This window comes from Pseudonocardia sp. GCM10023141, assembly GCF_042653605.1.
Genome location: NZ_JBHSIR010000029.1, coordinates 1 through 56,204, shown reverse-complemented (window position 1 = coordinate 56,204; position 56,204 = coordinate 1). Strand labels below are relative to the sequence as shown.

The 56,204-nt window shown below is 72.1% G+C and carries 55 protein-coding genes (1 of these 55 running past the window's edge); 30 read left to right on the top strand and 25 right to left on the bottom strand.

The genetic code is table 11. The features are described 5' to 3' along the window. The 3 genes in view from ACFPFQ_RS17775 to ACFPFQ_RS17765 are tightly spaced (at most 42 nt apart) and all read right to left on the bottom strand, a layout consistent with a single transcriptional unit that may run on beyond the window. A protein-coding gene (locus ACFPFQ_RS17775; RefSeq protein ID WP_379620117.1) for an ABC transporter transmembrane domain-containing protein crosses the window boundary here: on the bottom strand, positions 1-1,592 show its 5' portion. It extends 166 nt beyond the left edge of the window; only the first 1,592 of its 1,758 coding nucleotides appear in the window; it begins with the start codon at positions 1,590-1,592; its stop codon lies off the left edge, out of view. Positions 1,593-1,634: 42 nt separating this feature from the next. After that, positions 1,635-2,078 carry an SRPBCC family protein gene (locus ACFPFQ_RS17770; protein WP_379620115.1) on the bottom strand — a complete coding sequence of 148 codons (444 nt, stop codon included), beginning with the start codon at positions 2,076-2,078 and terminating at the stop codon, positions 1,635-1,637. Then, entirely contained in the window at positions 2,075-2,479 is a 405-nt protein-coding gene (locus ACFPFQ_RS17765) for a nuclear transport factor 2 family protein (RefSeq protein WP_379620113.1), read from the bottom strand. The genes ACFPFQ_RS17770 and ACFPFQ_RS17765 overlap by 4 nt, the downstream gene beginning before the upstream one ends. A gap of 98 nt (positions 2,480-2,577) precedes the next feature. Between ACFPFQ_RS17765 and ACFPFQ_RS17760 the strand changes: the two genes are divergently transcribed. Further along, complete coding sequence (locus tag ACFPFQ_RS17760) at positions 2,578-4,773, top strand: ATP-binding protein (protein WP_379620111.1); 2,196 nt, start codon at positions 2,578-2,580, stop codon at positions 4,771-4,773. Here the strand turns inward: ACFPFQ_RS17760 and ACFPFQ_RS17755 are convergent. Then, the gene (locus ACFPFQ_RS17755) at positions 4,757-5,293 is read right to left on the bottom strand and encodes a TetR/AcrR family transcriptional regulator (RefSeq protein ID WP_379620109.1); all 537 of its coding nucleotides are present in this window, start codon (positions 5,291-5,293) and stop codon (positions 4,757-4,759) included. The two genes, ACFPFQ_RS17760 and ACFPFQ_RS17755, sit on opposite strands and share 17 nt — an antisense overlap. Positions 5,294-5,374: 81 nt before the next feature. On the opposite strand from ACFPFQ_RS17755, the gene ACFPFQ_RS17750 reads away from it, so the two are divergent. After that, positions 5,375-5,833 (top strand): nuclear transport factor 2 family protein, encoded by a 459-nt coding sequence (locus ACFPFQ_RS17750; protein ID WP_379620107.1) that lies wholly within the window; start codon positions 5,375-5,377, stop codon positions 5,831-5,833. Positions 5,834-5,851: 18 nt separating this feature from the next. Here ACFPFQ_RS17750 and ACFPFQ_RS17745 read toward each other — a convergent pair whose 3' ends face one another. Then, complete coding sequence (locus ACFPFQ_RS17745) at positions 5,852-6,310, bottom strand: rhodanese-like domain-containing protein (RefSeq protein ID WP_379620105.1); 459 nt, start codon at positions 6,308-6,310, stop codon at positions 5,852-5,854. 71 nt (positions 6,311-6,381) lie between these two features. On the opposite strand from ACFPFQ_RS17745, the gene ACFPFQ_RS17740 reads away from it, so the two are divergent. Beyond that, the gene (locus ACFPFQ_RS17740) at positions 6,382-7,377 is read left to right on the top strand and encodes a helix-turn-helix domain-containing protein (RefSeq protein WP_379620103.1); all 996 of its coding nucleotides are present in this window, start codon (positions 6,382-6,384) and stop codon (positions 7,375-7,377) included. A 44-nt stretch (positions 7,378-7,421) separates the two neighbouring features. Here ACFPFQ_RS17740 and ACFPFQ_RS17735 read toward each other — a convergent pair whose 3' ends face one another. From ACFPFQ_RS17735 to ACFPFQ_RS17725, 3 genes are read right to left on the bottom strand one after another with little or no spacing between them, the layout of a single operon-like run. Beyond that, positions 7,422-8,186, bottom strand: coding sequence for a hypothetical protein (locus tag ACFPFQ_RS17735; protein WP_379620101.1), 765 nt, complete (start codon positions 8,184-8,186; stop codon positions 7,422-7,424). Positions 8,187-8,246: 60 nt separating this feature from the next. Next, complete coding sequence (locus ACFPFQ_RS17730) at positions 8,247-9,056, bottom strand: phospholipid scramblase-related protein (protein ID WP_379620099.1); 810 nt, start codon at positions 9,054-9,056, stop codon at positions 8,247-8,249. 29 nt (positions 9,057-9,085) lie between these two features. Continuing rightward, on the bottom strand, positions 9,086-9,520 hold the full coding sequence (locus tag ACFPFQ_RS17725; protein WP_379620097.1) for a VOC family protein: 435 nt from the start codon (positions 9,518-9,520) through the stop codon (positions 9,086-9,088). On the opposite strand from ACFPFQ_RS17725, the gene ACFPFQ_RS17720 reads away from it, so the two are divergent. From ACFPFQ_RS17720 to ACFPFQ_RS17695, 6 genes are all read left to right on the top strand, one after another. Further along, positions 9,482-10,159, top strand: a complete 678-nt coding sequence (locus tag ACFPFQ_RS17720) for a class I SAM-dependent methyltransferase (protein ID WP_379620095.1) — start codon at positions 9,482-9,484, stop codon at positions 10,157-10,159. The genes ACFPFQ_RS17725 and ACFPFQ_RS17720 overlap by 39 nt on opposite strands. Before the next feature lie 16 nt (positions 10,160-10,175). After that, positions 10,176-10,616, top strand: a complete 441-nt coding sequence (locus tag ACFPFQ_RS17715) for a hypothetical protein (protein WP_379620093.1) — start codon at positions 10,176-10,178, stop codon at positions 10,614-10,616. Between the two features lie 77 nt (positions 10,617-10,693). Continuing rightward, entirely contained in the window at positions 10,694-10,963 is a 270-nt protein-coding gene (locus ACFPFQ_RS17710) for a DUF3040 domain-containing protein (protein WP_379620091.1), read from the top strand. Then, positions 10,960-11,577, top strand: coding sequence for a hemerythrin domain-containing protein (locus tag ACFPFQ_RS17705; RefSeq protein ID WP_379620089.1), 618 nt, complete (start codon positions 10,960-10,962; stop codon positions 11,575-11,577). The genes ACFPFQ_RS17710 and ACFPFQ_RS17705 overlap by 4 nt, the downstream gene beginning before the upstream one ends. Continuing rightward, positions 11,574-12,407: a family 1 encapsulin nanocompartment shell protein gene (locus ACFPFQ_RS17700; protein ID WP_379620087.1), complete on the top strand. Its 834-nt coding sequence runs from the start codon at positions 11,574-11,576 to the stop codon at positions 12,405-12,407. The genes ACFPFQ_RS17705 and ACFPFQ_RS17700 overlap by 4 nt, the downstream gene beginning before the upstream one ends. A gap of 76 nt (positions 12,408-12,483) precedes the next feature. After that, entirely contained in the window at positions 12,484-13,047 is a 564-nt protein-coding gene (locus ACFPFQ_RS17695; protein ID WP_379620085.1) for a universal stress protein, read from the top strand. A gap of 9 nt (positions 13,048-13,056) precedes the next feature. Here ACFPFQ_RS17695 and ACFPFQ_RS17690 read toward each other — a convergent pair whose 3' ends face one another. Beyond that, a complete protein-coding gene (locus ACFPFQ_RS17690; RefSeq protein ID WP_379620083.1) occupies positions 13,057-13,344 on the bottom strand; it encodes a hypothetical protein in 288 nt (95 codons plus the stop codon). 121 nt (positions 13,345-13,465) lie between these two features. On the opposite strand from ACFPFQ_RS17690, the gene ACFPFQ_RS17685 reads away from it, so the two are divergent. Then, complete coding sequence (locus ACFPFQ_RS17685) at positions 13,466-14,413, top strand: nucleoside hydrolase (RefSeq protein ID WP_379620081.1); 948 nt, start codon at positions 13,466-13,468, stop codon at positions 14,411-14,413. 72 nt (positions 14,414-14,485) lie between these two features. Further along, the gene (locus tag ACFPFQ_RS17680) at positions 14,486-14,725 is read left to right on the top strand and encodes a hypothetical protein (protein WP_379620079.1); all 240 of its coding nucleotides are present in this window, start codon (positions 14,486-14,488) and stop codon (positions 14,723-14,725) included. Here ACFPFQ_RS17680 and ACFPFQ_RS17675 read toward each other — a convergent pair. Next, positions 14,611-15,900 (bottom strand): MFS transporter, encoded by a 1,290-nt coding sequence (locus ACFPFQ_RS17675; RefSeq protein ID WP_379620077.1) that lies wholly within the window; start codon positions 15,898-15,900, stop codon positions 14,611-14,613. The two genes, ACFPFQ_RS17680 and ACFPFQ_RS17675, sit on opposite strands and share 115 nt — an antisense overlap. 98 nt (positions 15,901-15,998) lie before the next feature. On the opposite strand from ACFPFQ_RS17675, the gene ACFPFQ_RS17670 reads away from it, so the two are divergent. The 5 genes from ACFPFQ_RS17670 (at position 15,999) to ACFPFQ_RS17650 (ending at position 22,322) form a co-directional block, all read left to right on the top strand. Then, entirely contained in the window at positions 15,999-16,559 is a 561-nt protein-coding gene (locus tag ACFPFQ_RS17670) for a CGNR zinc finger domain-containing protein (RefSeq protein WP_379620075.1), read from the top strand. A gap of 10 nt (positions 16,560-16,569) precedes the next feature. Beyond that, on the top strand, positions 16,570-18,876 hold the full coding sequence (locus ACFPFQ_RS17665; protein WP_379620073.1) for a molybdopterin-dependent oxidoreductase: 2,307 nt from the start codon (positions 16,570-16,572) through the stop codon (positions 18,874-18,876). Positions 18,877-19,192: 316 nt separating this feature from the next. Then, entirely contained in the window at positions 19,193-20,041 is an 849-nt protein-coding gene (locus tag ACFPFQ_RS17660; RefSeq protein WP_379620071.1) for a carbohydrate ABC transporter permease, read from the top strand. Then, positions 20,038-20,937, top strand: coding sequence for a carbohydrate ABC transporter permease (locus tag ACFPFQ_RS17655; protein WP_379620069.1), 900 nt, complete (start codon positions 20,038-20,040; stop codon positions 20,935-20,937). Before ACFPFQ_RS17660 ends, ACFPFQ_RS17655 begins: the two co-directional genes overlap by 4 nt. 32 nt (positions 20,938-20,969) lie before the next feature. Beyond that, on the top strand, positions 20,970-22,322 hold the full coding sequence (locus tag ACFPFQ_RS17650) for an ABC transporter substrate-binding protein (protein WP_379620067.1): 1,353 nt from the start codon (positions 20,970-20,972) through the stop codon (positions 22,320-22,322). A 104-nt stretch (positions 22,323-22,426) separates the two neighbouring features. Here the strand turns inward: ACFPFQ_RS17650 and ACFPFQ_RS17645 are convergent, their stop codons facing one another. Beyond that, a complete protein-coding gene (locus ACFPFQ_RS17645) occupies positions 22,427-23,134 on the bottom strand; it encodes a DUF4097 family beta strand repeat-containing protein (RefSeq protein WP_379620065.1) in 708 nt (235 codons plus the stop codon). A 144-nt stretch (positions 23,135-23,278) separates the two neighbouring features. Continuing rightward, a complete protein-coding gene (locus ACFPFQ_RS17640) occupies positions 23,279-24,646 on the bottom strand; it encodes a WS/DGAT/MGAT family O-acyltransferase (protein WP_379620063.1) in 1,368 nt (455 codons plus the stop codon). A gap of 223 nt (positions 24,647-24,869) precedes the next feature. Here ACFPFQ_RS17640 and metH point away from each other — a divergent pair, with 223 nt between their 5' ends. Further along, complete coding sequence (gene metH, locus ACFPFQ_RS17635) at positions 24,870-28,487, top strand: methionine synthase (protein ID WP_379620061.1); 3,618 nt, start codon at positions 24,870-24,872, stop codon at positions 28,485-28,487. 103 nt (positions 28,488-28,590) lie between these two features. Here metH and ACFPFQ_RS17630 read toward each other — a convergent pair whose 3' ends face one another. Continuing rightward, entirely contained in the window at positions 28,591-29,784 is a 1,194-nt protein-coding gene (locus ACFPFQ_RS17630; RefSeq protein WP_379620059.1) for a low temperature requirement protein A, read from the bottom strand. Positions 29,785-29,816: 32 nt separating this feature from the next. On the opposite strand from ACFPFQ_RS17630, the gene ACFPFQ_RS17625 reads away from it, so the two are divergent. After that, positions 29,817-30,680 (top strand): LLM class flavin-dependent oxidoreductase, encoded by an 864-nt coding sequence (locus ACFPFQ_RS17625; RefSeq protein WP_379620057.1) that lies wholly within the window; start codon positions 29,817-29,819, stop codon positions 30,678-30,680. Between the two features lie 10 nt (positions 30,681-30,690). Continuing rightward, positions 30,691-31,626 (top strand): hypothetical protein, encoded by a 936-nt coding sequence (locus ACFPFQ_RS17620; RefSeq protein WP_379620055.1) that lies wholly within the window; start codon positions 30,691-30,693, stop codon positions 31,624-31,626. A 25-nt stretch (positions 31,627-31,651) separates the two neighbouring features. Here ACFPFQ_RS17620 and ACFPFQ_RS17615 read toward each other — a convergent pair whose 3' ends face one another. The 6 genes from ACFPFQ_RS17615 to ACFPFQ_RS17590 form a co-directional block, all read right to left on the bottom strand. Beyond that, on the bottom strand, positions 31,652-32,383 hold the full coding sequence (locus ACFPFQ_RS17615) for a hypothetical protein (protein WP_379620053.1): 732 nt from the start codon (positions 32,381-32,383) through the stop codon (positions 31,652-31,654). After that, positions 32,374-34,317 (bottom strand): alpha-galactosidase, encoded by a 1,944-nt coding sequence (locus tag ACFPFQ_RS17610; RefSeq protein ID WP_379620051.1) that lies wholly within the window; start codon positions 34,315-34,317, stop codon positions 32,374-32,376. Before ACFPFQ_RS17610 ends, ACFPFQ_RS17615 begins: the two co-directional genes overlap by 10 nt. Then, positions 34,314-35,144 (bottom strand): carbohydrate ABC transporter permease, encoded by an 831-nt coding sequence (locus ACFPFQ_RS17605; RefSeq protein WP_379620049.1) that lies wholly within the window; start codon positions 35,142-35,144, stop codon positions 34,314-34,316. The genes ACFPFQ_RS17610 and ACFPFQ_RS17605 overlap by 4 nt, the downstream gene beginning before the upstream one ends. A gap of 1 nt (position 35,145) precedes the next feature. Beyond that, positions 35,146-36,099: a carbohydrate ABC transporter permease gene (locus ACFPFQ_RS17600; RefSeq protein WP_379620047.1), complete on the bottom strand. Its 954-nt coding sequence runs from the start codon at positions 36,097-36,099 to the stop codon at positions 35,146-35,148. Further along, positions 36,096-37,382: an ABC transporter substrate-binding protein gene (locus ACFPFQ_RS17595; protein ID WP_379620045.1), complete on the bottom strand. Its 1,287-nt coding sequence runs from the start codon at positions 37,380-37,382 to the stop codon at positions 36,096-36,098. Before ACFPFQ_RS17595 ends, ACFPFQ_RS17600 begins: the two co-directional genes overlap by 4 nt. A gap of 76 nt (positions 37,383-37,458) precedes the next feature. After that, positions 37,459-40,674: a DUF5107 domain-containing protein gene (locus tag ACFPFQ_RS17590; RefSeq protein WP_379620043.1), complete on the bottom strand. Its 3,216-nt coding sequence runs from the start codon at positions 40,672-40,674 to the stop codon at positions 37,459-37,461. 91 nt (positions 40,675-40,765) lie between these two features. Here ACFPFQ_RS17590 and ACFPFQ_RS17585 point away from each other — a divergent pair, with 91 nt between their 5' ends. Further along, entirely contained in the window at positions 40,766-41,638 is an 873-nt protein-coding gene (locus ACFPFQ_RS17585) for a helix-turn-helix domain-containing protein (RefSeq protein ID WP_379620041.1), read from the top strand. A 65-nt stretch (positions 41,639-41,703) separates the two neighbouring features. Here the strand turns inward: ACFPFQ_RS17585 and ACFPFQ_RS17580 are convergent, their stop codons facing one another. Beyond that, on the bottom strand, positions 41,704-42,777 hold the full coding sequence (locus ACFPFQ_RS17580) for a GntR family transcriptional regulator (RefSeq protein WP_379620039.1): 1,074 nt from the start codon (positions 42,775-42,777) through the stop codon (positions 41,704-41,706). Positions 42,778-43,016: 239 nt separating this feature from the next. Between ACFPFQ_RS17580 and ACFPFQ_RS17575 the strand changes: the two genes are divergently transcribed. From ACFPFQ_RS17575 to ACFPFQ_RS17560, 4 genes are read left to right on the top strand one after another with little or no spacing between them, the layout of a single operon-like run. Then, positions 43,017-46,049 carry an alpha-mannosidase gene (locus ACFPFQ_RS17575; RefSeq protein ID WP_379620037.1) on the top strand — a complete coding sequence of 1,011 codons (3,033 nt, stop codon included), beginning with the start codon at positions 43,017-43,019 and terminating at the stop codon, positions 46,047-46,049. A gap of 58 nt (positions 46,050-46,107) precedes the next feature. Next, the gene (locus ACFPFQ_RS17570) at positions 46,108-47,523 is read left to right on the top strand and encodes an extracellular solute-binding protein (protein WP_379620035.1); all 1,416 of its coding nucleotides are present in this window, start codon (positions 46,108-46,110) and stop codon (positions 47,521-47,523) included. Further along, positions 47,520-48,428: a carbohydrate ABC transporter permease gene (locus ACFPFQ_RS17565; protein WP_379620033.1), complete on the top strand. Its 909-nt coding sequence runs from the start codon at positions 47,520-47,522 to the stop codon at positions 48,426-48,428. The genes ACFPFQ_RS17570 and ACFPFQ_RS17565 overlap by 4 nt, the downstream gene beginning before the upstream one ends. Positions 48,429-48,430: 2 nt before the next feature. Then, positions 48,431-49,321, top strand: coding sequence for a carbohydrate ABC transporter permease (locus ACFPFQ_RS17560; protein ID WP_379620031.1), 891 nt, complete (start codon positions 48,431-48,433; stop codon positions 49,319-49,321). A gap of 81 nt (positions 49,322-49,402) precedes the next feature. On the opposite strand, the gene trpS is transcribed toward ACFPFQ_RS17560, so the two are convergent. Continuing rightward, the gene (gene trpS / locus ACFPFQ_RS17555) at positions 49,403-50,383 is read right to left on the bottom strand and encodes a tryptophan--tRNA ligase (RefSeq protein WP_379620029.1); all 981 of its coding nucleotides are present in this window, start codon (positions 50,381-50,383) and stop codon (positions 49,403-49,405) included. Between the two features lie 181 nt (positions 50,384-50,564). Next, positions 50,565-51,167 (bottom strand): TetR/AcrR family transcriptional regulator, encoded by a 603-nt coding sequence (locus ACFPFQ_RS17550; protein WP_379620027.1) that lies wholly within the window; start codon positions 51,165-51,167, stop codon positions 50,565-50,567. A gap of 80 nt (positions 51,168-51,247) precedes the next feature. On the opposite strand from ACFPFQ_RS17550, the gene ACFPFQ_RS17545 reads away from it, so the two are divergent. The 5 genes from ACFPFQ_RS17545 to ACFPFQ_RS17525 are packed head-to-tail and all read left to right on the top strand — an operon-like array spanning position 51,248 to position 53,939. Further along, positions 51,248-51,985, top strand: coding sequence for an SDR family oxidoreductase (locus ACFPFQ_RS17545; RefSeq protein ID WP_379620026.1), 738 nt, complete (start codon positions 51,248-51,250; stop codon positions 51,983-51,985). Between the two features lie 40 nt (positions 51,986-52,025). Next, positions 52,026-52,472: an SDR family NAD(P)-dependent oxidoreductase gene (locus tag ACFPFQ_RS17540; protein WP_379620024.1), complete on the top strand. Its 447-nt coding sequence runs from the start codon at positions 52,026-52,028 to the stop codon at positions 52,470-52,472. Further along, on the top strand, positions 52,429-53,100 hold the full coding sequence (locus ACFPFQ_RS17535) for a hypothetical protein (RefSeq protein WP_379620022.1): 672 nt from the start codon (positions 52,429-52,431) through the stop codon (positions 53,098-53,100). The genes ACFPFQ_RS17540 and ACFPFQ_RS17535 overlap by 44 nt, the downstream gene beginning before the upstream one ends. Positions 53,101-53,104: 4 nt before the next feature. Continuing rightward, complete coding sequence (locus tag ACFPFQ_RS17530) at positions 53,105-53,491, top strand: ArsR/SmtB family transcription factor (protein ID WP_379620020.1); 387 nt, start codon at positions 53,105-53,107, stop codon at positions 53,489-53,491. After that, entirely contained in the window at positions 53,442-53,939 is a 498-nt protein-coding gene (locus ACFPFQ_RS17525) for an SRPBCC family protein (RefSeq protein ID WP_379620018.1), read from the top strand. Before ACFPFQ_RS17530 ends, ACFPFQ_RS17525 begins: the two co-directional genes overlap by 50 nt. Before the next feature lie 7 nt (positions 53,940-53,946). Here the strand turns inward: ACFPFQ_RS17525 and ACFPFQ_RS17520 are convergent, their stop codons facing one another. From ACFPFQ_RS17520 to ACFPFQ_RS17510, 3 genes are all read right to left on the bottom strand, one after another. Continuing rightward, positions 53,947-54,714, bottom strand: a complete 768-nt coding sequence (locus tag ACFPFQ_RS17520) for an SGNH/GDSL hydrolase family protein (RefSeq protein ID WP_379620016.1) — start codon at positions 54,712-54,714, stop codon at positions 53,947-53,949. Positions 54,715-54,785: 71 nt separating this feature from the next. Next, complete coding sequence (locus ACFPFQ_RS17515; RefSeq protein WP_379620014.1) at positions 54,786-55,010, bottom strand: hypothetical protein; 225 nt, start codon at positions 55,008-55,010, stop codon at positions 54,786-54,788. Positions 55,011-55,099: 89 nt separating this feature from the next. Beyond that, entirely contained in the window at positions 55,100-55,672 is a 573-nt protein-coding gene (locus tag ACFPFQ_RS17510; RefSeq protein ID WP_379620012.1) for a hypothetical protein, read from the bottom strand. A gap of 163 nt (positions 55,673-55,835) precedes the next feature. On the opposite strand from ACFPFQ_RS17510, the gene ACFPFQ_RS17505 reads away from it, so the two are divergent. Then, the coding region (locus tag ACFPFQ_RS17505; protein WP_379620010.1) for a transposase at positions 55,836-56,204 on the top strand (369 nt) is incomplete at its 3' end.

Here is a 56,204-nt window from a genome sequence, read left to right as displayed (position 1 = left end):
AGGGGCGAGGTGCTGGTGACGACGGTGGTGCGCCCGGCCCGATCCTCCCGCAGGCGGGCCGCGACGGCGGCCTCGGTGTGCGCGTCGAGCGCCGATGTCGGCTCCACGGCCATGAGCACCTCGGGATCGGCCAGCAGCGCGCGCACCAGCCGCACCCGCTGGCGCTGCCCACCGGAGAGGTTGAGCCCCTGCGCGTCGATGACCGCGTCGAGGCCCGCCGGCAGCCCGGCGACGACGTCATCGGCCATGGCGGTGTGCACCGCCCGCGCGAGCGCCGCCTCGTCGGCGCCGTCGGTGCAATCGGGGTCGCGGTGCCCGGCCACGACCTCGCGCAGCGGCCCGGCGAACAGGTCGGCCTCCGCGTCGGCCACGAGGATCCGCTCGCGTATCCGGCGCGGCGCGATCCCGGCCAGCGCGATCCCACCCCACGTCGCGTCCCCTGCGACGAACCCGCCCAACCGGTCGATCACCGCGACCGCGTCGGCCGTCCGCGCGCTGACCAGCGCGGTCAGCCGCCCCGGGTGGACCGTGACCCCGGAGGCGGGATCGTGCAGCACCGACGGTGTGCGCGGCGCGTCACCGTCGCCCGCGCGGTCGGGTTGCAGGTTCAGGAACGCGACGACGTGCCGGGCCGCGACCAGCGCCCGGCTGGTGTCCGAGGCGCCCTCGATGAGGAACGCCACGGGCAACCCCAGCACCGCGACGTAGCCGTAGACCGCCACCAGCTCGCCCACCGAGATGCCACCCTGCGCCACCATCCGCGCGGCCAGCCAGGTGACCGCGGCCAGGAACAGTGCGGGCAGCCCGGCGCCGACGGCCTCGATCCAGCTGGTGGCGTCCCCGACGCGGTAGCCGTCGTCCAGCATGGCCCGCGACTCCTGCCGGTACCGCTGCCGGACGACGTCCTTGCCGCCCAGCCCGGAGAGGATGCGCAGCCCGCATGCCATGTCGACGAAGCGGGTGGTCAGCATGCCCTGCCGGGTGCGGTAGGTGGTCGTCGCACCGTGCAGCCTGCCCAGCAGCGGGCCGATCACGAGCAGGAGCAGCGGCACGCCCACGAGCACGACGACCGCCAGCAGCCCCGACACCGCGAACAGCAGTGCCGCCACCACCACGCAGGTGATCACCGCGCCGACCCCGGGGCCGGTGACCGTGAGCGCCTGTGAGATGACCCGGACGTCGCCGGTGCCGATCGTGGCCACGCCACCGGTGGTGGCGTGGCGCTGCAGCGCCGCTCCGAGCCGCACCGACTGCCCGATCAGGACGCGCACCGTGCGCAGGTTGGCGTCCATCCGGACGCGGGTCATCGTGCGGTGGCGCATGATCCCCAGCCAGGCATCGAGGATCCCGACGCCCAGCAGCGCCGCGGCCCACCCCGCCAGCACCGGGAAATCACCCGGCGTCAGGCCGTCGTCGATGGCCCGGGACAGGACGTAGGGCGCCGCGGTCAGCAGCACCATCCAGACGCTGCCGAGCACCGCACCCGCCACCACCCGCGGCCACTGGCGGACGACGAGCCACCACAGGTAGCCCACCGGCCCCCGCAGCGCCGCCCTCCCCGGTTCCACATGCCCCTTGCCGTTCCCCCACACGGCCTCACAGTGTCAGGTCGGGAACCGCGGTCGCAAAAGCGTTCAGGCCAAGGCCACCCCGGTCAGCAGCGCCACGAGGTTGTCGAGGTCGCGCTCCTGCTGCTGGCGGTACATCGGCGCCAGCAGGGCCGTCAGCGGGCGCAGCGGCCCGCGCAGCGCCACGTCGACGGAGGCGACGAGCGTGACGCTCCCGGTGGCATCGGCGCTCGCCGTGCGCGTTCCCGACACGGTCACGGCACCGCTGCCACCGCGCCACCGGGCCGACGTCTGCTCCGCGTGCTCGATGCGGGTCGGCGTCACGAACGTCATGCCCGCGAAGCGCAGCTCCTCCACGATCTGCTGCCCCTTGCGGGCGGGACCGGGCACGTCGACGGTCATCCGGCGGACCTGGGAGCGCCATCGCGGGTCCTGCGACCAGTCCAGGAACACCGCGGCGGCCGCGGCGACATCGGTGTGGACGACCCGGCGACTCGTGATGGTGGTCATGCGACCGCCACCTCGCCGCGCAGCGCGGCCAGCATGCGCTCGACGTCGAGGTGGACCTCGTAGGAGGTGAGCAGGCCCTCGCGCAGCTGCCAGATGTGCACCTCACGGATGCGGTAGGGCGTGCCGGTCGCGTGGACCGTGCCGACGGTGTACCCGACCTCGACGACGTGGTCGCCGGAGTCGTAGAGCTGCTCGATCTCCAGCGTCGAGTCGATGTGGCTCAGCAGCGTGCCCAGGAACGCGAAGAAGCCGTCGGGCCCGCGGTGCGTCCCGCCCCAGGGCAGGACCTCGCTCTGTCGCATGACGAAGTCGGGGTGGATGGCCGCTCGGATCGTGTCCAGGTCGCGCCGGGCGAAGGCGGCGTAGAGCTCGCGCACCGTGTCCAGGTCGGTGGTCGCCATGTGGTCCTCCAGTTCATGATGGGGTGTTCGTCGACAGGGGTCGAGCGTCCGCGCAGGGGGAGCCCACAACCATGGACAGCGATCACACACTCGCGAGTGTGCGAGTCGCGCCGGAGGAGTTCGGCGCTTCGCTGCGCCACTTCCGCGAGCGTGCCGGGCTGACCCAGGAGCAGCTGGCCGAGCGCGCCGGGCTCAGCGCCAACGCCGTGAGCTCGCTGGAACGTGGCGCGCGCAGGCGGCCCTATCCGCACACGCGCGACGCGCTCGCGACGGCCCTGGGCATCACCGCCGCGGAGCGGGCCGGGTGGGACGACCAGGTACCGGCGGCCGGGCCGCGCCTGCCGATCCCGCCGTCGGCGATCCTCGGTCGCGAGGCCGACCTCACCGGAGTCGTCACGCTGCTGGCAGACGCGCGGATCGTGACGCTGGTCGGGCCGGGTGGGGTCGGGAAGTCGCGGCTGGCGCTGGCCGTTGCCGAGCAGTTCCCCGGCGGTGCCGCGTTCGTCGCGCTGGCGGCACTGCAGGACGCCGCGGACGTGCTCCCCGCCATCGCGCACGCGCTGGGCCTCCGCGAACTCGGTCCCCGCGAGGTGGCCGCGGTGCTCGCCGCACACCTGCGCACCCGGCGGCTGCTGCTCGTGCTCGACAACCTGGAGCACTTGCTCGACGCCGCGCCCGACATCGCCGCGCTCGTGGCCGCGACCGGGGGCGTCCGCGTGCTGGTCACCAGCCGGGCGCCGCTGCGGATCCGCGGGGAGCACGTGCACGCCGTCGCGGCGCTGGCACCCGACGTGGCCGGGGAGCTGTTCGTGGAGCGCGCGGCCCAGGCCGGTGCCACCGTCGCCGAGCCCGGGCCGATCGCGCAGCTGTGCGCGCGCCTGGACCACCTGCCGCTCGCGATCGAGCTGGCCGCCGCGCAGACCCGGCTGCTCACCCCCAGCCAGCTGCTGAGCAGGCTCGACACCGTCCTGCTCGGGGTGGCGAGCGGGGCCCGCGACGCCCCTGCGCACCAGCAGACGCTGCGGGCCACCGTCGGCTGGAGCTACGACCTCCTCACCCTGGCCGAGCAGGCGCTGCTGCGCCACGTCGCGCTGTTCGCGGGCGGCTGGACGCTCCGCGCCGCCGCGGAGCTGTCCCGGATGAGCGAGGCCGACACCCTCGACGGGCACCGCGCCCTGCTTGACAACAGCCTGATCGCCCGCGACCCGACGGCGGTCGAACCCCGCTTCACGATCCTCGAGACGGTGCGAGCCTTCGCGCTCCACGAGCTGTCCCGCCACGATGAACGCGGGCCGGGCCTCGACCGGCACGCCACGATGTTCGCTGCGCTGGCCGCGGCCGCGGAGCCCCGGCTGCTCGGGCCCGACGCCGCCGACGCGCTGGACGAGCTGGAGGCCGACCACGACAACATCCGCGCGGCGCTGCGGCACCTGCTCGACAGCGGCCACATCGACGAGCTCGCGGCCGCCTGCAGCGGATCGTCACTGTTCTGGGTGGTGCGCGGACACCTGCGCGACCCGCACGCGCTGGCACTCGCGGGACTGGCCGCCGCTCCCGATCGCGAGGCCGGGACCCGGGCCCGGCTGCACACCGTCGCGGGGAGCACGGCACTGCCCCGGGGGGCCAACGACGAGGCCGTGGAGCACTTCGCTGCCGCGGCGCACCTCGCCCCGGACGCCGAGGGCCGCGGCTGGGCGCTGATCTGGGGCGCGCTCGCCGAGATCTACCGCGGGCGGCCCGCGGCCGCGGCGGCCAAGCTCGACGCGGCAGGCGACCCGACCGGGCACGCCGCCTCCGGCGCGGTGATCGGGCGCGCCCACGTCGCCATCGCCGCCGGGGCGATGACCGACGCCGACGCCCTGCTGACCGCGCAGCTACCGGTGATCGAGGCGCGGGGCGCGGCCTGGCTGCTGGGCGTCGCGCTGGGCGTGCACGGGCGGGTCGCCGCGGTGCTGGGTGCCGCGGAGCGCGCCGACGCGCTGCTGACCCGCTCCGTCGCGGTGCTCGGCGAGCTCGGCGACACGTGGGGCATGGTCCACCAGCTCACCCACCTCGCGGATGTGGCGGCGCAACGCGGTGACCACGACCGCGCCGCCTCGCTCTACGGCGCGATCGACGCGTTGAGCGAGCAGGTCGGGACCCGCGTGTTCGCGTCCTGGCAGGAGCTCAGCGACCGCTGGCAGGCCGCCACCCTCACGGCGCTGGGTGTCGAGCGCTTCACGGCACGGCACCGCGCGGGCCGCGCCCTCTCCCCCGCCGAGGTCGTGGAGCTGGCCGCTACACCGCAGCGATGAGCACCGCCGCCGCCGCCCGCGCCCGCCACGCCGCCGCGGGGTCGTCGAAGATCGACGCCGTGACCATCGCGCCCTCGGCCAGCAGCAGCAGGTGGTCGGCGACGGTGTCCGGGAGGCCCGCGGCCGCCACCAGCTCGCCGAGGTAGGCGCGGAACGCCGCCTTGTGGCTGCGGGCCTGCTGCGCCACCACCGTGGACGTGGAGCCGAGCTCACCGAAAGTATTGATCCACGCGCAGCCGCGGAAACCGGGCTCGGAGAACCACTCGTGCAGCCAGTCGAACACCGCGAGCGGGCGCTGCGCGACGTCGGCCACCCGCTCGACGGACGCGGCGAGGCGCCCCCGCCACCGGGTGTCGCGGCGCTCCAACCACGCCTTCACCAGCTGTTCCTTCGACGGGTAGAGCCCGTAGACCCGCTTGAGTGACAGCCCGGAGGCCGACCGCAACTCGTCCATCGCCACACCCTGCACGCCGCGGGCGTAGAAGAGCTCGTCGGCGGCGTCGAGCAGCCGGTCCTGCACGGCTGGTTCTTGACCCGGAGAACGCACGTTCTCTACGCTACCGGAGAACGCACGTTCTCGCCGCTGCAAAAGGACTGTGACATGTCGGATCGACCGCCCTTCCCGCCGTTCACCCGCGAGACCGCACTGCAGAAGGTGCAGGGCGCGGAGAACGCCTGGAACACCCGCGACCCGGAGAAGGTCTCGCTCGCGTACACGGAGGACTCCGTGTGGCGCAACCGCGACCGGTTCGTCACCGGCCGGGCCGCGATCGTCGAGCTGCTCACCGACAAGTGGGAGCGCGAGCTCGACTACGCACTGCGCAAGGCGCTCTGGTCCTTCGACGGCAACCACATCGCCGTCCGGTTCCAGTACGAGAGCCACGACAAGAACGGCCAGTGGTGGCGCAGCTACGGCAACGAGCTGTGGGAGTTCGACGAGCACGGCCTGATGGCGCGCCGGGAGGCCAGCATCAACGACGTGGCCATCGACGAGAGCGAGCGGCGCATCTTCGGCACGCGCCCCGACGACGAGCAGGGCAAGGACATCCCGCTGCAGTAAGCACTCAGCAGTAGACGCTCAGCAGCCGCAGGCGAGCGCACCGGCCGGGGCGGTCAGCGGGTCGGGAACACCCGCCTCCTCCCCGTCGTCGGTGGCCACCGGGAAGCCCTCCCGCACCCAGTACTCGAAGCCGCCGATCATCTCCTTGACGCGGTAACCGAGCCGGGCGAACTCCAACGCCGCGCGGGTGGCGCCGTTGCAGCCCGGGCCCCAGCAGTACGTCACCACGACGGCGGTGAGGGGGACGAGATCGCCGGCCCGCCCGGCGATCTCCCGGGTGGGCAGGTGCAGCGCGCCCGGGATGCGGCCCTGCTGCCAGGACTCGGTGCTGCGGGAGTCGACGACGAGGAGGCCGGGCACGCCGGCGTGCAGGTCGGCATGCACATCGCTGACATCGGCCTCGACGGCCAGGCGCGCCGCGAAGTGGGCAGCGGCGGCACCGGCGGCCACCGGGGGCGTGGAGAGGACTGCGCTCATGCCGTCCATCGTCGCGAGGCGGTGACGGTGGAGCCAGTGGCGAGAACGCCGCCGATCGCTAGGATCTCGCCATGCGTAGCGATGTGGTGGCCTCGATCGCGGTCGGCCCGCCGCGCAGCCCCACGGTGTCGGTGCTGCTCTACGAGGGCATGTCGGCGTTCGAGCTGGGCATCGTCACCGAGGTGTTCGGGCTGCAGCGCCCCGAGCTGGACCTCGACTGGTACCGGCTCGCGATCTGCGCGCAGCGCCCCGGACCGGTGCGGATCATCGGCGGCGCGAGCCTGCACGCCGACGGGGATCTCGACCGCTTCGCCGCGGCCGACACCGTCATCGTATCGGGCGTCAGCGATCCGCACGGACCCTGCTCCCCCGCCGTACTGGACGCGCTGCGCCACGCCCACCGGCGCGGTGCCCGGGTCGTCTCGATCTGTTCGGGCGCCTTCGCGCTCGCCGAGGCCGGCCTGCTCGACGGGCGGCGCGCGGCCACGCACTGGCGCTACGCGGAGCTGCTCGCCCGGCGGTTCCCGGCGGTCGAGGTGGACGCCGACGTGCTCTACGTCGCCGAGGATGACGTACTGACCAGCGCCGGCAGCGCCGCGGGCCTCGACCTGTGCGTGCACCTGGTGCGCACCGACTTCGGGCCCACCGTGGCCAACGCCGTGGCGCGACGGCTGGTGATCCCGCCCCACCGCGAGGGCGGGCAGGCCCAGTTCATCGAGGCGCCGGTGGTGCCCCACGCCGACGACGACCGCATCACCCGCAGCATGTCCTGGGCACTGGAGCACCTCGCCGAGCCGATCACCCTGGACGCACTGGCCCGCCGGGCCCACATGTCGCCACGCACCTACCTGCGCCACTTCACCCGCAGCACCGGCACCAGCCCGATCCGGTGGCTGATCACGCAGCGCGTCCACGCCAGCCTGGCCCTGCTGGAGCGCGGCGACCTCGGCATCGAGGAGGTGGCCGCGGCCGTCGGGTTCGAGCATGCCGTGACGTTCCGCCAGCACTTCGTGGCCACGCTCCGCACCTCGCCGTCGGCCTACCGGCGCACGTTCCGGGCGGGCTGACCACCGAGCGGATCACCTACTGAGCGGATCACCCACCGAGCGGATCACCCACCGAGGGCAGATCGCGCCGCCGCCACCCGCTCCGCGTTCCACTCCACCGTCGGGTCGGGCTCCAGGAACGCCATGGCGACCGCGGCGATGCCGAGGCCGGCGAGTGACCAGGACGCGGTCTCGGCGGCACCGAGCGGTGCGGCGTCGATGCGGTCCTCGGCGACCGCGGGGGTGGACTGGGCCATGAGCAGCAAGCCGCGCAGTGTCGCGTTGGCGACGGTGGCCAGCGTCCGGTGCGAGGCGTGCAGCTCGGGCCGCAGCCGGTATCCGAGCAGCCCTGTGACCTGCGCGTACACCCCGGCGATGCGGTCGATGAACCCCTGCTCCGCTGCGGCGAGGGCGGTGCGCACGTCGTCGCGCAAGGTCCCGTCGGCGAGGCTCTGGAACGTGGCGTGCAGCGCGAGGTAGGTGCGCCAGCGGCTCGACCCGTGGATCGTCGCGAAGTCCGCCGCCGCGCCGTGGCGCAGCAGCTCCAGGCACAGCTCGTGGCGTCCGGTGGCGGTGTCGAACCCCGCGGGGTGCGCCGCAGCGATCGCGCGGACCAGCTCCAGTGCCGAGCCGTCGCTTTCCGCGGCGGGGGTGGCCGCCGAGGCGAGCTCGAGGAGCAGGTCGGAGAAGAACAGGTCCTTGTAGGGCCAGCGCCGGTAGCCGGCGCTGCGCGACACCCCGGCATCGCGGATGACGTCCTCGAAGCGGATGTGGTCGAGGCTCACGGTGAGCCCGCTGCGCTCGACCATGGCCGTGGCGGCATCCAGCATGCGCTGCCGCGTCTCCTCGTCGGAGAGACGGCGACGGCGCCGGAGCTCGCCGCCTGAGGCTCAGCCGAACCCGCGGTCGTCCTGCTTGAGCGCGGTGTCGACGGTGACGGCCGAGGCGATCACCATGCTGGCCAGCGGATCGGGCAGCTGCTGGTGGATGTGCACCACGTAGCTGTCGGCCGTGGTGAACAGCGTGCGGGCCAGCCCCTCCCACGTCTTGGTGATGCGCGCGATCTCGCGGCCGCTGTGGTCATGGATCATGAAGTTCCAGGCCCGCCAGTTCTCGGCCTGGATGCCACCGATCTGCTGTCCGTTGACGACGAACGCGAACCGGATCTTGCCGATCATGTTCTCCTGGACGATCTCGCCCAGCGGCTGGCCGTTGCCGTACTCCACCACGATGCGCGACTTGAACACCTTCGCCGGCCGGGTCAGCCGCAGCACGACCGCGCCGTTGAGATCGCGCAGCTCCAGCTTGTGCGTCATGTACTGGTCGTAGCTGGTGAGCAGGCGCATGACCTTCTTGAGGTCGCTCTGGCCCACCTCGACCACGCCACCGAGGCGGTTGCCGTGCTGGTCGGACACCGCGTACTCGTTGGTCATCTCGATCAGCTTGGTCTTCTGGTTCACCACCAGCACCGGCTCGGTGTAGAACGTGCCGCCACCGCCGGCTGCGGACCGGCTGCCGCCCGCCTCCCGCACCTGCCTGCGCACGTCGTCGGGACTGCGGTCGCCGCCGAGCTCGAACTCGAGCGCGTCGAGTCCGCCGGACTGCTGCTGCTGCGTGTGCGGCGTCCACTGGTAACCGTCCCACCAGCGCAGTACCGACGATCCGGCCTGCTCGGGGTACCAGCCGGGAGGGTGGCTCATGGCGCCGAGCGTAGGGCAGGGCCGGGCCGTCAGACCACGCAGAACTCGTTGCCCTCCGGGTCGGCCAGCTGGACGTGGTCGGGTCGCCCGCCGATGGAATACACCTGCACCACCACCGCACCGGCCGCCGTGAGCCGCTCCACGGCGGCCAGCACGAGCGGCCACCGCTGCGCGTGGGGCAGCTCGCGACCACCGGCCTTGACGTCGATGTGCACGCGGTTCTTCGCGACCTTGCCCTCGGGCACCTTCAGGAACGACAGGCTCGGCCCGGCGCCGTCGGGATCGGCGAGTGCGGCACTGTCGTCCCATTCCGCTGCCGGCACCTCGTGATGCGCGAGCCACTCCTCCCAGCTCGCGAACCCGGCCGGCACCGGCGCCGGGACGTAGCCCAGCGCCAGCGCCCAGAACTCCGCGAGCGCGCCGGGGTGGGCGCAGTCGATCGTGAGACCCCATCGCGTGGACATGCCCGGACCGTAGCGGCGGCCACCGACGCGCAGCTCGTGCTGCTCGGGGCCGGGTTCGACAGCCGCGCCCACCGCCTGCCCCGCCTGCGGGTCGTCCCGGTGTTCGAGGTGGACCACCCCGCGACGCAGGCCACCGAGCGCGAGCTGATCGGACGCTCGGGGCGGGTGCTCGCGCCGGTGCGCTACGTGCCCGTCGACTTCGAGACCGACGATCTCGAGACGGCCCTGCTCCGGGCCGGGCTGCGGCCGGAGCGCCGCACGTGCTTCGTGTGGGAGGGCGTCACCAACTACCTGACCGCGGCCGCCGTCGACACCACGCTCGCCATCCTGCGCCGGCTCGCCCCCGCGGGCGGCACGCTGGTCATGACCTACGTGCATGCCGGCGTCCTCGACGGCTCGGTGCGGTTCCCGGGCAGCCAGCGGTGGCTGCGCAACGTCGCCCGCCTCGGCGAACCGTGGGCCGAGTCGCTGCACGATCCGCGCCTCGCCGCGTCGGTGGCCGAGGGGTTCACCCGTGTGCTGCTCGCGCTGATCCAGGGGCTGATCCTGCAACAGGCGTTCGAGCCGGGCACGACGAGCAGTGCTTACGGGCCGACGGTGCTGCGGATGCTGGAGTCGCTGCTGCGCCCGGAATCCTGAGGCATAGGGTCGCGTCATGATCGCCGCATCGCGCACTCGTCTGCTGGTGCCGCTGCTGGTGGTACTCGGGGTGGTGCTGGCCGGCTGCGGCAGCCCGGCTGCCCCCTCGGCGCCCCTGCCCCGCGGCTCGATCTCCGACCTCGCCGACAAGCTCTCACTGATCGTCCAGGACGAGTGCCAGACGCGCCCCGCCGCCGACGTCTACCCCCGCTGCGGCCGGTTCACCGCCGAGCTCGGCAACGTGGCCACCGCCGCGCAGTCGGCGGCGGCGGGCCAGCCGAAGGGTGCGGCGGTGCAGACGGCCGCCACCGCGCTCAGCGCCGCACTGGCCACGTTCACGCAGGACGGCTGCCTCGGCCAGACCCCCATCGCGAAGTGCGGGGCCGACCAGGCCGAGATCCAGAAGCAGGTCACGGCGCTCAACACCGCGGTCATGGCAGTGCCGGCGAGCAGCTGACGGCGCCACCGCCACCGTTTGATCCGGCCGGATCGGGGAATCCTCCTCCCATCACCAGACGTCTCGGAGGAGAACCGATGCTGAGTCAGGACGACCGGCGCCGCTTCGCCGAGATCGAGCGCGCACTCGAGGCGAGTGACCCCGCCTTCGCCCAGCGCTTCCGGCGAGGACCCCGACAGACTGACTGGCTGATCGCGACCGCCGTTCTGGCCGTGGTCATCGGTACTGTCGGCATCCTGCTGGGACTGGCGCTCGTGAGCGTCGTGATCCTGCTGCCGTCGGCCTGCCTGCTCGTCGGCGGCTGGACGACCGTGCGGCGCCGACGACGTGAACGGAGCAGTTCGTGACCGACCCGAACGACCCCCCGGTCCTGGACGCGGAGACCGGACCCGACATCACACTGGCGATACTCGGCGACCACGAGTGGTTCCGCCGCAGGTTCATCGCCCTGGACGACCTGCGGGCCGCCGACGCGGGTGTCGACGAGCTGAGCGCGGCCTGGACCCCGCTGGCCGATCGCCTCGACGTGCACGCCATCGCCGAGGAGGAGATCTTCTACCCGCAGTTGCTGCGCAGCGGCGACGACGCCGAGGAGGAGACGCTCGACGCGATCGGTGACCACAACGAGATCCGCGACGGCGTGCACGCGGCGCGCAAGGCCCTGATCGGCACGGACGCGTGGTGGGACGCAGTGCGCGAGGCACGGGTCGCCAACGACGAGCACATGGCCGAGGAGGAGCGCGACGGGATCGCCGACTTCCGGCGCCACGCCGACGCGGAGCTGCGCAGCGAGCTGGGCAAGCGGTTCGCGGCGTTCCTCACCGAGCACCGCACCATCGCGGGGCTCGACACGTCCGACAAGGATCCCCGGCACTACGTCGACGAGACCGAGCAGCAGATCGGCGGCCGCACCCCGAGCGGCAGCCTCGGCATCGGCAGCCTGAAAGGACGTTCCACGTGAACCACCTGTTGCGGGAGCTCGCCCCGATCCCCGACGCGGCCTGGAAGCTGATCGACGACGAGGCGCGGGAGCGGCTCGTGCCGCTGCTCGCGGCGCGGCGGGTGGTCGACTTCGACGGCGGCGGCCGCTGGAACCGGTCGGCGTCCAACCTCGGGCGCACGACCGCGCTCGGCGGCCCGCCCCCGGGTGGCCCGACCGCGTCCGGGATCCGCGTGCGGCAGCGCCGGGTACTCCCGCTCGTCGAGGTGCGGGTGCCGTTCACGCTCGACCGCGCCGAGCTCGACGACGTCGAACGCGGTGCTGTCGATCCGGTGCTGGACGACCTCGCCGCCGCGGCGCGGCGGGCGGCGGAGATCGAGACGCGCGCGGTGTTCCACGGGTGGCCCGAAGCCGGGATCACCGGGATCACCGAGGTGCCCACCCACTCCCGCCGTCCGCTGGGCGAGGACGCCGGCACGTATCCGCGCGTTGTCGCCCAGGCCGTCGAGGCGCTGCGGGTCAGCGGCATCGAGGGGCCGTACGCGCTGGTCATCGGCCCGGCCGGGTACACGCGCATCGTCGAGACCACCGAGCACGGCGGCTACCCGATGCTCAGCCACCTCACCAAGATCCTCGGTGGCGGATCCGCGGACGGCAGCGTCGTGTGGGCTCCCGGGTTGGACGGCGCGGTCGTCGTCAGCAGCCGCGGCGGTGACTTCCAGCTCAAGGTCGGCCAGGACTTCTCGATCGGCTACAGCCACCACGACGCCGACACCGTCAGCCTGTACCTGGAGGAGAGCTTCACCTTCCGGATCGTCGAACCCGACGCCGCGGTGGTGCTGCCGGCCTGAGGCCCGGTGCGTAGTCCGCGATGATCGCGGGTAGTCCCGGTGACGAGGTTGGTTTCCGATCCGAGGAGGCAACATCATGATCACCGCAGGCAGCCCGGTGCAGGCCGACACCGCGCAGGCCGACACGGCGCAGGCCGTCACCGCGCAGGCCGTCACCGCGCAGGGCGGCGGCCAGGGGCTGGTGGTGGTCGGTGTCGACGACGCGCCGCAGGCGCAGGCCGCGCTGGCCTGGGCCGTGGTCTACGCCCAGCGCACGGGCGCGCGCATCCACGCCGTCACGGCGTGGTCGGCCACCCCGCAGCTCGTCGCCGGCCCGGAGCTGGTCACCGGGGGCGGGATGTCGGACCCCCTCACCGACCAGCACCTGCAGGTCGCGGCGGAAGAGCGGTTGAGCATGGCCATCGCCGCGCTGCCACTGGGCACGGCGGAGCTGGTGGAGCGCTCCGCGCTGCCGGGTGATCCGGCCACCGTGCTGGTGGAGGCCGCTCGCGACGCCGAGTTGCTGGTGCTGGGCAATGCCGGCCGTGGCGCGCTGGCGTCGGCGGTGACCGGCTCGGTCGCGGCACGGTGCGCGCACCACGCGCCGTGCCCGGTGGTGCTGGTACCGGACCCGGCGCGGTGCGCGCGAGACGAGGAGTAGCTGGTCGGGTCAGAAGCGGTGCGACACCCGCGCCGCGGCGTGCTCGGTGAGGGTGGCCGCCAGCTCGAGCAGCGTGTCGGTGGCACCGTCGAGCAGTGCCCGCAGGCGGGGGTCCACCGCCTGGTCGTGCATCTCCGTCAGGACCTGTGCGGCGTCCACGAGGCGGCCGTTGGCCACCTCGGCGATGATCTGGTCCGACTCAGCGTGCCTGGCCGGGACGTCGACGGCGATGGCGCTGGGGAGCGGCTCTGCGACGGCGGCGGACGTGGGCATGCTGAGTGGGCGGGTTTCGGGCATGGGAGCTGACTACCCCATCCGGAGCAGAGTTACTCCCGAGTTTCTCCGCTGCGGGGCGCTACGTTCGGACGCGGGCGGCCGCACTCGGGCCGCTCCGCTCGACGACGCTGCGGGGGGCCCGATGTCGAAGAAGATCATCCTGGACTGCGATCCCGGCCACGACGACGCGATGGCGTTGCTGCTCGCGCACGGGAGCCCGGAGATCGAGCTGCTCGCCGTCACCACCGTCGTCGGCAACCAGACGCTCGAGAAGGTCACGCGCAACGCGCTGGCCGTCGCGCGGATCGCCGGCATCACCGGCGTGCCGTTCGCGGCGGGCTGCCCGCGACCGCTCGTCCGGGAGATCGAGAACGCCCCGGAGATCCACGGCGAGTCCGGGCTCGACGGACCGGTGCTGCCGGCGGCGACGCTCGCGCTCGATCCGCGCCATGGCGTCCAGCTGATCATCGACACGATCATGCGCGAGGAGCCGGGCACCGTCACGCTGGTGCCGACGGCGGGCCTGACCAACATCGCGATGGCGGTGCGCCTGGAACCGCGGATCGCCGAGCGCGTGCGCGAGGTCGTGCTCATGGGCGGCGCCTACGGCGGCGGGAACTGGAGCGCGGTGGGCGAGTTCAACATCGTCATCGACCCGGAGGCCGCCCACATCGTCTTCAACGAGCGCTGGCCGGTGACGATGATCGGGCTCGACGTCACCCACCAGGCGCTGGCCACGCCCGATGTCGTCGACCGGATCGCGGCGATCGGTACCCGCCCGGCGCAGTTCGCCGTGGAGCTGCTCGCCTTCTTCCGCGAGGCCTACCGGGACACGCAGGGCTTCGACGACCCGCCCGTGCACGATCCGTGCGCGGTCGCGCGGGTCATCGACCCGACGGTGGTGACCACGCGCCGGGCACCGGTCGACATCGAGCTGACCGGGACGCTGACCCGGGGCATGACGGTGGCCGACCTGCGCGCCCCCGCCCCGGCGGGCTGCACCACGCAGGTCGGTGTCGGGCTGGACCGGGAACGGTTCTGGGACCTGGTCGTCGACGCGCTGGAGCGGATCGGGGACGTGGCGCCGTGAGCGACGTGACGGCCCGGCGCGCGTCGGTCGGCGCGCTCACCGCTGCGTGTCGTCCTCAACGGCCTGGGCGTCGTGCTCTCTCCGAAGGAGAACCCCGGTTTCCTGCCAGGGCTCAACGCGGGCGCGTTCAACCTGGGCGCCGGCCTGAGCTTCGTCGTCATCTACGCGGTGGCGGCGGCGACACCGGGCGGCGGCTACTACGGCGGCGTGCTGGCCGGGCTCGTGGTGCTCGCCGTCGCGCTGGGCGCCTCGCTGCTCATCCCCCGCCCCCATGACGCGGAGGCCATCGCTCCCGCCCCCGGCACCGCCTGACGGCTGCGGACGGCGAGCAGGCCGAGCAGGGCGGCGCCGACCTGGGTGCCGCCGACGATGAGCAGCACCGCGGCGGTGCCGGTGTGCGGCACGAGCAGCCCGCCCGCCGCCTGGCCCACGGCGAGCGCGCCCATCCGCAGGCTCGCGGCAGTGGTGCTGACCCGGCCCTGCAGCGCGAGCGGGCTGTACTGCTGCCGCGCCCCGAACAGCGCCGGCATCATCGGGCCCTCCAGCAGGCCCGCGAGGAACGCCAGCGCGATGAGGGCACCGAGGCTGCCGGCGAGCGGCCAGGTCGCCACCCCGACCCCGAACGCGGCGACCGACAGCACCACCGTGCGCTCCGGGCGCCAGCGCTCCTGTCGGCGGCCGACCAGCAGCGCCGTGGCCACGCTGCCGACCTCGATCGCCGTCCACACGTAGCCACCGGCGGCCCGCGGGGCCCCGAGCGTGCCCATGTGCAGCGGCAGTGCCACGAGCAGCAGGCCGTTGGCACCCAGCGAGAGCGTCGAGGCGACCGTGGCCGACCGCAGCGGCGGCACCCGGACCAGGTGGCGCAGCCCGTCGAGCGCGGCGGCGAGCATCGACGGCCCGTCGCCCGCCACCACCGGGGCGACCACCGGCACCGCGACGAGCGCGAGGATGCTGCTCGCCGCCGTCACCACGATCAGCCCGACCGCCGCGGCGGGCGAGAACAGCGCGGCGACGGTGGCGGCAGCGGCCGGACCGGCCATCGTCGCGGCGCTGAAGCTCGCCGCCTCCGCCGCGTTGGCCCTGGTCAACAGCGGCGCGGGCACCAGGCTGGGCAGCATGCTGGTGAAGCCGCCGCTCACCATCGGCAGCGTGAGGCCCGCGACCGCGGCCAGCAGCAGCGCGATCGCGTCCGGCGCGCGCCCGACGACGGCCAGCATGCCCAGCATCGTCAGGCCCAGGACCGCCTGGTTGACGCCCAGCGCCGTGCGCCGGTACGCGGTGCGGTCCAGCCAGGCGCCCAGCAGCGGCCCGGTCGCGATCGCCGGCAGCGCGTACGCGGCGCCGGCCGCACCGGCGAACAGGGGGCTGCCCGTGCGGTCGAGCACCAGCAGGACCAGCGCGAACCCGACCATCTCGTCGCCGACCCTGGCCAGGGTGGCGGCCACGTAGTAGGCGGCCATCCCCGGCGCGGCGAGCAGTCGCATGTCTCCCTCGGGCGGTAACGTGCTTTGATTAGTTACGCGTTACTCTAAACATACCGTTACAGGCAGCGCCAGAGAGAAGCACCAGAGGGGGCCGGGGCGTGGAAGCACTGCAGACGCCCGACCGGGGCCTGCACCTGGCGGTCGCGCTGGTCAACACGCGCACGCACGATCCCGAGCAGCTGGTGTCGCCCGCGGCGCTGCGCCGGTTCCTGCTCCACCATGGCGAACTCGAGCCCGTCGACGTCGACGCCGCCGACCTGGCCGCGATGATCGCCGTCCGCGAGCGCATCCGGCCCGCGTTCCACGTGCCGCCCGACGCGGCCGCCGCGCTGGTCAACGACCTGCTCGCCGCGTTCGCCGTGCGGCCCTACCTCTCCGACCACGACGGCACCGCGTGGCACCTGCACGCCACCCGGCCCGACGCGAGCTGGGCGGAGTGGGCGGCCGCGACCGCCGCTCTGGGCATCGCCACGTTCGCCGCCGCGCACGGCTTCGCGGCACTGGCACTGTGTGCCGCCGAGGACTGCGAGCGGGTCTTCGTCAACCCCGCGCCGCGCCGCGTGCGGCTGTTCTGCACGCCGACGTGCGCGAGCCGCACCCGTGTGGCGTCGTTCCGGGCCCGCCGTAAAGGGGAGTCGCAGGAGGGGGAACAGATGTGAGGATGGACCGGTGACCCCTCCCTTCGTCACCAGCAGCTCGCACTGGGGTGCCTTCGAGGCCCGCGCCCACGACGGTGGCGTCCAGGTGCGCCCGCACCCCGCCGACCCCGACCCGTCGCCGCTGCTGCACAACCTCGCCGCCGCCGTCGACCCGGCGGTGCGCATCGCGCGGCCCGCCGTGCGCGCCGGCTGGCTGCGCAACGGCCCCGGCCCCTCGCCGGACCGCGGGCGCGACGAGTTCGTCGAGGTCGAGTGGGCCGAGCTCGTCGAGCTGCTGGCCGGGGAGCTGCGCCGGGTGTACGCCGAGCGCGGCCCGCAGGGCATCTACGGCGGGTCGTACGGCTGGGCCAGCGCGGGCCGGTTCCACCACGCGCAGAGCCAGCTCAAGCGGTTCCTCAACTGCCTCGGCGGCTTCGTGCGGAGCATCAACAACTACAGCTTCGGGGCCACCGCGGTGATCATGCCGCACGTGCTGGGCGCCGACATCGACACCACGGAGGGCCTCACCGACTGGCCGGTGATCCGCGAGCACACCGAGCTGATCGTGGCGTTCGGCGGCATCCCCCGGAAGAACACCGCGGTGAGCCCCGGCGGGATCGCACAGCACCATGTCGGCGAGCACCTCACGCAGGCCGTGGCAGGCGGCGTCGACGTCGTGGCCGTGAGCCCGCTGCGCGACGACTCCCCCGGCACCACGTGGCTGCCGATCCGCCCGGCGTCCGACGTCGCGATGATGCTCGGACTCATGCACACGCTGTTCACCGAGGAGCTGCACGACCAGGCGTTCCTCGACCGGTTCACCGTCGGGGCGCCGCAGCTGCGGTCCTACGTGCTCGGCACGGCCGACGGCGTCGCGAAGTCGGCGGAGTGGGCGGCGCAGCGCTGCGACGTGCCGGCCGCAGACATCCGCGCGCTGGCCCGCCGGATGGCGGCGCAGCGCACGCTGGTCACCGTCACGTGGTCGTTGCAGCGCGCCGAGCACGGCGAGCAGGCCCCGTGGGCCGGGGTCGCGCTGGCCTCGGTGCTGGGCCAGATCGGCCTGCCCGGGCGCGGCTTCGGCCACGGCTACGGCTCCACGGCCGACATCGGCGTGCCGGGTGCCGGGATCCGCGTGCCGACGTTCCCGCAGGGCCCCAACCCGGTGGCGGAGTTCATCCCCGTCGCGCGGGTGGCCGACATGCTGCTGCACCCCGGGGAGGAGTTCGCCTACAACGGCACCACGCTGCGCTATCCCGACATCGGGCTCGTCTACTGGGCGGGCGGCAACCCGTTCCACCACCACCAGGACATCAACCGGCTGCGCCGCGCGCTGGCGCGGGTCGACACGGTGGTGGTCCACGAGCCGTTCTGGACCGCCACCGCGAAGCACGCCGACATCGTCATCCCGGTCACCACCACGCTGGAGCGCACCGACATCGGCGCCGCCCGCGGCGACCACCACCTCGTGCCGATGCACCCGGTCGTCGACCCCGTCGGGCAGTCCCGCGACGACCACGAGGTGCTCGCCGACCTCGCCCGCGCGCTGGGCGTCGAGAAGGAGTTCACCGAGGGCCGCACCGCGCACGAGTGGATCGAGCACCTCTACGAGTCGTGGGCCGAGGTCACCGAGCCGCGGATCAACACGGCGCTGCCCACCTACGCGCAGTTCCGGAAGAGCCCGTTGCTGACCCTGCCGGCCATGGCGGCCGACCGCACGTTCCTCGAGCACTTCCGGGCCGATCCCGACGGCCGCCCGCTCAGCACCCCGAGCGGGCGGATCGAGCTGTTCTCCGAGGTCGTCGCCGGGTTCGGCTACGACGACTGCCCCGGCCACCCCAGCTGGCTCGAACCCGACGAGTGGCTGGGGTCGCCGCTCGCGCAGCAGTGGCCGCTGCACCTGATCGCCAACCAGCCCCGCGGGCGCCTGCACAGCCAGCTCGACGCCGGCGCCGAGAGCCGCAGGCACAAGGTCGCCGGGCGGGAGGCCGTCGTGATCCACCCGGCCGACGCCGCCGAGCGCGGCATCGCCGACGGCGACGTCGTGCGGCTGTTCAACGCTCGCGGCTCCTGCCTGGCGGGGGCCCGGCTGACCGACGGCATCCGCCGCGGGGTTGTCCAGCTGCCCACCGGGTCCTGGTACGACCCGGTGCCCGGCAGCGAGCCGCGGCCTGGCGAGCTGTGCGCCAACGGCAACCCCAACGTGCTCACCCGGGACCACGGCACGTCCCGGCTCGCCCAGGGGTGCACCGGACAGCACGCGCTGGTGCAGGTGGAGCGCTTCGAGGGCGAGGTGCCTCCGGTCCGGGCCTACGACCCGCCGCGCTTCACCACGCGCTGACCGCGCCGGCACTACCGCGGCGATCTGTAACCCACCTCACACGTTGGTCACGGGAGTGCGTCGATGCGGTGACGAACGCTTGCTGGCAGGCCGCTGTTGGTGGATCGTCCGCCTCCGCATCATCTCGTGATCACCTCCGATTGACAGGGTCTCGCTCGGTCCGCGGTCGACGTGGTCCCGTGCACACGGCCTGAGAGGGTGGAGCTTGTCGTCCGTCACGTCCACCCCGCCGGCATCCGCTCCTGCGGCTGCATCCGAGCGGAAGGCTCCTGTCCGGAGGCGCCGGTTCGGCCCCCGCGAACGTCATGACTTCCTGGTGTTCCTCGCCCTCGCGGCGCCGAACGTCCTGCTGATCGTCGCGTTCACCTACCGGCCGGTCCTCACCAACCTCTATTACTCGACGCTCAACTGGACCCTCGGCGCCGCATCGGCCATCCCGATCGGCCTCGGCAACTACGTCGAGTTCTTCACCTCACCCGGCACGGCCGAGATCGCGCGGGTCACGGCGGTCTTCACCGTCGCCACCGTCGGCGGGTCGATGATCCTCGGGCTGCTGATCGCGCTGGCGCTCAACCGCCGGATGCGCGGCATCGGGTTCGCGAGGGCCGCGGTGTTCTCGCCGTTCGTCCTCTCGGGCGTCGGCGTCGGCCTGATCTGGACGTTCATCTTCGACCCGACGGTCGGCATCCTCGGCGGCGTGCTGCGCTCGATCGGCGTGGCGAGCCCGGAGTGGTTCAACAACCCGCAGCTCGCGCTCGTGATGGTGATCATCGTCTACGTGTGGAAGAACATGGGCTACGCGGCGGTGATCTACCTGGCCGGCCTGCAGTCCATCCCGCAGGACCTGCTCGAGGCCGCCGCGCTCGACGGGGCCGGGAGGTTCCGCACGTTCCGCTCGGTCGTGCTGCCGCTGCTGTCGCCGACCACGTTCTTCCTGCTGGTCACGAGCGTACTCAACTCGCTGCAGGCGTTCGACATCATCCGGATCATGACGCCGCTGGGGCAGGGCACCAACACGCTGATCTACGAGGCGTACCTGCAGGCGTTCGGCGGCTACAACCGGGCGGGCTACTCCGCGACGGTCTCGACGGTGCTGTTCGGGGTGCTGGTCATCTTCACCCTGGTGCAGATCCTCTTGCTGGAACGGCGGGTGCACTACCGGTGACCACCTCGATCACGACCCCGCCCCCCGCCCCGCCCGCGGCGCCGCCACCCGCGCACCCGCTGGCCCCGCGCAACCTGTGGGCCGCCGCCGTGGCGTCCTACGTGCCGCTGCTGATCGCCACCGCCGTGGTGGTGCTCCCGCTGCTGTGGATGGTGCTCGCGTCGTTCAAGACGACCAGCGAGATCCTCACGACGGACCTGTCGTTCCTGCCGCGCAGCCTCGCGCCCACGAACTACATCCAGGCCGCCGACGAGGTGCCCTTCGGCAGGCTGTTCCTCAACTCGACGATCGTCACGGTGGTCGGGGCCGCGATCAAGGTCGCGCTCGCGATCATGACGGCGTACGCGCTGGTCTTCGTGCGGTTCCCGTTCAAGAGCCTGGTGTTCGCCGGCATCCTCGCCACGCTGATGGTGCCGCCGCAGGTGTCACTGCTGCCGAACTACCTGTTCATCACCGGGCTCGGCGGGGCCGACACCTACTGGGGCATCATCCTGCCCGGGTTGGGCACGGGCTTCGGGACGTTCCTGCTGCGCCAGCAGTTCATGACGCTGCCGCAGTCGATCATGGAGGCCGCCGAGATCGACGGGGCCGGGCACTGGCGGCGGCTCACCCGCATCGTCATCCCGATCTCGATGCCCAGCATCGTCACCGTCGCGCTGGTGAGCATCGTCTTCGAGTGGAACGACTACCTCTGGCCGCTCGTCATCGTCTCCGACCCGAACATGATGACGCTCCCGGTCGGGTTGACGCTGCTGTCGAACAGCGAGAGCAAGCTCTCGGCGTTCGGCGTGCTGATGGCCGGCTCGGTGGCCGTGATCATCCCGGTGCTCATCGTCTTCACGGCGCTGCAGCGCTACATCATCGCCGGCCTCACGCAGGGCGCGGTCAAGGACTGAACCACCCCCCTCCACCACCAGAAGGACGTTCCATGTCGGCAGTACACCAGCCCTTCGATCGACGCGGTTTCCTGCGCATCGCCGGCGCCGTCGGTCTCACCGCCGCAGCGGCCGCGTGCGGCGGCCCGTCCACGTCCGGCGCCACCGGCCCGGCCGCCGGACCGGCCCAGATCGACTTCTCCGGCGTCAAGCCGGCACCCGAGATCACCTGGTGGTCCAACAACCCCGGCGGATCGCAGGCGGTGTCGCAGCAGATCGTCGACGCCTTCAACGCCTCGCAGAAGGACACCAAGGTCACGCTCGTCACCGCGGGCAAGGACTACGAGGAGATCGCGCAGAAGTTCCAGACCGCGCAGACCGGCGGCTCGGTGCCGGACCTCATCGTCTTGTCGGACGTGTGGTGGTTCCGCTACTACATGCTCGGCTCGATCATCCCGCTGGACTCGGCGATCAAGGCCGTCGGCATCGAGACCGGCGACTACCGCGACCAGCTGCTGGCCGACTACCAGTACAACAACGCGCAGTGGGCGATCCCGTGGGCCCGTTCGACGCCGCTGTTCTACTACAACAAGGCCCACTGGGCCGCCGCCGGCCTGCCCGACCGCACCCCCAAGACGTGGGAGGAGTTCGCCGACTGGGCTCCCAAGCTGCAGTCCGCGGTGCCGGGTGTGCAGCACGCGTTCCAGATGCCCGCGCTGGCCGGGTACGCGGGCTGGAGCTTCCAGAACCTGCTGTGGGGCTACGGCGGCGGCTGGAGCAAGGACTTCGACGTCACCTGTGACGCTCCCGAGGCCGTGGCCGCGATGCAGTACCTGCAGGACGCGGCGTACAAGGGCAAGTGGGCGGGCGTGGCGAGCGTCGACTCCGCCAACGACCTGTCCGCGGGCGCGGTCAGCGCCACCGTCAGCTCGACGGGCAGCCTGGTCGGCATCCTCAAGGCCGCCAAGTTCGACGTCGGCGCCGGCTTCCTGCCGGGCGGGCCCGCGACGAGCTCGCCGGTGTGCCCGACCGGTGGAGCCGGCATCGGCATCCCGAAGTCGATCACGAAGGAGCGGCAGTTCGCCGCGGCCACGTTCCTGAAGTTCCTGACCTCGCCGGAGAACACCGTGACGTTCGCGGGTGCCACCGGGTACATGCCGGTGCGCAAGTCGGCCGACGTCACGGCGCTGGAGGCGAAGTCGCCGCTGAGCAAGATCGCGATCGACCAGCTCGCCGTCACGCGCGTCCAGGACCGGGCCCGCGTGTTCTTCCCCGGCGGTGACCAGGAGATGGCCAAGGCCTGCGCCAACATCCTGACGCAGCAGAAGGACCCCAAGACCGAGCTGACGGCGCTCAAGACCGCGCTCGAGAAGATCTACACCAACGACGTGAAGCCGCACATCTGAGTGGGGCGGCCCCGCGCCGGCCCCGTTGCAGGAAAGCCACTTTGCCGCAACCACGTTGCGGGAAAGTGGCTTTCCTGCAATCCGAGAGCCCGCCGGAACAGCTCTCAGCCCGGCTGGACCGTGACGTCACCACTGTCGGAACGCAGGTCGAGACGGTGCGCGCCGGCCGGGTCGTTGGCGATCCGGACGGTGGCGGTGCCGCTGTCGGTGACGGCCGAGACGTTGTAGGAATCAGCAGGGTAGGAAGAACCGGCCGGCACGGTGACCGTGATGCTGCCGCTGCCGGCGTTCGCCGTCACGTCCTGCGGCGTGGTCAGTGCCAGCCGGACATCACCGCTGTCGGCCGTCGCGTCGACCCGGCCCCCGCGCAGCGACCGGCCGTCGATCGTGCCGGAGTCGGCGTTGGCGCGCACCGGGCCGGTGATGCCGTCCATCGTGATGTCGCCGGAGTCCGACGTGACGTCGACGGCGCCCAGCCCCGTCAGCGCGTAGGAGCCGCTCGAGATCTTCCCGTTGATCGGGGTGCCGGTCGGGACGGTGATCGTGTAGTCCACCGAGCAGTTCCCGGTGCAGTCCTCGAGCACCAGCACGCCGCCCTCCACCCGCTGGGTGGCGCCGGGCTTCTCCCCGCTGTAGCTGACGACGCGGTGCACGGTGGCCGGTCCGGTGCCGCCGCGCACGGTGACGTCCCCCGAGTCCCCGGTGACGCGCACGGCCGTGATCTGCTGCGACAGCGTGGCGTCGTCGCTGAACTCGGCCTTGCGCAGCCCGCAGGCGCCGAGCCCGGCCACCCCGATCGCCGTGGCCGCCACAACTGCTCCCAGCCGAACCGACTGACGCACCGCAATCCCTCATCCCGCTCCGACCCCCGACCGGTGATCACCGGTCGGGAGTGACGTTAGGGGGCGGGCGGGGCGCGTCCCATGGGGCATACCCCCATCTGCGGCGGGGGTCCGCTACCCCCGGGGATCGAGCTCGGCGAGGCTGTCCTCCAGGTGGGTCAGCATCCGCTGCAGGTGCGGGACGTTGCGCCGGCAGCCGGTGAGACCGAACTGCATGGCGCCGTTGTAGCTGGTGACGGTGATGTTGAGGGCCTGGCCCTCGAACGGGATGGAGACCGGGTAGGTGCCCTGCAGCTTCGCGCCGTTCCAGTACAGCGGGGTGCGGGAGCCCGGGACGTTCGAGATGATCAGGTTGAACATCGAGACGACGCCGGCGAGACCCGGCACCATGTTCAGCATCGTCGGCAGGCCCAGCAGCATCCCGGTCATGGCCTGGATCTGCAGCGGCGTCTGGCCCGCCATCACGGCCTTGGCCCGGTTCATCGACGCGCGGATCTCCTGCAGCCGGTCGTGCGGGTCCGCGATGTCGGTGGCGAGGCTGCACAGCACGATGCCCACCTCGTTACCGCCGGCCGCGGTGCTGCCCGCCGCCCGCAACGACACCGGAACGGCGGCGACGAGCGGCTTGTCGGGCAGCGCGCCCTGCTCCTCGAGGTAGCGGCGCAGCGCCCCCGCGCACATCGCCAGCACCACGTCGTTGAGCGTGGCCCCCGCCGCGGCGCCCGCCGCCTTGAGCCGGTCGATCGGCCACGGCTGCGCCGCGAAGCGCCGGGCACCGGTGATCGGGCCGTTGAGGATGGTGCGCGGCGCCGGGACGGGCAGCGCGTCGGACTGCGAGCGCAGCGTGCCGACCGCGAGCTTGGCCAGCACCGGAAGGGTGCCCGCGATGTCGCCGACGGCACCGACCGCCGAGCGGATCATGCCCAGCGGGTCTATCGACGCGCCACTGCCGTTGGCGCCGGTGGACTCCGGGAGCTTCGCCCACAGCGGCACGACCGGCCCGTCCGGCGTCTCGGACAGCGACTTGATCAGCATCCGGGTGGCCGAGACGCCGTCGACGAGTGCGTGGTGCACCTTCATGTAGGTGGCGAAGCGGCCGTCCTGCAGGCCCTCGATGAGGTGGAACTCCCACAGCGGCCGGTGGCGGTCCAGCAGCGTGCCGTGCATGCGGGAGGTCAGCTCCAGCAGCTCCCGGACCCGGCCCGGTCGCGGCAGCGCCGAGAGCCGCACGTGGTACTCGAGGTCGACCGCGGCGTCGTCGGCCCACGCGATCTGGCCGAGGCTGCTCACCGGCGTGGCCGGGCGGCTGCGCATCAGTGGCCGGAGATCGGTGAAGCCCAGCAGCTCCTGGTAGAGGTTGCTCACATGGTCCGGGCCGGCTCCGGGCGGCAGCTCGAACAGCTGCAGGCCCCCGACGTGCATCGGGTGCTCCCGGGACTCGCCGATGAGGAACATCGCGTCGACTGGCTGCATCAGGCCCATGGGCGTCAGCCTCTGGCCTCGACCCGGTGGCGTCAACGCCGCAGCACAGCGCGGCGGCATCGAATTCCTGTCGTGGCGGGAATCACGTAGGGGGAGCACGCCGGATGGGGTAGGCGGTATCGTCTCCCGGAAGAGTCGAGAGGCGCTGCGACGGGCTGCTGCCCGCCACGCTCGGCTCGCACGCATCACTGTAAGGGCGCCTCCCTTCCCGGGAGGTTGCCAGGTGAGTTCGTCCGAGTCGGCGCTACGAGCGCTTCTCAACCAGCGGGTCGCGGTGCTCGACGGCGCGTGGGGAACGATGCTGCAAGGCGCCGGCCTCACCCCGGACGACTACCGCGGCGATCAGTTCGGTTCCCACACCCATGACGTCACCGGCGATCCCGACCTGCTGAACCTGACGCGGCCCGACGTGATCCTCGACGTCCACCGGCAGTACCTGGCGGCGGGCGCCGACATCACCACCACCAACACGTTCACCGCCACCAGCATCGGCCAGGCCGACTACGGCCTCGAGTCGCGGGTGCGCGAGATGAACCTGGCGGGCGCCCGGCTCGCCCGCGAGGCCGCCGACGAGTTCGCCGCGCCGGATCGGCCGCGCTTCGTCGCCGGGTCGATCGGCCCGCTCAACGTCACGCTGTCGCTCTCGCCCAGGGTGGAGGACCCCTCCTACCGCGCCGTCACGTTCGACCAGGTCCGGGCCGCGTACGCCGAGCAGATCGCCGCGCTCGCCGAGGGTGGCGTCGACCTGCTGCTCATCGAGACGATCTTCGACACCCTCAACGCCAAGGCCGCCATCGCCGCTGCGCGCGACGTCGCTCCCGACCTGCCGCTGTGGATCTCCGTGACGATCGTCGACCTCTCGGGCCGCACGCTGTCCGGGCAGACCGTCGAGGCCTTCTGGAGCTCGATCGAGCACGCCCGCCCGCTCGTCGTCGGCGTCAACTGCTCGCTGGGTGGCGCCGAGATGCGCCCGCACGTGGCCGAGCTGGCGCGCTTCGCCGACACCTACGTGGCCAGCCACCCCAACGCCGGCCTGCCCAACGCCTTCGGCGGCTACGACGAGACGCCGGAGGAGACCGCCGAGCTGCTCGGCGAGTTCGCCGCGTCCGGGCTGGTCAACATCGTCGGTGGCTGCTGCGGCACGGGCCCGGCGCACATCGCTCGCATCGCGGCCGCCGTTGCCGATCTGCCGACCCGCACGGTGCCCGCGGCGCCGCACCGCACGCGCTACAGCGGACTCGAGCCGTTCGAGATCGGCGCCGACACCGGCTTCGTCATGATCGGCGAGCGCACCAACGTCACCGGCTCGGCCCGGTTCCGGCGCCTGATCGAGGGCGGCGACGCCCAGGGCGCCGTCGACGTCGCGCTCGAGCAGGTGCGCGGCGGCGCCAACCTGCTCGACGTCAACATGGACGCCGACCTGCTCGACAGCGAGGAGGCGATGACCACCTTCCTCAACCTCATCGCCACCGAGCCCGAGGTCGCCCGCATCCCGATCATGATCGACAGCTCCAAGTGGACCGTGCTCGAGGCCGGGCTCAAGTGCGTGCAGGGCAAGGGCGTGGTCAACTCGATCAGCCTCAAGGAGGGCGAGGAGCCCTTCCTGGAGAAGGCCCGGATCGTCCGTGACTACGGCGCAGGCGTCGTCGTCATGGCCTTCGACGAGAAGGGCCAGGCCGACACCACCGAGCGCAAGGTGTCGATCTGCGGCCGCGCCTACGACCTGCTCGTCGGCATCGGCTTCCCCGCCGAGGACATCATCTTCGACCCCAACGTCCTGGCCATCGCCACGGGCATCAGCGAGCACAACGGCTACGGCAAGTCCTTCCTGGAGGCGCTGCCGCTGATCAAGCAGCGCTGCCCGGGCGTCCGGATCAGCGGCGGCATCTCGAACCTGTCGTTCTCCTTCCGCGGCAACAACGTGGTGCGCGAGGCCATGCACTCGGCGTTCCTCTACTACGCCGTCACGGCCGGGCTCGACATGGGCATCGTCAACGCCGGGCAGCTGGCCGTCTACCAGGACATCCCCGCCGATCTGCTCGAACTCGTCGAGGACGTGCTGTTCGACCGGCGCGAGGACGCCACCGACCGGCTCGTCACGTTCGCCGAGACCGTGAACGGCTCGGGCACCCAGCGCGTCGTCGACCTGGCCTGGCGCGACGCGCCCGTCGAGCAGCGGCTCTCGCACGCGCTCGTGCACGGCATCGTCGACTTCATCGTGGAGGACACCGAGGAGGCCCGCCTCACGAGGGCGCGGCCACTCGAGGTGATCGAGGGCCCGCTGATGGACGGCATGAAGATCGTCGGCGACCTGTTCGGCTCCGGCAAGATGTTCCTGCCGCAGGTGGTCAAGAGCGCGCGCGTGATGAAGCGTTCGGTGGCCTACCTCGAGCCGTTCATGGAGGCCGAGAAGGAACTGGCCCGCCAGGAGGGCCGCGAGGAGGTCAGCCGCGGGCAGGGCAAGGTCGTGCTGGCCACCGTCAAGGGCGACGTCCACGACATCGGCAAGAACATCGTGGGCGTGGTGCTGGGCTGCAACAACTACGAGGTCATCGACCTCGGGGTCATGGTGCCAGCCTCGGTCATCCTCGACACGGCCGTCGCCGAGGGTGCCGACGCCGTCGGGCTGTCCGGCCTCATCACGCCGTCGCTCGACGAGATGGTCACCGTCGCCGCGGAGATGCAGCGCCGCGGGCTGAAGCTGCCGCTGCTGATCGGCGGCGCCACCACGTCGCGCCAGCACACGGCGGTGCGCATCGCGCCGGCCTACGACCAGGTCACGGTGCACGTGCTCGACGCGTCCCGCGTCGTCGGCGTCGTGTCCGACCTGATGGACAACGACCGCGCCGACGCACTGGACACGAGCAACCGCGCCGACCAGGAGCGCCTGCGCGTGGCGCACGCCAACAAGCAGCGCCAGCCGATGCTCACCGTGGAGCAGGCACGCGCCAACTTCGAGCGCGTCTCCTTCGACGGCCTGCCGGTGCCGGCCTTCACCGGTCTGCGCGTGGTCACACCCGAGCTCGACGAGCTGCGCGCCATGATCGACTGGCAGTTCCTGTTCCTGGCGTGGGAGCTCAAGGGCAAGTACCCGGCGATCCTGGACCAGCCGGTGGCGCGGGAGCTGTTCGACGACGCCAACACCCTGCTGGACAAGATCATCGCCGAGGACCTGTTCCAGGCGAAGGGCGCCTACGGCTACTGGCCCGCGCACTCCGAGGGCGACGACATCCTGCTCGAGGGCGGCGTCAGCTTCCCGATGCTGCGCCAGCAGACCAAGAAGCCCGAGGGCCGCGCCAACCGCTGCCTGTCGGACTACGTCGCGCCGGCCGGTGATCACCTCGGCGGCTTCGCCGTCGCCATCCAGGGCGCGGAGAAGCTCGCGGCGTCCTACGAGGCGGTGCAGGACGACTACCGGTCGATCATGGTGAAGGCGCTGGCCGACCGCCTCGCCGAGGCGTTCGCCGAGTACATCCACCTCGAGGCCCGGCGCAACTGGTTCGAGCCCGACGCGGAGCCGGACCTGGCCGACCTGCACGCGGAGCGCTTCCGCGGCATCCGCCCCGCGCTGGGGTACCCGGCGAGCCCCGACCACAGCCTCAAGCAGGAGCTGTTCGACCTGCTCGACGCCGACGCGCTCGGCATCGAGCTGACCGAGTCGTTCGCGATGACGCCCGCCGCCGCCGTCAGCGGCCTGATCTTCGCCCACCCGGAGTCGAAGTACTTCACCGTCGGACGGCTGGGCAAGGACCAGATCGAGGACTACACCCGCCGCCGCGGCCTCGACCAGGCAGAGGTGGAGCGCTGGCTGCGGCCGAACCTGGCGTACGAGCCGGAGTAGGCCAGCTCGACGCTCGCACACACCGGAGCACCCCCGCACACACCTTCCAGGGTGTGTGCGGGCACGCCAGGGTGTGTGCGAGCGCGCCTTTCAGCCGCAATCCTCAGCGCCGCGCCGCCCGCCGCAGGTACACGGCGAGCAGTGCACCGAGGACCACGCCCATGGCCAGCACCGCAGATCCGATGCCGATGACCTCGGCCAGTGCTCCGCAGCCCAGCACGAGCACCGCCATCGCGGTCACCAGCCCGTGGCTCAGCGAGCCGGCGGGCCAGGTGAACTGGCGAAGCTGGCTGATCACGATCATGAAGACCGCCACCGGGACGGCCACGGCGAGGCCCGCGACCGCGAGCGGGAGGTGGGCCTGGTGCTCGCTCGCCAGCACGGCCACCTCGAGTCCAGCACCGAGGGCCGCGATCGCGGCGAACACCAGGTAGTGACCGTATCCCCAGGTCAGGGCCACCCGCATGGAGACGAGGCCGGCGTCGTCACCACCGAGGAAGTAGGTCCACCACAGCCCGAAGATCAGCAGCAGGCCACCGATGGCGAGCATGATCAGGTCGATCGACAGGCCGGCCTCGGTGATGCCCGACTGGAAGGCGATGGTGGTGCCGAGCACGCACTCCCCCAGCACGATCAGGGTCAGCAGCCCGTAGCGCTCGGCGATGTGCTCCGGGTGCCACGTGGTGGCGCCCCGGCTCTCCGCGAAGACCGGCACCGCGATCTCCGCGAGCACGAGCACGCCGAACGCGATGTAGTCGAGCGGGTGCGGCAGCGCGAGGCGCACCAGCCACAGCACCTGCACCACCGCGATACCGCCCGCGTAGCGCAGCGCGCAGGCCCGCCCGGCGGGGTGTTCGCGCGCCGCCCGCAGCCACTGCAGGACCATGGGGACGCGCATGATCGCGTAGCCGATCGTGGCCACGGTGAAGTCGTACTCGGTGAGCGCGGCGGGCACGCCGGCGGCGAGCACCAGCACACCGGCCATCTGCACCAGGGTGAGCAGCCGGTAGGGCACGTCGTCGGTGTCGTAGGCCGAGGCGAACCAGGTGAAGTTCATCCAGGCCCACCAGATCGCGAAGAACACCATCGCGTAGCCAAGCAGCGCCGAGCCGATGTGGTCGGCCTCGACGCCGTGGGCGAGCTGCGCGGCGGCCTGGGAGATCGCGACGACGAAGCACAGGTCGAACAGCAGTTCCAGGGGGGTGGAGGCGCGGTGGGACTGGCCGGGATCCCGCGCCACCATGGACCGGCGCCACGGGACCCGGAACGCCGGCACCGTCTCGGGGCTCTCGCTCATGGCCGAGAGCCTGGCACGGCAGGATGCCGGACATGCGATTCGGGGTGTTCCTCCTGTCCCCGCAGTTCCCCGGCGCCACGCACACCGCCGTGCTGGATGCGACGGTGGCGACGGCCGTGGCTGCCGATGAGGCCGGGTTCGACGAGGTCTGGGTCGCCGAGCACCACTTCCTGTCCTACGGGGTGTGCCCGTCGGCCCTGACGCTCGCCGGTTTCCTGCTCGGCGCGACGAAGCGGGTCACGGTCGGCACCGCCGTCACCGTGCTCCCCCATCACCACCCGGTGGCCGTGGCCGAGCAGGTGCTGCTCGCCGCGCTGGGCGAGCAGGCCGTTGCGGGGTTCCCCGACCTCGCGGTCGTGCCGCAGCCGCGTACCCGGCCGCGGCCCGGCGTCGTGGTCGCGGCGACGTCCGACGCCACGGTCGCGCTGGCCGCCCGCCGAGGGCTGCCGCTGCTACTCGGCATGCATGCCGACGACGCGGAGAAGGCGGCGGCGATCGCGCACCACGAGTCGGTGGCCGGGCACCCGGTCGGCGGCCACGTCGGCGTCGGGATCGCGCACGTGGCCGACACCGACGCCGAGGCCGTCGCGCTGCTGCAGGACCGGCTGCCGCGGTGGTTGCGACCGGGGCCGGCCGGCTACCGGCGTGCCGACAGGGCACCGCATCGCACCCGCGACCCGGACGCCTACGCGGCGCTGCTGTGCCGCCTGCACCCCGTCGGCTCCCCCGAGCCGTGCCGTCAGCGGCTGGCCGGGGTGGCCGCGGGCATCGACACCATCGTGCTGACGGTCGACGGCACCGGTGAGCACAGCCACACCTGGACACGATCACGCGGCTGGGCACCGAGGTCCGGCCGGCGCTGCGCTGACTTGACCTCGAGTCAACTTCAATGGTGAGGATCGGAACATGGCAGCCAACAGCGTTCTGGACGAGGCCTACGGCCGGCTGCACCACACCGGCCCGGAGTTCGTCGGCTGGCTGAGCAACCATGGGCCGATGGCCGCGGACGCGCTGATCCGGATCGGCCGCGCGGGCGAGGTCGCGCGGTGGGTCGACGGTTACGCGCAGCGGCTGGAGGAGGAGCCCGCGCCGCGGTGGGCGATCGACGCGGCAGGCTGGCGGGAGCCGCTGGGTGACCCGTCCCGGCTCGGGGACTGGCTCGCCTTCTTCGCCACCGCGGTGCACGCCGAGCCGTGGGAGGCCCTGCTCGCGACGTGGTGGCCCCGGCTGCTGCCGGGCGCGATCGCCTCGGCCACGCACGGCCTCATCCGCACCGGACACGCCGTGCGCGCGCTGCGCGAGGAGGTCACCGCCGAGCGGCTCGACGACATCCCGGCCGCGGGGATCGGGGAGGGCGGCGGAACCCGCACCCGGCTCGCTCGCGTCGCCGCGTCCACGGAGTGGCCGCGCGCCACGCAGGCACTGCGGCCGGTGACACCCGCAGCGGCCGGGCCCGCCGCGCTCGACGAGCTCGTGGACGCCGCCGTCGACCGGTACCTGCACTGGGCGCACGGCAACCCGGTGATGCTCGTGCATGCCGCCACCGCACCCCGCGCGGCGGCACTGGTGATCCCGGCACTGCCGACGCAGCTGTGGCAGCCCACCTACAACACGGCATGGGCCGTGACGGCGGCGATCTCGGCCGCCTACCGGCCGGCCGACCCGGCCGCGCCACCCGCCCACTCCCCGGAAGATCCCGAATCGGTCACCGACCGCGCCGTGGCGGTGGCGGACGAGCACGCGATCAAGTTCGTGGAGGTGGCGCTGGAGAGCCACCGGCGGGGCAACGGGACTGCCCTCGCCGCCGCCGACCGTGCCAGCGAGCTGATCGGCCGGGCCTAGCTCATGGCAGGGGTCGGGGTCGCGCTCACCCCGCCGCGATCGTGAGCTCCCAGCGCAACGTGCCCGAGGCTCCCGTCGACGCCGGCTCCCCCGGCCCGTCCAGCGCAGCGGCCGTCCCCACCATCGGCTCCACCCCGATCGAGCGGTACGGGCCGCCTGCGGGCCAGCCGCCCAGGTTGCGCCACAGCAGCAGCGAGCACGGCGCGTCACCCTCGAGCACCCGCCACGCCAGCTGCAGGGTGTCGGCGCCGTCGTGCACCGTCGCCGCCGCGCAGCCGGGCAGCACCGCCGCCACCGCCGTGCCGTCGTCGGGGCCCAGCCGATCGAGCCCCGACGGCCAGTCCACCGTCCGGCCCTCGTCGATCAGCACCGCCGTGGTCGCGCCCGGCGCCTCCAGCCGCGCCGACGGCGAGACGTCCAGCAGCGCGTGCACGGCGTGGACGAACGGGGTGTGCGGCGGGCCCATCACCGTGTAGTCGACGGTGAGCGGCGCGCCGCCGCGGTTCCGGCGCGCGAGCCGGAGGTCGCCGTGGCGCTCGCCCCAGGGTCGCGACCACACGTCGCCGTGGTCGGGGAGCCCGCGGACGGTCGGGAAGCACTCCTCCACTCCCCCGGCGTCGACGAACGTCGCACCCGGCCGGGCCGCCCGGCGCGCCGCCTCCGCGGAAGCGTTGCGCCACAACCACTCGCGCTCCGGGGTACGCAGCGACGTCCATCGGCCGCCGTGTGCCGCGTCGAACTCGACGGTCAACTGCACGGCACGCGCTCCAGCACGACGACGTCGCAGTCCGGGGCGAGCGCGAACGGCACGTCCACCCCGCCGACGGTGAGCGTGCCGCCGTTCACGTCCCTCCCGTGCACGCGGTAGCTGCCGCCGGGGTCGAGCCCGACCGGGCGCACCGTCACCGCACCGGCACCTGGCCGCGCCCACACCAGCAGCACCACCCGCGACTCCCCCGTGTACTGCACGGCGTAATGCGCGCCACCGGGCTGCCCGTGGCGCGTGACGAGGCCGGACCGCACGACGTCGCGGACCTCCCGGTACAGCGCCACGAGCTCGCGCGCCCGCGAGCGGGTCGGCGCGTCCCAGGCCAGCAGGTCGGCACCGATGCCCAGCACCCCGGCCATCGCGACGAGGAACCGGAACTCGAGGCTCGTCGCGGCGGTGTCGAGCCGGTCGGGCTCGTCGGTCACCCACGAGCTCATGACCGACGGCGGGTAGGCCGAGAGGAAGCCGTGCTGGATGGCGAGCCGGTCGCGCGGGCCCGTCTCGTCCGACGGCCAGACCACATCGGACAGTGCCAGCACGGCGTTGTCGACGCGGCCGCCACCGCCCGCGCACGCCTCCACCGTGACGTGCGGGAACTCCTTGCGCAGCAACGCCATCAGCCGGTAGTAGGCCCGCGTGTGGGCCACCGGCCAGCGCGTGATCGAGCGGTTCATGTCCCACTTGAGGTAGCTGATCGGGTGCTCGGTGAGCAGCCGCCGCAGCATGTCGCCCGCCCACGCCTCGACCTCGGGACGGCCCAGGTCGAGCGTGTACTGGTTGCGCATCGTGATCAGCGGCCGGTGCACCCAGTCCGGATGCTCCCGGTACAGGTCGCTGTCGGGGTTGACGGCCTCGGGCTCCACCCACAGCCCGAACCGCATCCCGCGCTCCAGCACGCCCTTGACCAGCGGCTCCAGGCCGTCGGGGAACCTCTCGGTGTCGACGAACCAGTCGCCGAGCCCGGCCCGGTCGCTGGTGCGCCCGCGGAACCAGCCGTCGTCGACGACGAACACCTCGGCGCCGATGTCGGCGGCGACGTCGGCGAGCGCGAGCTGGTGCTCCACCCGGACGTCGAACGTGGTGGCGTACCAGGAGTTGTAGACGATCGGCCGGTCCCCGGCCCGCACCAGCGCGCCGTTCTGGTACTCGTGCCACGCCCGCGCCACCCCGGCCGGCCCGTCCGCGCTCCAGACGCCGAGCAGGCGTGGCGTCTCGAACTCCTCCCCGGCCGCGAGGGTGATCACCGTGGACTCGTCGTCGATCCCGCCGCTGACGCGCACGACCTCGCGGAACGGCACCGCGTCCACCTGCAGCCGCCACGACCCGCTCCACGCCAGCGCGACGCCGTAGGTCGCACCCGAGCCGTCGCGCGAGCGCAGCGTCACCACCGGCGCGTACGTGTGCGACGTGACGCCCTGGCGGCTGCCCAGCGACAGCTGCCCGGCCGGCAGGTCCACCTCGACCGGGGTGAACTCCCGCGACCAGGCCCCCACCAGCTCGCCGACCCGGGCTCCCGGCCCGACGGGCACGTTCCAGCCCGCGCCGAACGCCCTGGTCAGCGTCACGTCGCGCAGCGCACGGACCACGGCCCAGCGCTCGATGACGTCATGGTCACGAGACGTGCGCCAGTGCAGCGTGGCCTCGACGCCGTCGCCTGCCAGCCGCGCCACCAACCCGCCGGGCACCCGCTCGACGGCCAGCACGGACAGGGCCAACCCGCCGGGCACCAGCAGCTCGCTGGTCTGCGCGAACCTGGTGCCGGCCGCGGCGAACTCCAGCGGCGTGACGTCGGCGTCGGTCTCGAACGAGGAGTGCCGCACCGGGCCGAGCGTGCGCGGGTGCTCCGGATCGCCCCAGTGCTGCAGCACGAGCCCGTCCCCGACGACGTAGACCGACCGGGCGGTCCGCAGTTCCCACGTCATTTGTTCGACCCCACCAGCAGCCCGGAGACGAACTGCTTCTGGAACACGAAGAACACGATCGCCGTCGGGATCGCCGCCACGAGCGAGCCGGACGCGATGACGTTCCACGAGCTGGAGAAACCACCCTGCAGGTTGAGCAGTGCCGCCGTCACCGGGAACTTCGTCTCCGTGCGCAGCACCGTCATCGCCCAGATCAGGTCGTTGAAGATCCAGGTGGTCGCCAGCGCCGCGAGCGCGGCCAGCGCGGGGCGACACAGCGGCAGCACGATGCTCCAGAAGGTGCGGCCCGCACCCGCACCGTCGAGCACGGCGGCCTCGAACACCTCGGTGGGCAGCGACCGCATGAACCCGTGCAGCACGAACGTGTAGAAGCCCAGCCCGAACCCGATCTGCACCACGACCAGCGCGAACAGGGTGTCGTATATCCCCAGCTCCTGCGTGATCCGCGAGACCGGGATGAGCAGGATCTGTGGCGGTAGCAGGTTGCCCGCGAGCATCACCAGCAGGATCGTCCGCCGCAGCGGGACGCGGAACCGCGACAGCGCGTACGCCGCGATCGCCGCCAGCGCCAGCGAACCGAGCACCGCGAACACGGTGACGATCCCGCTGTTGACCAGCGACGCAGCCACGCGACCGCCGACGAGCGCCGTGACGAAGCCGTCGAGGGAGAAGGTCGCCGGGAAGGCGCCCAGCCCGCGCGTGGCGATGTCGTCGAAGCTGCGGACCGCCACGAGCACCACGAAGATGATCGGCGCCAGCCACAGCAGCGTGAACGGCACCATGACGACGTGGAACCACGGCGACCTGCGGGCGTGTGTCACGGCCATGTCAGCTCTCCTCCGCTCGGGACTGGCGGACGAGGTAGGTGATGATGAACGCCACCGCCAGCAGGAAGATCACCACGGCGATCGCGGAGCCGTAGCCCAGGTTCACCAGCGTGAACCCCTGCTGGAACATGTACGTGGAGAGCAGCTGCGTCATGTTGTACGGCCCGCCGCGGGTCATCGCCCACACGATGTCGAACGTGCGCAGCGAGTCGATCACCGTGACGGCGAAGACCACCGTGTTCACGCCGCGCAGCTGCGGCATCACGATCTTCCAGAACCGCTGCCACGCGTTCGCCCCGTCGACGGCCGCGGCCTCCTCCAGCGTCGGATCGGTGCCCTTGAGCCCGGCCAGGTACAGCACCATGATGTAGCCGACCTGACGCCAGACCGCGGCGATGAGCACGGCGTAGAGCGCGATGTCGGGATCGGCGAGCCACTGCCGCGACCACGCCCCGAGCCCGAGCGCGCCCAGCCCGGCGTCGATCGGCCCGTCGGGCTGGTACATGACGCGCCAGAACAGGCCCGTCACGGCCAGCGAGATCACCATCGGCAGGTAGATCGCGCTGCGGTAGAAGCCGACGCCGCGACCGGGGCGGTTGAGCGCGACGGCGAGCCCGAGCCCGCCCACCACCGACAGGCCGCCGAACCCGATCACCCAGATGACGTTGTTGCGCAGCGCCGTCGCGAAGATCGGGTCGGCGAACAGCTTCGTGTAGTTGTCCAGCCCGACCGGCTTGGCCGCCCCGACCCCCTTCCAGCTGGTGAACGACAGCGAGAAGCTGTTGAACGCCGGCCAGAACACCCAGAAGACCTCGACGGCCAGCGGCACCGCGAGGAACAGCCAGACGAGCACCGGGACGCGGCCCAGCACACCCCGGCGCCGCGGCGCCGGGAGCCCGTCCGGGGCCCGCGCCCCCGGCCGCTGCACCCGCGGCCGCACCCCGGCCGCGGTCATGACGAGAAGACCGACTTGGCGGCGGCCTGCCACGCCTTCTGCGTGCCTGCGATGTCGGCCGGGTTCGCGATGAACTTCGTCAGCGCCGCATCGGCCGTGGTCTGCAGCGCGTCGCTGGAGTCCCGGTTGAAGAACTGGGTGATCTCCTTGGTGTTGTTGAGCATCGTGATGGCCTTCTTCACCAGCGGGCTGAACGACGCCGTGTCGACGTCGGGTGAGGTCGGCATGTTCGACCCGCCCGACTTCTGGATGAACTCCTGCTGCGCCGGGGCCGAGGCCAGGTAGGACAGCAGCGCCTTCGCGCCGGCGGCGTTCTTGCTGCCGGCGGCCGCGAAGTAGCCGTCGGTGGGCGCCTCCTCCGCGCTGGGTACGGCAGGGTCGATCGTCGGCACCGAGAAGAAGTCCAGGTCGTCCTGCTGCTCCTTCGGGAAGTACTGGGTGGCGAACGCGCCCACCAGGTACATCGCGGCCTCGTCGTTCACCATCGGTGTGGCCGCCTGCTGCGCGTCCCAGGACGTCTGGTTGGGGTGGAAGTACGGCACGATGCGGCGGTACTGCTCCAGGACGGCGGCGATCTGCTTGTCCTCGAAGGAGCGCTTCCCGGCCAGCAGCTCGCGGTGGTAGGTGGCGCCGTTGATGCGCAGGTTCAGGTAGTCGAACCAGCCCGATGCCATCCAGGGCGTCGGCCCGATGCCGTTGGTCAGCGGCACCACCCCGCGCGCCTTGAGCGTGTCGCAGAGCTTGATGAACTCGTCCCACGTGGTGGGCGGCGTGACGCCCCACTTCGCGAACGCGGACTTCTTGTAGAAGATCGACCACCAGTAGTAGTTGGTGGGCACGAAGATCGACTTGCCGTCGCTGGAGGTGGACAGCGCCTTGAGCGCCGGCGAGAAGTTCGCGCAGGCCCCGCCGGGCTGCCACAGTTCCGAGACGTCGAGCAGCAGGTTCTGCGCGGCGTAGGAGTTCGCGACCGACCCCGCGTACCAGGCCAGCACGTCCGGCGGGGTGGCGCTCGTCAGGTACGTCGAGAGCTGGGCGCGGAACTGCTCGGTGGCCACCGAGTTGAGCGTGACCTGCCCGGTCTTGTACTCCCCCACCAACGCCTGCAGCGCGGCCTTGGGCCCGGCGTCCTGGATGGACGACTGCAGCGTCAGCGTGCTGGCGGCGGCGCCGCTCGCACCACCGGCGTCGGCACCGGTGCCGACGCAGCTCGCCACCAGCGGCAGCGCCGTGAGGCTTGCGGCGCCGATCAGGAACCGGCGCCGGGAAAGCGATGTCGTCATGACGACCTCCAGTGCGCCGACGTTGGCGCAGTCAGGGTGAACAGGGCTGGGCAAACGCGATCGGGGCACCCGCGTCTCATCGGATCGCCTCGCGCAGGTCGAGGGCGTCGACGTGGTGGGGGTCCTCGGCGAGCAGCGCCGCGAGCCGCTTGGCGGCGCTCTCGTTGTCGCCGTCGAGCACGTCGAGCTGGGCGCGCAGGAACTGCACGCGGCGGGCCTGGGCCAGGGCCGGGTCCACGGTGAACAGCAGCATCGACGGCAGCGACGTGGCGAAGTAGTCGACGGTCGCCGCCGTGGCGTCGAGCTCGTCGCAGAAGGCCCGCAGCGCCTCGGTGAGTGGCCCGGCGTCGCGTCCGAGCCTGCGCAGTGCGAGCACCGACGAGTACGTGGCCTCCGAGTACGGGCTGCTGCTCATGGCGAGGAAGTCCCCCTGCTGGGTGGCGGCCCGCTCCCACGCGGCGGCCGCGCCGTCGTGGTCACCCGTTGCGGCCAGCCCGTCGCCGTGCAGCAGGTGCAGCGCTGCGGTGCTGGCGAGCGGGTGGCGGGCCTCGCCGAGCGACGCGGGCGGGTCGAGCGCCGCGGCGGCGTCGCCGGAGAGGCGACACAACCGGTCCCAGACCCGCAGCACCTCCCCCTCCCCGCCCTCCCACGGCTGGAACGTGCGGCCCAGCAGCAGCGCGCGGGCCTCGTCGCGGCGCCCGGCGGTGAGCAGCAGGTCGGCCAGCACGACGGTGGCGTCGTCACGGGACTCGACGAGCTCGCGTGCCCGCAGCAGGCGCGCCATCCGCTCCTCCGGTGCCACCCCGCTGCGCGCGTCGAGCTGGTCGCTCTCGAACAGCAGCCGCGCGTCGGGCCCCGCCACCTCGAGCGCCTGGTCGTAGGCCTGCCGCGCGGACGCGGCGTCGCCGTCGTCGTTGTGCGCGGCGAGGCCGAGGTTGCGCCACACCACCGGGTCGGACGGGTCGAGCGCGGCGCTCGCTCGCCATGCGGTGACGGCGTCGGCGTGGCGGTCCGCGGCGTAGAGCCAGTGGCCCAGCAACGCCCGCGCACGCGCGTCGGCGGGGTCGGTGGCGACGGCGCGCTCCAGCACGAGCGCGTCGTCGAGGCGGGCCGGGAAGCACCACGTGCTGTCCGCGGGTGCGACGGGTGCGGCGCGGCCGAGCCGGCGCAACAGATCGGCGCGGTGGTAGGCGATGACCGGACCGGCAGCGGTCTGGCCGATCACCCGGTGCGCCTCGCGGACCGCGGCCACGTCGAGCACCCGCAGCGCGGCCTCGAGGTCACCGGCCCCCGCGTACTCCAGCGCGACGTCGAGGCAGGTCTGCGCGTCACAGGTGAGCGGGAGGCCCAGCAGGTCGCGGGTCCACCAGTCCAGCGGGTCGAGCGCCAGCGTCGCGCGGGCGAGCGCGTCGGCGTCCGCTCCGGTGCGCCGCAGCACCAGCACCTGCAGCGCCCTGGCCTGCAGGTGCTCCGGTTCGGTGCGCAACACGTCGGCCAGCCGGGCCAGTGCGGCGGCGTCGCGGCCCGCGGCGGCGTCGAGGCGGGCCATCCGGTAGCCCGCGGCCGCGCGCCACGGCCGGGACCATGACGCCGCCGCGAACCGGTCGTAGGCCTCCTCGACGCGGCACCGGCGCTCCAGCACGAGCCCGAGCAGGTAGAGCGCCGTGGTGTCGGCCGGGTGGGCGTTGTGGCCGGTCAGCCGCCCGACGGCGGTGCGCAGTAAGGCCTCCGCGCCGGCGAGATCGCCGCGGCGGTAGGCCCGGGTCGCAAGCCCGATGTTGCCCGCGACGTTGCCGGGATCGCGGCGCAGCGCCTCCCGCCAGTACGGCTCCGGCGAGCGCGTGGCGTGGCGGTACTGCTCGAGGTGGGTGCCGATCAGCGCCAGCTCCTCCACCGTCGCGACGTCGGCGGGGGCGGCAGGCTCGCGGGCCGGCGTCACGTCCCCGGTGGCGGCGGGCACCGCCGCGGCCCAGCTGACCAGCTCGACACCGGCGTGGCGGAGCTGCACCCGCACCGGGTCGGCCGCGAGCGTCACCACGTGGGGACGGCCGGGCGCGATGTCGACGGTCAGCTCGGTGACCGAGCCGGTGGCCTCCTCGATCCGCAGCACGCAGCCGGGTCGCTCGGCGGTCACCACGACGCCGACCCGCCCGTCGACCACGCTCACCGCGGCGTCGGTGGTGGCGGCCTGCACCGGCCCGATCTCCTGGATCGGGTACCAGACCTGCGAGAACACCTTCGTCTCGCCGGGCGCGATGAACGCGAAGTCGGGCTGGTTGTCGGTGAAGACACCCGCCATCAGCTCGACGTAGTGGGCGCCGTCGTCGCTGAGGTTGCGGTCCCAGGCGTGACCGAACGCGGCGTCGCCCCACGTCCACTGCTTCTTGCCGACGGCGACGTGGCGGTCGGCGACGTGCACGAAACCGGCCCGGGCGCGATGGTCGTACCCGCCGAAGAAGCCCTCCCGGCTGCCGACGCCCATGTAGGAGGTGGGCACCGGGATGTTGCGGTAGAAGTCGATGCGGTCCCCGCCCCCGGCGTGGCGGGCCGGGTAGTCGACGCCGTAGTAGTGCCGGTCGGCCTCGGGGAAGGCGGTGATCGCGCGCTTGGCGTGATCGGCCACCACGCGCACGTCACGGGGGAAGAAGGACTGGTAGTGCTCGTCCACGCGGGCGGCGACGTTGGCCCACCACAGGAACGTCTGCGTCAGCTCGCTGCGGTTGTACAGCCGCACCCGCAGCTCCAGCGTGGCGCGGTCGGGGTGCAGCCGCACGCCGTGCATGCCCTTCATCCGTGTGAACGGGTCGTGGTCGGAGCACCACACGGTGACCGCGCCGTCGGCCTCGTGCTCGATCTCGACGTCGGTGGGCAGGAACGTCGCGGGCCGGTGGTGCTGGGGCCAGTTGAACTCGACGCCGCCCGCGATCCAGGGTCCCGCCAGCCCCACGAGCGCCGGCTTGATCACGGGGTTGCGGTAGAAGAAGTCGTAGCCCGACGTGCGGTCGTGGCCGACGTGGATCCGCCCGCCCAGCTCGGGCAGCACCATCACCCGCAGCCAGCGGTTCTCCAGGTGCACCGCGGCCCACGCGACGGGTGCGCTGGTGGGGCTGATCCGGTCGTGGAACGGCAACGGGTACACCCGGCCCGACGAACCCTGGTAGACGCGCCGGTCGAGGTAGGCCGGGTAGCGGTCGGGGGCCGCGGGCAGGTAGCTGTCGATCGTGACGGGCTGCTGCCATGCGGCGACGCCGTCGGCCTCCTGGTCGGCGGGTCGGGGCGGCAGTGCGAGCATGCGGCGACGCTACGAGCGCGACGCCCGCTGCGGCATGGGCGAATCGACCGTGTTCCCTGGACGATTCGACGATCGGGCGTACCGTGTGGCCGTGCTCCTGCCCGACGGGTTCCCCGGCCAGCGCCTGCGGGTGCTGCCGCGCCCGCTCGTGGCGGCGGCGTTGCAGCGGGCCCCGACGGCCGCGCTGCTCGTCACCGACGCCGGCTACTTCCCGCACGCCGCGAACCACGGTCGACGTCGCCCGGACGGCACCGGGGAGGTCGTGGTGATCGTCTGCATCGACGGTGTCGGGCACTGCGAGAGCGGTGGCAGGCGCAGCGTCGTCCCGCCGGGGCACGCGCTCGTGCTGCCCCCGGACCAGCAGCACGCCTACTGGGCCGATCCGGAACAACCATGGACGATCTGGTGGTTGCACGCGACCGGCCAGCAGGTGCCCGAGCTGCTGTCGGTCATCACCGACGACGGTCGGGAGCGGGTGGTGGAGCTGCACGACACCTACCGCGCGGTCTCCACGATCGACGACGCCATCGGCTTCCTGGAGCGCGACGAGACGGTGCCCAGCCTGATCTCCGCGTCCGGGTCGGGGTGGGCGTTGCTGGCGCAGCTCGCCGCCGACACCGTCGGTGGTGGGCGGCAGCGCACCGAACCGATCCGGCAGGCGCAGGAGCACCTGCGACGCAACTTCGCGAAGCCTTTACGCGTCAAGGAGCTGGCCCGAACGGCGGGTTTGTCCCCATCACATTTCGCCACCCTGTTCCGCGCGGCCACCGGCGGCGGGGTCGTGGAGTACACGAAGCGGCTGCGGATGGCACGCGCCCGCGAGCTGCTGATCACCTCGTCGCGCGACATCGCCGACATCGGTGCGGCCGTGGGCTATCCCGACGCCTTCTACTTCTCGCGGCAGTTCCACACCGTCCACGGCGTCAGCCCCACCGACTACCGCCGCTCCCACGCCCAGACCTGACCGTCGAGAACGACGTTGTCATGATCGAATGGCCCTGTTGATCACGGTAACGTCGTTCTCGACGGTCAGCGGGCGCCGATCACGCCGAGGGTGTTGGCGCCGCGGTCGGCCACCTGCACCGTGGCCTTGAGGACGACGTGGCGCAGCGGGGCCGTGGAGCCCTGCACGCGCTCGTGCACCAGGTGCGCGGCCTCGACGCCCATCTCGCGGGTCGGGAGCCGCGCCGACACCACCGCCAGCGGCGACACGTCATAGGGCAGCGACTGGTCCATGCTCGCCAGCTCCACCGAGCCGGGGAAACCGGTCTCCATTGCGAGCAGGTCCGACACCGCCAGCGCGAGCGTGGGCGCGTTGCCGCAGATCAGGGCCGTGAGCCCGGCCTCGGACTCCAGCATCGAGCGCAACCGCTGCCGCCGGGTCGTCGGCTCCATCGGGTCGTAGCCGCGCAGGGCCGAGCGCTCCGGCAGCTCGGGCAGCCCGCGGTCGCGCAGCGCCCGGTAGTGGCCCGAGAGCCGGTCCCGGACGCTCGTGACGTCGGACTCGCTCCACAGCATCGCCGGCGCGCAGTGCCCCCGGTCGAGCATCGCCGCGGTCACCTCGTAGCCCACCGCGAAGTCGTCGAACAGGATCGCGTCGGTCGGCAGGTCGGGCAGGTAGCGGTCGACCACCGTCACCGCGACGCCGTGGCGCTGCATCTCCTCCACCGCACCCGCCGCGGTGGAGCGATCGCGCGGGAACAGGACCACACCCTGCGTGCCGGACGCCCCGATGCGCCGCAGCACCTCCTCCTCGTGCGCGACGCTGCGGGTGTGCTCCATCGCGAGCTGGTAGCCCAGCGTCGCCAGCTCCGCGGCGAGCCCTGAGAGCAGGTCCGACTCGTGCACGCCCCCCGACCCCGGGCTCACGTAGGTGACCAGCCGCTGCCCGGAGGCCGCGACCGGGCGGGCCGGGCGCTGCGCGACGAAGGTGCCGCGCCCGCGGATCCGCACCACGATGCCGTCGGCCACCAGCTCGTTGAGCGCCCGCACCGCGGTGGTCGTGGAGACCTCGAAGCGCTCGACGATCTCGCGCTGGGTGATGAACGGCTCGTCGGGCGAGAACTCGCCACGGGCGATGGAGCCTAGCAGGGACTGCTTCACCCACGCGAACAGGGCGACGCCCGCAGGCGGCTGCGGAGGGGGCGTCGGCTGCCGGCCCTTCTGAGATGAAGTCACTGCCGTCCCTTCCGTCCCGCAGACCATACGGTCCGCCGCGCCCGGCGTCGCCGAAGGCGCGTTCTCCATATTGACGCATTAAAGCGTTGAATCTACGGTCGTACCTCGATGGTGGGCGGATCAAGAGAGATCCGCGACGACACCGGCCTCGACGAGGAGCCTGAGTGCACGACGATCGCGAGCTTGTCGAACAGCGGATCGCACGCATCCTGCGCGAACGCCTGATCCCCGCGGTGCACGGCGAGACCGTGCCCCTGTCGGTCGAGGTCTGGCACGCGCCGGGCGAGCCGCCGGAGGTCGCCGACGGACTGGCCGCCGACTACCGCCCGCTCGAGCCGAACGAGGCATGGGGTCCGGCGTGGGGCACGAGCTGGTTCCACATCACCGGCGCCGTCCCGCAGGAGTGGGCCGGACGCACCGTCGAGGCCGTGGTGGACCTCGGGTTCACCCGCGACCGCGCGGGCTTCTCGGCAGAGGGACTCGTCCACCGCCCGGACGGCACCGCGATCAAGGGCCTGAACCCGAAGAACATCTGGGTCCGCATCGCCGACTCCGCTGCCGGCGGCGAGCCGATCGACCTGTACGTCGAGGCCGCGGCCAACCCGCTGCTCGAGGAGGACGTGCCCACCCCGGTCGGCGACGTGCTCACCGCGGGCGACGAGCCGCTCTACCGGGTGCGTCGCATCGTCCTCGCGGTGTTCGACGAGCCGGTCTGGGAGCTCGTGCAGGACGCCGAGGTTGCCGAGCAGCTCATGTACGAGCTGTCCACAGACGACCCGCGCCGCTGGAACCTGCTGCGCGGGCTCGAGACCGCGCTCGACGCCACGCTGGACTTCAGCGACGTCGCCGGCACCGCGGCCGCCGCGCGCGCCGTGCTCGCCCCGCTGCTCGCGAGCCCGGCCCACGCCAGCGCCCACCGCGTCAGCGGCATCGGGCACGCGCACATCGACTCGGCGTGGCTGTGGCCGCTGCGCGAGACCGTCCGCAAGGTGGCGCGCACCGCGTCCAACGTCACCGCGCTCATGGACGACGACCCCGACTTCGTGTTCGCGATGTCCTCGGCCCAGCAGTGGGCCTGGATGAAGGAGCACCGCCCGAAGGTATGGGAGCGGATGCGGGAGAAGGTCGCCACCGGCCAGTTCGTGCCGGTCGGCGGCATGTGGGTGGAGTCCGACACCAACATGCCCGGCGGCGAGGCGCTGGCCCGCCAGCTCGTGCACGGCAAGCGCTTCTTCCTCGACGAGCTCGGTATCGAGACCGACGAGGTGTGGCTGCCCGACTCGTTCGGCTACACCGCGGCACTGCCGCAGCTGGTGAAGCTGTCGCAGACGCGCTGGTTCCTCACGCAGAAGATCTCGTGGAGCCAGTTCAACAAGTTCCCGCACCACACCTTCTGGTGGGAGGGGCTCGACGGCAGCCGCGTGTTCACGCACTTCCCGCCCGTCGACACCTACAACTCCGAGTTCTCCGGCCACGAGATGGCGCACCTGGTGCGCAACTTCTCCGACAAGGGCTCGGCGAACCGGTCGATGGTGCCGTTCGGGCACGGCGACGGCGGCGGCGGACCCACCCGCGAGATGCTGGCGCGCGCCAAGCGGCTGCGCGACCTCGAGGGCTCGGCGCGGGTCGAGATCGAGAAGCCTGCCACGTTCTTCCAGAAGGCGTTCGACGACTACCCCGACGCCCCCGTCTGGGTCGGCGAGCTGTACCTGGAGCTGCACCGCGGCACGTACACCAGCCAGGCCAAGAACAAGCAGGGCAACCGGCGCACCGAGCACCTGCTGCACGAGGCGGAGCTGTGGGCGGCCACCGCGGCACTGCGCACCGGGCACGCCTACCCGTACGAGGACCTCGACCGGATCTGGAAGACGGTGCTGCTGCACCAGTTCCACGACATCCTGCCGGGGTCGTCCATCGCCTGGGTGCACCGCGAGAGCCGGGCCACCTACCTGCGCCTCTACGGCGAGCTCGAAGCGATCATCGCGGCGGCGCAGCAGGCGCTCGCCGGGGACGCGACGGCAGGCGGCGAGGTGGTGTTCAACGCCGCGCCGCACGACCGCGGCGGTGTCCCCGCCCGCGGCGCGGCACCCGTCGCGGCGGCCCAGCCTGCCACCTGCGTCGCCGCACCCGGCGGCGGGTACGTGCTGGACAACGGCCTGGTCCGGGCCGTCGTCGACGGCCGCGGCCTGCTCACCTCGGTTGTCGACCTGGCATCGGGCCGGGAGTCGATCGCCCCCGGTGCCGCCGCCAACCTGCTGCAGATCCATCCCGACGTGCCCGCGCACTGGGACGCCTGGGACGTCGACCACACCTACCGGCGCACCGTCACCGACCTCGTCGACGTCGACGCGCTGGCGGTCGTCGACGACACCCCGCACGGCACCGCGGCCGTGCGCGTGGTGCGCCGCTTCGGCAAGTCCGAGGCCGCGCAGGTGATCTCGGTGGCGCCCGGTACCGGCCGCGTCGACATCGACACGGTGGTCGACTGGCACGAGTCCGAGACGTTCCTCAAGGTCGCGTTCCCGCTCGACGTGCGCGCCGAGCGCTCGGCGGCGGAGACCCAGTTCGGCTACGTCTACCGGGCCACCGACACCAACACCAGCTGGGAAGCCGCGAAGTTCGAGATCTGCGCCCACCGCTACCTGCACGTGGCCGAACCCGGTTACGGCGTCGCGGTGGTCAACAACTCGACCTACGGCCACGACGTCACCCGCGACGTGCGCCCGGACGGCGGCACCACCACGACGGTGCGGCTGTCGCTGCTGCGCGCACCGCGCTACCCCGACCCCGAGACCGACCAGGGCGAGCACCGGCTCGGCTTCGCGCTGGTGCCCGGTGCCGACCTGGCCGCTGCCACCCGCGAGGGCGCGTCGATCAACCTTCCCGAGCGGCGGGTGCCCGGCGACGCCGTCGTCGAGCCGCTCGTGCACACCGGCCACGACGGGGTCGTCATCTCGGCGGTCAAGCTCGCCGACGACGGCTCCGGCGACGTGGTCGTGCGGCTCTACGAGGCGCTCGGCGCCCGGGTGAACACCCGACTCGAACTCGGTTTCGCCGCCGCATCGGTCGGGAGGACCGACCTGCTCGAACGCCCCTTCCGCGTCGACGACGGGCCCGCGCCCGCCCTCGACGGTGGCGGCGTGGAGCTGGCGCTGCGCCCGTTCCAGGTACTCACCCTGCGATTCCGCCCGTCCTAGCAGTTCCCCGTCCCACCTGCACCACGTCGAGATCAGCGTCGAGCTCACGGAGGCGAGCATGGTTACTCAGTCGGAGAAGCCCGAACAACGGACGGGCCGACGGCCACGCCTGCTCGCCGCCGTGGCGCTGGCGGGCGCGGTGGCCGTCGCTGCCACGGCATGCAGCAGCGGATCCGCCGGCGGGTCCGGTGGCAGCGGCGGCGACCAGTCCAAGATCACGGTGACCTACCAGCAGTTCGGCGGGTCGCACGTCCAGGAGAACTTCCTCACCGGCGTCAAGGCCGAGTTCGAGAAGGCCAACCCCGGGGTCACGATCGACCTGCAGCCGATCACCGCCTCGGAGAACGACTACTACACGAAGCTGCAGTTGCAGATGCGGTCGACGAAGACCTCGCCCGATGTCGTCTACGAGGACACGTTCCTCATCAACTCCGACATCGAGGCCGGGTACCTCAGCCCGCTCGACGACCAGATCAAGTCCTGGTCGGACTGGAGCCAGTTCACCGACACCGCCAAGGGCGCCGCCCGCGCGCTGGACGGGAAGACCTACGGCATCCCCGACGGCACCGACACCCGCGCACTCTGGTTCAACAAGGACATCCTCGCCAAGGCCGGGCTGCCCGCCGACTGGCAGCCCAAGACCTGGGACGACCTGCTCACCGCCGCCCGTGCCGTCAAGGCCAAGGTGCCCGGCGTCATCCCGTTCAACATCTACGCCGGCAAGGGCGTCGGCGAGGCCGCGTCCATGCAGGGCTTCGAGATGCTGCTCTACGGCACCGGCTCCACGCTGTACGACACCGCCGCCAAGAAGTGGGTGGTGGGCAGCAAGGGCTTCACCGACTCGCTCGCCTTCCTCAAGACCGTCTACGACGAGAAGCTCGGCCCGACACCGCAGCAGGTGCTCGACCCGAACTGGAACAACAACGTAAGCCAGCAGCTGATGCCCAAGGGCCAGGTCGCCATCAGCGTCGACGGATCGTGGGTCTCGCACAACTGGCTGCCCACCGACGCCGCACCGTGGCCGCAGTGGAGCACCGTGATGGGCACGGCGGCGATGCCGACCCAGAACGGGCAGGCGCCGGGCAAGGTCAGCATGTCCGGCGGCTGGACGTGGGCGATCCCGAAGAACGCCGACAACCCCGGCAAGGCGTGGGAGTTCATCAAGCTGGTGTCCGACAAGGCCCACCACCTGAAGTGGGACATCGACAACGTCCAGATCCCCGTCCGGCCCGACGTCGCCAGTGACCCGTCCTACGTCGCGGCCAACCCGACGAACCCGTTCTTCTCGTCGCTGGTGCCGATCACGACCTACCGCCCGGCGTACGCGGTCTACCCGCGGGTCTCCAACGAGATCCAGGTGGCCACCGAGTCCGTCGTGACGGGCACGGCCGACCCGGCAGCGGCGGCCAAGACGTTCGACGACCAGGTGAAGTCGATCGCGGGCGACGCGGTGATGACCGCGACCGGCTCGTGACCACTGCCACCGTCGATCCGCAGCAGGGTTCCCGGCGCCGCAACCCGGTGCCGGTGACCCTGCTGCGGGGTCTGCCGCTCACCCCGTCGGTGGTGCTGCTGACCGTCTTCCTCGGCGGCCCGATCCTGTACTGCATCTGGTGGGCGTTCACCAACATCGCACTGACCGGCTCGTCGAGCACCGAGTTCGTCGGCTTCGCCAACTTCACGAAGCTGTTCTCCAGCGCGGAGTTCGGCGGCTCGGTCTTCTACACCCTGTTCTTCACGGTGGTGTCGGCGATCATCGGCCAGAACGTGCTGGGCATGATCCTCGCGCTGCTCATGCGCAGCGGCAACAGCGTCGTGCGGGCACTGGTCAGCGCGATCGTGATCGGCTCGTGGGTGCTGCCCGAGGTCGTGGCGGGCTACCTCTGGACGGCGTTCTTCCGCACGGACGGCTCGCTCAACCATGTGCTGGCGTGGCTGGGCATCGGCCCGCAGAACATCCTCTACACGACGCCGATCCTGGCCGTCTCTATCGCGAACATCTGGCGCGGCACCGCGTTCTCGATGCTCGTCTACTCCGCCGCACTCTCGGAGGTGCCCAAGGAGATCGAGGAGGCCGCGACCGTCGACGGGGCCGGCACCTGGCGCCGGCTGATCTCGGTGACGCTGCCGATGGTGCGCCGCTCGATCGCGACCAACCTGATGCTGATCACGCTGCAGACGCTGTCGGTGTTCGGTCTCATCTGGACGATGACCAAGGGCGGGCCCAGCAACAAGAGCACCACGTTGCCGCTGTACGCCTACCAGCAGGCCTTCCAGTTCTCCCAGCTCGGCTACGGCACCGCGATCGCGCTGGTGCTGCTGCTGATCGGCGGCGTCTTCTCGCTGGTGTACCTGCGTGCTCTGCGGATGGAGGACTGACCGTGGCCACCACCGTCACCGAAGCCGTGCCGCAACGCAGGCGCGCCACCGCCGCGACGACGACCACCGCGCCGTCGAAATGGGTCGGCAAGGGCGTCGTCAACCTGATCCTGCTGCTCATCGCGGCGTGCTACCTGGTGCCGCTGCTGTGGGTGGTGCTCGCGGCGTTCGACGACCAGGCCGGACCCGCCGTCTCGTGGCCGGCGAACTGGTCGTTCGCCAACTTCGACGCCGTGCTCAACGAGGAGATCACCTACCGGCCCATGCTCAACGGGCTGATCCTCTGCGGTGGCGCCACCATCCTCACGATCGTGTGCGCGGTGCTCGCGGCGTACCCGCTCTCGCGCTACCGCTCCCGGTTCAAGCGCCCGTTCCTGCTCACGATCCTGTTCATGACGGGCCTGCCGATCACCGCGATCATGGTGCCGGTCTACGGGCTGTTCCTGCAGACCGGCCTGGACAACACCTACGTCGGCACGATCCTGTTCATGGCCACCACGGCGCTGCCGATCTCCATCTGGCTGGCGAAGAACTTCATGGACGCCGTGCCGATCGAGCTGGAGGAGGCGGCGTGGACCGACGGCGCCTCCCCCATGCAGGCGCTGCGCCGGATCGTGCTGCCGCTGATGTGGCCGGGGCTCGCGGTGGTGGCGCTCTACACGTTCATCGGGCTGTGGGGGAACTTCTTCATCCCCTTCATCCTGCTGCAGTCCAACGACGACCTCCCGGCGTCGGTGAGCATCTACACGTTCTTCAGCCAGTACGCGCAGGTGATCTACGGGCAGCTGGCGGCGTACTCGCTGCTGTACTCGCTGCCCGCGGTGCTGCTGTACCTGGTGCTCGCCCGGCGGTTGGGCGGGGCCTTCACGTTCGGGGGTGCGGTGAAGGGCTGAGGGCGTTGGCGCGGTGGCTATGGGGTTGGCGCGGCCGTTCAGTTCGCGGTTTTCGCGCACGAGATCGTGCGTTGTAGCGCGTCACGCCGCCAGCAACCCCAGCGCCTCCTTCACCTGCGCCACCTTCCGCCCGGCCTGCTCCCGCGCCTGCATCGAGCCCCGCAGCAGCACCTTCCGGACGTGGTCCGGGGCGGCGGCCAGCTCCAGGTAGCGCTCGCGGACGGGGCCGAGGGTGGCGATCACCGCGTCGGCGACGGCGGTCTTCAGCTCGCCGTAGCGCGCGAACGCCGGGGCCAGCTGTGCCGGGTCGCCCTCGGTGCACGCCGCCAGCACCGTCAGGAGGTTGGCGACGCCCGGCTGCAGCGCGGGGTCGTAGCGCACCTCGGCCCTGTCGTCGGTGACCGCACGCATCACCTTGCGCCGCAACACGTACGGCGAGTCGAGCAGCCGCAGGGCGCCCGCGTCACCCGAGGTGGACTTGCTCATCTTGTCCCCCGGCGACGTGAGGTCCATGATCCGCGCCGCCACCGGCGGGTTGACGGCGCGCGGCACCGTGAACGTCGGGCCGTAGCGCGAGTTGAACCGCGTCGCGACGTCGCGGGCGAGCTCCACGTGCTGGCGCTGGTCCTCGCCGACGGGCACCTCGTCGGTGTCGTAGAGCAGGATGTCGGCGGCCATCAGGATCGGGTAGGTCAGCAGCGACATCCGCACGTGCTCCTGCCTGCCGGCCTTCTCCTTGAACTGGATCATGCGCTGCGCCTCGCCGTACCCGGTGGCGCACTCGAGCAGGTAGTGCAGCTCGGCGTGCTCCGGTACCTGTGACTGCACCAGGAACAGGCAGCTGTCGGGATCCGCGCCCGCCGCGAGCAGCAGCGTGGCGAACTCGAGCGTTCGGCGCCGGACCTGCGCCGGGTCGTGCTCGACGGTCAGCGCGTGCAGGTCGGAGACGAACACCACCGTGTCGGTGGTGGACTGCTGGGCGATGATCGGACGGATCGCGCCGACGTAGTTGCCCAGGTGCAGGCTGCCGGACGGGGTGAAGCCGCTGATGCGACGGGACATGGTGTGCTCCTTGCGGAGAGGGGCCGCCCGACCACTGCTGCCGACGCCACGAACGCACGAACGGCCGCCCTGATCGGGGCGGCCGCGGTGGTGGAGTGAACGCGGAGGGGTGGTGCCGCCCGTCAGGGGCGCCACCAGCCGAGGTGGGTCGAGGTCATCCGCACGGGAAGATGCTAGCGCGTCAGGGCCGCAGCCCGCGCAGGACATTGCTGACGAGCGCGTCGGCGAACGACGCCGACAGCGGCTGATCGGGGATCAGCAGCCGGTGGTAGCAGGCCCCCCACAGCTGGTCGACCACGACCTCGGGGTCGATGTCGGCGCGCAGCTGACCCCGGCTCTGCGCCCGCTGCATGGCTGCGACGGCCAGTGCGCGGCGCGGGCCAGAGTAGTGCTCGCGGAACGCGGCCGCCAGGTCGGCGTCGGTCTGCGACAACCCGATCAGCTCGGCGACGACCCGACCGGCCGACGTCTCGGAGATCAGCCGGACGAAGGAGCGCACCTGGCTGGTGAGGTCGGCCTCGATGTCGCCGGTGTCCGGGAAGTGCAGCGTCTGCTCCACCGCGTGGAAGTAGCCCTCCAGCGCGAGCGCTCCCTTCGAGGGCCACCACTTGTAGAGCGTCATCTTGCTGGCGCCCGAGAGCGCCGCCACGCGCTCCATCGTGAAGGCGCCCATCCCCTCGTCGATCAGCAGTCGCCCGGCCGCGTCGAGCACCTCGGCGCGCACCTCCGCCGCGGGTCGGCGGCCGCGTCCGCGGCGCACCGGAGGGGACATCTGTTCCGTCATGACTCCACCATCACACAGATATGGACGTACCGTCTACTTCATGATTATATGTACCCAACGTACACAACACGGAGGACTCCATGAGCAGCACCACTGCCCGCGTCGCGATCGTCACCGGCGGATCCGGCGGCATCGGCCGCGCCGTCGCCGAGCGCCTCGCCGCCGACGGCATGGCCGTCGTCGTCAGCTACGCCGGCAACCCCGAGCGCGCCGATGCGGCGGTCGAGGCGATCACCACCGCAGGCGGCACCGCCACGGCCGTCCAAGCAGACGTCGCTGACGAGCGCCAGGTCAGCGCGTTGTTCGACCGCGCGGAGGAGCTCTACGGCGGCATCGACGTGGTCGTCAACACCGCCGGGATCATGCTGCTCGCCCCGCTCGTCGACCTGGACCTCGACGACTTCGACCGCATGCACCGCGCCAACGTCCGCGGCACGTTCGTCGTCTCGCAGCAGGCCGCGCGCCGGGTGCGCAGCGGCGGAGCGATCATCAACTTCTCGACCTCGGTCACCAAGCTCGCGTTCCCCGGCTACACCGCCTACGCCGCCACCAAGGGCGCCGTCGATGCGATGACCCTCGTCCTCGCCCGGGAACTGCGCGGCCGCGACATCACCGTCAACGCGGTGGCCCCGGGTCCCACCGCAACGCCGCTGTTCCTCGACGGCAAGGCACAGGCCGACATCGACCGGCTGGCCGCTGCGGCACCCCTCGAGCGCCTCGGGATGCCCGCCGACATCGCCGAGAGCGTGGCGTTCCTGGCCGGCCCGGCCCGCTGGGTCAACGGCCAGGTCCTCTACACCAACGGCGGCGTCATCTGAGTCCCCGCACCACCCCCACTCTCCCGAGGAGCGCGGTGCCATGCCCAGCAACATCGTGATCACCGGTGCCTCGAGCGGTTTCGGCGCCATGACCGCCCGTGCGCTGGCCGACGCGGGCCACACCGTCCACGCCGGCATCCGCGACACCGCGGGGCGCAACGCCCCGGCCGTCGCCGACGCCACGGCCTACGCCACCGAGCACGGGGTGGACCTGCGCCCGGTCGAGATGGACGTCAGCGACCAGGCTTCCGTGGACGCCGCCATCGCCGGGATCGTCGCCGGGGGCGCGCGGCTGGACGTGATCATCCACAACGCCGGGCACATGGTGCTCGGCCCGGCCGAGGCGTTCACCCCCGAGCAGCTCGCGCAGGCCTACGACACGAACGTGCTCTCGGCCCAGCGGGTGAACCGTACCGCGCTCCCCCACCTGCGCGCACGGGGACATGACCTCCAGAACCCGCGCCACCGCCGGCTACCTCGCCGCTGACCTCGCCCACTCGCAGCGCTACCTGATCCCGCTGGCGCTGTACGCGGCGGTGCTGGCGATCCTGTCGGCGGGCGATCCCGGCCCGGCCCCCGGACCGTGGCCCGCCACCACGCTGGCGCTCTACCCCGCCGCCGCGTGGTTCGCGCTGCTGGTTGCCAACACCGAGAACCCGGTGCAGCGCACCATCACCACGGCGTCGGCGGGCGGAGCCGGACGCGTCGCCGTCGCGCCGGTGCTGGTGGCCCTCGCCGTCGACGTCGTGCTCGGCGCGCTGTCGGTGGCGGTGCCCGCGCTGCGGTCGGCAACGCCCTATCCGGCCGCAGCCCTGCTGGCAGGCGGGCTGGCCCATCTCGCCGCGGCCACCACCGGCACCGCCGTCGGCATGCTCTGCGCCCGGCCGCTGGTGATGCGGATCGGGTGGTCGTTCTGCATCGCCGTCAGCGTCGTCGTGATCACCGCCGTCCAGCCGTGGCTGCCGCCCGTCGGCAGCGCCGTCCGCACGCTCACCGCGCACAGCGGCGCCCCTCCAGGAGGCACTGCTCGGCGTCCTCCTCGCCGCCGTCGCCACCGCGACCAGCTGGGCCGTCGACCGCCGGGCTTGACATATTCCCATATGGAGATATGTTGAGGCGGTGGCAAGGGCAGCAACGACGACGGACGCCTTCAACGCCGTGGCCGAGCCCCGGCGGCGGCAGATCCTCGATCTCCTCGCCGGTGGCGAGCGTCGCGTCAACGACCTCGTCGACCAGCTGGACCTCGCCCAACCGCTGGTGTCCAAGCACCTGCGGGTGCTGCGCGAGGTCGGGCTCGTCGAGGTTCGCGAGGACGGACGGCAACGGATGTACCGGCTCAACGGACGTCCCCTCAAAGCGATCCTCGACTGGGTCCGACCCTTCGAGCAGCTCTGGTCGGAACGCTTCGACCAGCTCGACGTCGTGTTGGAAGAGCTCAAGAGCAGGGAGCAGGACGATGACGGTCCCGACCACCAAGAGCACGGCCGTGGTGACCACCCCGAGTGACACCACGCTCCAGATCACGCGCACGTTCAACGCGCCGCGACGCCTGGTCTTCAGGGCGATGACCACACCCGAGCTGATCAAGCGGTGGTGGTCGGGCAGCCACGGCACGGTGACGATCGCGGAGGTCGACCTGCGCGTCGGCGGCGCCTGGCGCTACGTCCTGGTCACCGGCAACGGGTTCGAGGTGGGCTTCCACGGCGAGTACCGCGAGATCGTCGCCGACGAGCGGCTCGTCAACACCGAGATCTTCGAGGGCATGCCCGACGGCGACTCCGAGCCGGCAGTGTGCACCTACACGTTCGACGAGATCGACGGCGCCACCACGCTCACCCTGCTCGTGGAGCACGCCAGCCAGGAGACCCGCGACATGCACCTCGACTCCGGCATGGAGAGCGGCATGCAGGAGTCCTACGACGCGCTGGAGCAGGTGGCTGTCTCGCTGCGCTGAACCACGCTCAGCGCAGGTGGGCGACCACGAGCTCGGCGACACCCGTCATGCCGGCGAGCGTCGGGTGGAACGGGACCGGGCCCCGGCGGGCCGGCAGGCCGAGCTGGAACCCGCTGATCCAGGGCTCGGCCGAACCGACGCCGTGCTCATGGCTCGCCGCCAAAGCACGGACGAGCTCGGCGCCGGTCGATGCCGCCGCCCCGGCGAAGGCCGCCGCCAGGCCCGCGGCGGTCGCGCGGATCACCGCGGCCCGGTCCGGGTCGAAGGGCCAGCGCAGCGACCACGGCAGATCCCGCGGGCCGATGACGGTCACGTAGTCCACCAGCACGACCCGCGCCGATGGAGCGCGCTCGCGCGCCGCCGTGACGACCGCAGCGAGCGCCGCGCGGGCCCGCTCGACGTCGGCGGCGGTGCGCGCGAGGTCGACCCGCGCCCGGATCCGGTCCGGGATCGAGCGCGGCAACGGCTGCAGCCCGCGAGCGGCGATGCCGGCAAGGCTGCCGGCCACGAGCGAGCCGATGTAGCCGATGTCGTTGCCGCCTGCCGTGATCGTCACCAGCTCGGTGTCGGCGGTGATCGCGGGGACCTGCGTGGACAGCAGGTCCGCAGCCGTGGCACCCGACCACGTCATGTCCACGAGATCGAACCCGAGCCGTTGCGCCACCTGGCGCGGGTAGTTGCGATCCGACCGGCCGGCCCGGGCGTTGCCGATCGGCACGATGCCCGGCCCGGCCGCGAACGAACTTCCCATGGCGACATAGCGCGGGCGTCCCATGCCACCACCCTGCCACGAGGCCGGCGGCGCGAGCAGAATGCGCCGTTCGGCGAATTCGCCGAACAGTGTCCCTAAATGATCCAGGTGAAGTAGTAGCCGCCGTAACCCGGGAAGCATTCGGTGACCCGGCCGATCCCCTGCCGGGCCGCATCCGCGGCGTAGCGCTGGCACAGACCGAGCGGGTACGGGCCGTTGACCTTGGTACCTTCCGTGGACGCCAGCGCCGGGCCCGCCGTCAGGACGAGCGAACCAGCCACCAGCACACCTGCGGCCAGGCGCGCAACAATGCGGGACATGGATCCTCCGAATCTCGCGAAACAACGGATCGGCTGATTGTTGGTGGCCGCGCGCCACGAGATCACGCTATTCGAGAATCGTCAAATCATCAGCACCCGGTCAGCCGCAACTGCCGGTGCACCGGTTCCACGTCCAGGGTGGTCACCGTGACCTCCGAGCGGTACAGGCAGCTCGGGCCGCGCTGCACCTCGACGGTGCCGTGGTCGACGAACAGCAGGCCCGTCGGCGCCGGAACCCCCTCCAGGCCCTGGTAGACCAGCGACTCCTGCTCGAACGGGCCGGCGGCGCCCGAGCGCACCACGACCGCGAAGATCGGGGCGACCGCGACCCCGCCGCCCTCGACGACCACCAGCCTGCGGTCGCCGTCGGCGATCGTCGCGACGTCCCGGCCGCCGGTGGTGAACTGGGCGGCAAAACCGATCAGGCCGACCCACAGGACGCCGACGACCACCCCGACCACCACGACGAACGCCCGCAACACCCCGCGGCGGGCGGCGACGGCCAGCGCCGCGGTGAGCAGGACGACGGTCAGCAGGACCAGGCCCGCGGTGAACCAGCGGGCATGGCGCAGGTGGAGCGGGTCGATCACGGCCAGCACGGCCAGGATGCCGGCAAGCAGTGCGCACGCGGCGAGGACGATGGTGTGGCGCAGTCTCGGCACCGGGGCATGATGGCGGGTGGTGGGGATGCTCGTCGCGTTGGGACCGAGCCGTGACCTGGGTCGTGGCCTGGTGGCGTGGCCTGGCTTCGTCCCTGGGCCTTGACCCCTGATCTTGGACACGGTGAATCCAGCACCTTGCTGGGGAAGCGAGATGATCCAGATCATGGCCCGCAAGAACTACTCCGAGGAGTTTCGTCGGCAGGCCGTTGACTTGTACGAGTCCACTCCGGGGGCGACGGTGCGCAGCATCGCGGCTGACCTGGGGCTCGAGCGGAGCACGTTGCGGCACTGGCTCGAGCGGTATGGGACCGGCAAGAAGACGGCCGCGGACGGGACACCGGCCCCGAGCCCGTTGAAGGCCCGCGCAGCCTCACCGAGCGGTGGTGATGGGTCTGTGCCCGCGGGCCGGGCCGAGACGCTCGAGGAGCGGGTCGCGAGGCTGGAGGCCGAGAACACGGCCTTGCGCAGCGAGCGTGCCACGCTCACCACCGAACGGGAGATCCTGCGGTCGGCGGCCAAATATTTCGCCGGG

Excerpts from the sequence above, each read along its gene's own strand:
- ACFPFQ_RS17770 (WP_379620115.1), bottom strand. The coding sequence starts at position 2,078 with ATGACCACCATCACGAGTCGCCGGGTCGTCCACACCGATGTCGCCGCG.
- ACFPFQ_RS17765 (WP_379620113.1), bottom strand. The coding sequence starts at position 2,479 with ATGGCGACCACCGACCTGGACACGGTGCGCGAGCTCTACGCCGCCTTC.
- ACFPFQ_RS17750 (WP_379620107.1), top strand. The coding sequence starts at position 5,375 with ATGTCGGATCGACCGCCCTTCCCGCCGTTCACCCGCGAGACCGCACTG.
- ACFPFQ_RS17745 (WP_379620105.1), bottom strand. The coding sequence starts at position 6,310 with ATGAGCGCAGTCCTCTCCACGCCCCCGGTGGCCGCCGGTGCCGCCGCT.
- ACFPFQ_RS17740 (WP_379620103.1), top strand. The coding sequence starts at position 6,382 with ATGCGTAGCGATGTGGTGGCCTCGATCGCGGTCGGCCCGCCGCGCAGC.
- ACFPFQ_RS17735 (WP_379620101.1), bottom strand. The coding sequence starts at position 8,186 with ATGCTGGATGCCGCCACGGCCATGGTCGAGCGCAGCGGGCTCACCGTG.
- ACFPFQ_RS17730 (WP_379620099.1), bottom strand. The coding sequence starts at position 9,056 with ATGAGCCACCCTCCCGGCTGGTACCCCGAGCAGGCCGGATCGTCGGTA.
- ACFPFQ_RS17725 (WP_379620097.1), bottom strand. The coding sequence starts at position 9,520 with ATGTCCACGCGATGGGGTCTCACGATCGACTGCGCCCACCCCGGCGCG.
- ACFPFQ_RS17715 (WP_379620093.1), top strand. The coding sequence starts at position 10,176 with ATGATCGCCGCATCGCGCACTCGTCTGCTGGTGCCGCTGCTGGTGGTA.
- ACFPFQ_RS17710 (WP_379620091.1), top strand. The coding sequence starts at position 10,694 with ATGCTGAGTCAGGACGACCGGCGCCGCTTCGCCGAGATCGAGCGCGCA.
- ACFPFQ_RS17695 (WP_379620085.1), top strand. The coding sequence starts at position 12,484 with ATGATCACCGCAGGCAGCCCGGTGCAGGCCGACACCGCGCAGGCCGAC.
- ACFPFQ_RS17690 (WP_379620083.1), bottom strand. The coding sequence starts at position 13,344 with ATGCCCGAAACCCGCCCACTCAGCATGCCCACGTCCGCCGCCGTCGCA.
- ACFPFQ_RS17685 (WP_379620081.1), top strand. The coding sequence starts at position 13,466 with ATGTCGAAGAAGATCATCCTGGACTGCGATCCCGGCCACGACGACGCG.
- ACFPFQ_RS17675 (WP_379620077.1), bottom strand. The coding sequence starts at position 15,900 with ATGCGACTGCTCGCCGCGCCGGGGATGGCCGCCTACTACGTGGCCGCC.
- ACFPFQ_RS17650 (WP_379620067.1), top strand. The coding sequence starts at position 20,970 with ATGTCGGCAGTACACCAGCCCTTCGATCGACGCGGTTTCCTGCGCATC.
- ACFPFQ_RS17640 (WP_379620063.1), bottom strand. The coding sequence starts at position 24,646 with ATGGGCCTGATGCAGCCAGTCGACGCGATGTTCCTCATCGGCGAGTCC.
- ACFPFQ_RS17630 (WP_379620059.1), bottom strand. The coding sequence starts at position 29,784 with ATGAGCGAGAGCCCCGAGACGGTGCCGGCGTTCCGGGTCCCGTGGCGC.
- ACFPFQ_RS17625 (WP_379620057.1), top strand. The coding sequence starts at position 29,817 with ATGCGATTCGGGGTGTTCCTCCTGTCCCCGCAGTTCCCCGGCGCCACG.
- ACFPFQ_RS17620 (WP_379620055.1), top strand. The coding sequence starts at position 30,691 with ATGGCAGCCAACAGCGTTCTGGACGAGGCCTACGGCCGGCTGCACCAC.
- ACFPFQ_RS17610 (WP_379620051.1), bottom strand. The coding sequence starts at position 34,317 with ATGACGTGGGAACTGCGGACCGCCCGGTCGGTCTACGTCGTCGGGGAC.
- ACFPFQ_RS17605 (WP_379620049.1), bottom strand. The coding sequence starts at position 35,144 with ATGGCCGTGACACACGCCCGCAGGTCGCCGTGGTTCCACGTCGTCATG.
- ACFPFQ_RS17600 (WP_379620047.1), bottom strand. The coding sequence starts at position 36,099 with ATGACCGCGGCCGGGGTGCGGCCGCGGGTGCAGCGGCCGGGGGCGCGG.
- ACFPFQ_RS17595 (WP_379620045.1), bottom strand. The coding sequence starts at position 37,382 with ATGACGACATCGCTTTCCCGGCGCCGGTTCCTGATCGGCGCCGCAAGC.
- ACFPFQ_RS17590 (WP_379620043.1), bottom strand. The coding sequence starts at position 40,674 with ATGCTCGCACTGCCGCCCCGACCCGCCGACCAGGAGGCCGACGGCGTC.
- ACFPFQ_RS17570 (WP_379620035.1), top strand. The coding sequence starts at position 46,108 with ATGGTTACTCAGTCGGAGAAGCCCGAACAACGGACGGGCCGACGGCCA.
- trpS (WP_379620029.1), bottom strand. The coding sequence starts at position 50,383 with ATGTCCCGTCGCATCAGCGGCTTCACCCCGTCCGGCAGCCTGCACCTG.
- ACFPFQ_RS17550 (WP_379620027.1), bottom strand. The coding sequence starts at position 51,167 with ATGACGGAACAGATGTCCCCTCCGGTGCGCCGCGGACGCGGCCGCCGA.
- ACFPFQ_RS17545 (WP_379620026.1), top strand. The coding sequence starts at position 51,248 with ATGAGCAGCACCACTGCCCGCGTCGCGATCGTCACCGGCGGATCCGGC.
- ACFPFQ_RS17540 (WP_379620024.1), top strand. The coding sequence starts at position 52,026 with ATGCCCAGCAACATCGTGATCACCGGTGCCTCGAGCGGTTTCGGCGCC.
- ACFPFQ_RS17535 (WP_379620022.1), top strand. The coding sequence starts at position 52,429 with ATGACCTCCAGAACCCGCGCCACCGCCGGCTACCTCGCCGCTGACCTC.
- ACFPFQ_RS17525 (WP_379620018.1), top strand. The coding sequence starts at position 53,442 with ATGACGGTCCCGACCACCAAGAGCACGGCCGTGGTGACCACCCCGAGT.
- ACFPFQ_RS17520 (WP_379620016.1), bottom strand. The coding sequence starts at position 54,714 with ATGGGACGCCCGCGCTATGTCGCCATGGGAAGTTCGTTCGCGGCCGGG.
- ACFPFQ_RS17515 (WP_379620014.1), bottom strand. The coding sequence starts at position 55,010 with ATGTCCCGCATTGTTGCGCGCCTGGCCGCAGGTGTGCTGGTGGCTGGT.